This is a genomic window from Aquimarina agarilytica ZC1 (genome assembly GCF_000255455.1).
GTDB classification, from domain to species: Bacteria; Bacteroidota; Bacteroidia; order Flavobacteriales; family Flavobacteriaceae; genus Aquimarina; species Aquimarina agarilytica.
The window spans coordinates 1-57,671 of the sequence record NZ_JH621268.1 but is presented as its reverse complement, the minus strand read 5'-3'; the positions used below and the strand labels follow the sequence as shown (position 1 = coordinate 57,671).

At 34.0% G+C, this 57,671-nt stretch carries 40 protein-coding genes (1 of these 40 running past the window's edge); 16 read left to right on the top strand and 24 right to left on the bottom strand.

The genetic code is table 11. From position 1 onward, the window contains the following. From KQA_RS0212490 to pafA, 5 genes are all read right to left on the bottom strand, one after another. Window positions 1-803, bottom strand: partial view of a VCBS repeat-containing protein gene (locus tag KQA_RS0212490; protein WP_010181635.1) — the beginning only. Its footprint begins 2,539 nt before the window's first position; the window shows 803 of its 3,342 coding nt (coding positions 1-803); it begins with the start codon at window positions 801-803; its stop codon lies beyond the left edge, outside the window. Between the two features lie 111 nt (window positions 804-914). Next, the gene (locus tag KQA_RS0212485) at window positions 915-2,504 is read right to left on the bottom strand and encodes a RagB/SusD family nutrient uptake outer membrane protein (protein WP_010181634.1); all 1,590 of its coding nucleotides are present in this window, start codon (window positions 2,502-2,504) and stop codon (window positions 915-917) included. Between the two features lie 29 nt (window positions 2,505-2,533). After that, on the bottom strand, window positions 2,534-5,530 hold the full coding sequence (locus KQA_RS0212480; protein ID WP_010181633.1) for a SusC/RagA family TonB-linked outer membrane protein: 2,997 nt from the start codon (window positions 5,528-5,530) through the stop codon (window positions 2,534-2,536). Between the two features lie 458 nt (window positions 5,531-5,988). Beyond that, window positions 5,989-6,552 (bottom strand): hypothetical protein, encoded by a 564-nt coding sequence (locus tag KQA_RS0212475; protein ID WP_010181632.1) that lies wholly within the window; start codon window positions 6,550-6,552, stop codon window positions 5,989-5,991. 106 nt (window positions 6,553-6,658) lie between these two features. After that, entirely contained in the window at window positions 6,659-8,266 is a 1,608-nt protein-coding gene (gene pafA / locus KQA_RS0212470; RefSeq protein ID WP_010181631.1) for an alkaline phosphatase PafA, read from the bottom strand. Between the two features lie 92 nt (window positions 8,267-8,358). On the opposite strand from pafA, the gene KQA_RS0212465 reads away from it, so the two are divergent. Together KQA_RS0212465 and KQA_RS0212460 are read left to right on the top strand one after the other, a co-directional pair. Beyond that, on the top strand, window positions 8,359-9,096 hold the full coding sequence (locus KQA_RS0212465) for an MlaE family ABC transporter permease (RefSeq protein WP_010181630.1): 738 nt from the start codon (window positions 8,359-8,361) through the stop codon (window positions 9,094-9,096). Then, the gene (locus tag KQA_RS0212460) at window positions 9,096-9,860 is read left to right on the top strand and encodes an ABC transporter ATP-binding protein (RefSeq protein ID WP_010181629.1); all 765 of its coding nucleotides are present in this window, start codon (window positions 9,096-9,098) and stop codon (window positions 9,858-9,860) included. The genes KQA_RS0212465 and KQA_RS0212460 overlap by 1 nt, the downstream gene beginning before the upstream one ends. A 4-nt stretch (window positions 9,861-9,864) precedes the next feature. Here KQA_RS0212460 and KQA_RS0212455 read toward each other — a convergent pair whose 3' ends face one another. The 3 genes from KQA_RS0212455 to KQA_RS0212445 all read right to left on the bottom strand — a co-directional run bounded on the left by KQA_RS0212455 (window position 9,865) and on the right by KQA_RS0212445 (window position 12,800). Beyond that, on the bottom strand, window positions 9,865-11,313 hold the full coding sequence (locus tag KQA_RS0212455) for a TIGR00341 family protein (protein ID WP_010181627.1): 1,449 nt from the start codon (window positions 11,311-11,313) through the stop codon (window positions 9,865-9,867). Window positions 11,314-11,518: 205 nt separating this feature from the next. Then, window positions 11,519-12,112, bottom strand: coding sequence for a SprT-like domain-containing protein (locus tag KQA_RS0212450; protein WP_010181625.1), 594 nt, complete (start codon window positions 12,110-12,112; stop codon window positions 11,519-11,521). Between the two features lie 4 nt (window positions 12,113-12,116). Beyond that, the gene (locus KQA_RS0212445) at window positions 12,117-12,800 is read right to left on the bottom strand and encodes an SDR family NAD(P)-dependent oxidoreductase (protein WP_010181624.1); all 684 of its coding nucleotides are present in this window, start codon (window positions 12,798-12,800) and stop codon (window positions 12,117-12,119) included. Between the two features lie 449 nt (window positions 12,801-13,249). Between KQA_RS0212445 and KQA_RS0212440 the strand changes: the two genes are divergently transcribed. After that, the gene (locus KQA_RS0212440) at window positions 13,250-14,530 is read left to right on the top strand and encodes a lytic transglycosylase domain-containing protein (protein ID WP_010181622.1); all 1,281 of its coding nucleotides are present in this window, start codon (window positions 13,250-13,252) and stop codon (window positions 14,528-14,530) included. Window positions 14,531-14,607: 77 nt separating this feature from the next. On the opposite strand, the gene KQA_RS0212435 is transcribed toward KQA_RS0212440, so the two are convergent. The 4 genes from KQA_RS0212435 to porU form a co-directional block, all read right to left on the bottom strand. After that, window positions 14,608-16,209 carry a 2-oxo acid dehydrogenase subunit E2 gene (locus KQA_RS0212435; RefSeq protein WP_010181620.1) on the bottom strand — a complete coding sequence of 534 codons (1,602 nt, stop codon included), beginning with the start codon at window positions 16,207-16,209 and terminating at the stop codon, window positions 14,608-14,610. Between the two features lie 8 nt (window positions 16,210-16,217). Further along, the gene (pdhA, locus tag KQA_RS0212430) at window positions 16,218-17,216 is read right to left on the bottom strand and encodes a pyruvate dehydrogenase (acetyl-transferring) E1 component subunit alpha (protein WP_010181618.1); all 999 of its coding nucleotides are present in this window, start codon (window positions 17,214-17,216) and stop codon (window positions 16,218-16,220) included. Between the two features lie 300 nt (window positions 17,217-17,516). Then, on the bottom strand, window positions 17,517-18,695 hold the full coding sequence (gene porV / locus KQA_RS0212425; RefSeq protein WP_010181616.1) for a type IX secretion system outer membrane channel protein PorV: 1,179 nt from the start codon (window positions 18,693-18,695) through the stop codon (window positions 17,517-17,519). 44 nt (window positions 18,696-18,739) lie between these two features. Further along, the gene (porU, locus tag KQA_RS0212420) at window positions 18,740-22,582 is read right to left on the bottom strand and encodes a type IX secretion system sortase PorU (protein ID WP_029209588.1); all 3,843 of its coding nucleotides are present in this window, start codon (window positions 22,580-22,582) and stop codon (window positions 18,740-18,742) included. Window positions 22,583-22,762: 180 nt separating this feature from the next. On the opposite strand from porU, the gene gldJ reads away from it, so the two are divergent. Both gldJ and KQA_RS0212410 read left to right on the top strand, forming a co-directional pair. After that, window positions 22,763-24,544: a gliding motility lipoprotein GldJ gene (gene gldJ, locus KQA_RS0212415; RefSeq protein WP_010181612.1), complete on the top strand. Its 1,782-nt coding sequence runs from the start codon at window positions 22,763-22,765 to the stop codon at window positions 24,542-24,544. A gap of 185 nt (window positions 24,545-24,729) precedes the next feature. Then, window positions 24,730-26,013, top strand: a complete 1,284-nt coding sequence (locus tag KQA_RS0212410; RefSeq protein ID WP_010181611.1) for a UDP-N-acetylmuramoyl-tripeptide--D-alanyl-D-alanine ligase — start codon at window positions 24,730-24,732, stop codon at window positions 26,011-26,013. A 91-nt stretch (window positions 26,014-26,104) separates the two neighbouring features. Here KQA_RS0212410 and KQA_RS0212405 read toward each other — a convergent pair whose 3' ends face one another. The 4 genes from KQA_RS0212405 to KQA_RS0212390 all read right to left on the bottom strand — a co-directional run bounded on the left by KQA_RS0212405 (window position 26,105) and on the right by KQA_RS0212390 (window position 33,485). Continuing rightward, window positions 26,105-27,550: an alpha-amylase gene (locus KQA_RS0212405; RefSeq protein ID WP_010181608.1), complete on the bottom strand. Its 1,446-nt coding sequence runs from the start codon at window positions 27,548-27,550 to the stop codon at window positions 26,105-26,107. 5 nt (window positions 27,551-27,555) lie between these two features. Then, a complete protein-coding gene (locus KQA_RS0212400) occupies window positions 27,556-28,662 on the bottom strand; it encodes a SusE domain-containing protein (RefSeq protein ID WP_010181605.1) in 1,107 nt (368 codons plus the stop codon). Between the two features lie 187 nt (window positions 28,663-28,849). Continuing rightward, complete coding sequence (locus tag KQA_RS0212395; RefSeq protein WP_010181603.1) at window positions 28,850-30,541, bottom strand: RagB/SusD family nutrient uptake outer membrane protein; 1,692 nt, start codon at window positions 30,539-30,541, stop codon at window positions 28,850-28,852. A gap of 13 nt (window positions 30,542-30,554) precedes the next feature. Beyond that, window positions 30,555-33,485 carry a SusC/RagA family TonB-linked outer membrane protein gene (locus tag KQA_RS0212390; protein ID WP_010181601.1) on the bottom strand — a complete coding sequence of 977 codons (2,931 nt, stop codon included), beginning with the start codon at window positions 33,483-33,485 and terminating at the stop codon, window positions 30,555-30,557. 466 nt (window positions 33,486-33,951) lie between these two features. Here KQA_RS0212390 and KQA_RS0212385 point away from each other — a divergent pair, with 466 nt between their 5' ends. The 8 genes from KQA_RS0212385 to KQA_RS0212350 all read left to right on the top strand — a co-directional run bounded on the left by KQA_RS0212385 (window position 33,952) and on the right by KQA_RS0212350 (window position 47,894). After that, a complete protein-coding gene (locus KQA_RS0212385; protein ID WP_010181600.1) occupies window positions 33,952-34,974 on the top strand; it encodes a LacI family DNA-binding transcriptional regulator in 1,023 nt (340 codons plus the stop codon). Window positions 34,975-35,201: 227 nt separating this feature from the next. Beyond that, the gene (locus tag KQA_RS19640; protein WP_010181598.1) at window positions 35,202-37,394 is read left to right on the top strand and encodes an alpha-amylase family glycosyl hydrolase; all 2,193 of its coding nucleotides are present in this window, start codon (window positions 35,202-35,204) and stop codon (window positions 37,392-37,394) included. Window positions 37,395-37,786: 392 nt separating this feature from the next. Next, window positions 37,787-39,130 (top strand): MFS transporter, encoded by a 1,344-nt coding sequence (locus KQA_RS0212375; RefSeq protein WP_029209585.1) that lies wholly within the window; start codon window positions 37,787-37,789, stop codon window positions 39,128-39,130. 12 nt (window positions 39,131-39,142) lie between these two features. Next, a complete protein-coding gene (gene pgmB / locus KQA_RS0212370) occupies window positions 39,143-39,790 on the top strand; it encodes a beta-phosphoglucomutase (RefSeq protein WP_010181594.1) in 648 nt (215 codons plus the stop codon). 135 nt (window positions 39,791-39,925) lie between these two features. Next, window positions 39,926-42,244, top strand: a complete 2,319-nt coding sequence (locus tag KQA_RS0212365) for a glycoside hydrolase family 65 protein (RefSeq protein WP_010181592.1) — start codon at window positions 39,926-39,928, stop codon at window positions 42,242-42,244. A gap of 205 nt (window positions 42,245-42,449) precedes the next feature. Then, on the top strand, window positions 42,450-44,843 hold the full coding sequence (locus KQA_RS0212360) for a glycoside hydrolase family 31 protein (RefSeq protein ID WP_010181591.1): 2,394 nt from the start codon (window positions 42,450-42,452) through the stop codon (window positions 44,841-44,843). Between the two features lie 5 nt (window positions 44,844-44,848). Then, entirely contained in the window at window positions 44,849-46,504 is a 1,656-nt protein-coding gene (locus KQA_RS0212355) for an alpha-amylase family glycosyl hydrolase (RefSeq protein WP_029209584.1), read from the top strand. Window positions 46,505-46,511: 7 nt separating this feature from the next. Beyond that, window positions 46,512-47,894 (top strand): alpha-amylase family glycosyl hydrolase, encoded by a 1,383-nt coding sequence (locus KQA_RS0212350; protein WP_010181587.1) that lies wholly within the window; start codon window positions 46,512-46,514, stop codon window positions 47,892-47,894. Window positions 47,895-48,002: 108 nt separating this feature from the next. On the opposite strand, the gene KQA_RS0212345 is transcribed toward KQA_RS0212350, so the two are convergent. From KQA_RS0212345 to KQA_RS0212320, 6 genes are all read right to left on the bottom strand, one after another. Further along, the gene (locus KQA_RS0212345; protein ID WP_029209583.1) at window positions 48,003-48,284 is read right to left on the bottom strand and encodes an ATP-dependent Clp protease adaptor ClpS; all 282 of its coding nucleotides are present in this window, start codon (window positions 48,282-48,284) and stop codon (window positions 48,003-48,005) included. A 22-nt stretch (window positions 48,285-48,306) separates the two neighbouring features. Further along, on the bottom strand, window positions 48,307-49,146 hold the full coding sequence (prmA, locus tag KQA_RS0212340; RefSeq protein WP_010181583.1) for a 50S ribosomal protein L11 methyltransferase: 840 nt from the start codon (window positions 49,144-49,146) through the stop codon (window positions 48,307-48,309). A 252-nt stretch (window positions 49,147-49,398) separates the two neighbouring features. Next, entirely contained in the window at window positions 49,399-50,148 is a 750-nt protein-coding gene (gene tpiA, locus KQA_RS0212335; RefSeq protein ID WP_010181581.1) for a triose-phosphate isomerase, read from the bottom strand. A 16-nt stretch (window positions 50,149-50,164) separates the two neighbouring features. Then, the gene (locus KQA_RS0212330; RefSeq protein ID WP_010181579.1) at window positions 50,165-51,244 is read right to left on the bottom strand and encodes an ABC transporter permease; all 1,080 of its coding nucleotides are present in this window, start codon (window positions 51,242-51,244) and stop codon (window positions 50,165-50,167) included. Beyond that, window positions 51,245-52,342: a BT_3928 family protein gene (locus KQA_RS0212325; RefSeq protein ID WP_010181577.1), complete on the bottom strand. Its 1,098-nt coding sequence runs from the start codon at window positions 52,340-52,342 to the stop codon at window positions 51,245-51,247. Window positions 52,343-52,462: 120 nt separating this feature from the next. Next, complete coding sequence (locus KQA_RS0212320) at window positions 52,463-52,996, bottom strand: DUF1599 domain-containing protein (RefSeq protein WP_010181575.1); 534 nt, start codon at window positions 52,994-52,996, stop codon at window positions 52,463-52,465. A gap of 105 nt (window positions 52,997-53,101) precedes the next feature. Between KQA_RS0212320 and folP the strand changes: the two genes are divergently transcribed. Then, window positions 53,102-53,935, top strand: a complete 834-nt coding sequence (gene folP / locus KQA_RS0212315) for a dihydropteroate synthase (protein ID WP_010181573.1) — start codon at window positions 53,102-53,104, stop codon at window positions 53,933-53,935. A 200-nt stretch (window positions 53,936-54,135) separates the two neighbouring features. Here folP and KQA_RS0212310 read toward each other — a convergent pair whose 3' ends face one another. After that, window positions 54,136-54,972, bottom strand: coding sequence for an MORN repeat-containing protein (locus tag KQA_RS0212310; RefSeq protein WP_010181572.1), 837 nt, complete (start codon window positions 54,970-54,972; stop codon window positions 54,136-54,138). Window positions 54,973-54,979: 7 nt separating this feature from the next. After that, window positions 54,980-55,831, bottom strand: coding sequence for a DUF2490 domain-containing protein (locus tag KQA_RS0212305; RefSeq protein WP_157366690.1), 852 nt, complete (start codon window positions 55,829-55,831; stop codon window positions 54,980-54,982). A gap of 404 nt (window positions 55,832-56,235) precedes the next feature. Here KQA_RS0212305 and KQA_RS0212300 point away from each other — a divergent pair, with 404 nt between their 5' ends. Continuing rightward, window positions 56,236-56,832: a hypothetical protein gene (locus KQA_RS0212300; protein ID WP_157366689.1), complete on the top strand. Its 597-nt coding sequence runs from the start codon at window positions 56,236-56,238 to the stop codon at window positions 56,830-56,832. A 183-nt stretch (window positions 56,833-57,015) separates the two neighbouring features. Continuing rightward, entirely contained in the window at window positions 57,016-57,630 is a 615-nt protein-coding gene (locus tag KQA_RS0212295; protein WP_010181566.1) for a PKD domain-containing protein, read from the top strand. The last annotated feature ends 41 nt before the right edge of the window (window positions 57,631-57,671 follow it).

The following is a 57,671-nucleotide window of genomic DNA, read 5'->3' as shown; positions in this document are numbered from 1 at the left end:
CCAAAACCGATATCATAATGTAAGCCCGCTTTTATCGAAACATCTTTAAACTTGCCATTTCCTATATTTTCATAGAGTTTATCATTTCCTAATAATTTTTGCGAAGCTGGATCTTTTTGTTTTTTATTAATATCTATAACTTCTTTAGTCTTAGCATCAAGATCAGGCGTATTAGCTATAAACACATCCAAGTCATTATCATTATCAAAATCAAAAAAAGTAGCTTGAATTCCTCTATTGGAATCATTCAAACCATATTTTTTAGCTTCTTCCTTAAATTTAAAATCACCTTGATTAATGTAAAGCAAGTTTTCAAATTTGCCCTCTGAACTATCCAACCCACCTCTAACTATATAAATATCTAATAAACCATCATTATTGATATCCACGGTAGTTACCCCAGTGTTAAATCCTTTTTTAGAGGTAATGCTTGCTTTTAAAGACACCTCTTCAAAAACTAAATCACCTTTGTTTTTATACAATTTAGATTCATTTGTATTTGATACAAAAAACAAATCTTCAAAACCATCATTATTAAAATCACCCGCAGCAACTCCTGCACCTATGTAGGAATACATATATTGATAATAATTGAAATTGATATTTTCAACTAATTGATTTTTAAAATCAACATTAGTTTGTTTTGAAGTTAAAGTCGAAAATAGTTTGTCAAATTTTAAATCTTGTATGTCAGTATCTTCTAGAGCTTCAGTTTTAACAGCTTCCTTACATGATTCTAATCCTGTAAAAACAATTGCAAAGCATATCATTACAGAATATTTTAAATATTTGATTTTCTGCATAAAATTAAATTTTATCAACTATTACATTTAAACAATAATAGAATTAAAAAAGATAACGGTAAGCTAAAAAAAGCTTACCGTTATTAAAAATAATATATAACTATTTATTATTTAATTTGACCAACCTGGATTAACATCTAAAATAGACTGAGGTATCTTAGAGAAATAATTATTTGTAGATGTATCTCCTGTTACTGGATTGCTCGGACCAGAAAAAGCTGGATTTTTCGGCTTTCTAGCTTCTGGACTTAAGGCATCAGCAACTCTTTCTAATCGAACTAAGTCATACCATCTCAACCATTCACCAGCAAATTCCCATTTACGTTCAGTTACGGCTAATTCAGCTAAATCACCTGTTGTTAAATCAACAGAGGCATCTGGGGCTTCAAAAGGTAAACCTTCTGCTCTTCTTCTTACCTGATTCAATGCTTCCCAAGACAAAGCAGTGATCTGACCTGATCTTGCTGAAGCTTCTGCATACATTAAAAGCACATCAGCATAACGAATCCAAAAATCACTTCTATCAGTTGAAAAAGCTGCGTTTTGTAAATCATTTAATGGTCCTGCAACTTTACTAAATACTGGATTCGGTTGTGTTGGAAAAGCTTCCCAATCTAAATCCATTCTATAAGTAGCATCCTTACGAGGCTGCTCGGGAAAATCTTCAAAAAAACGAATCTCCGCACTAGTTTCATCCCAACCATTCAAAGGAGCAATACCCGGCAAACCAACTTGACCGTATTTTCTATTATCCAAACTTGCAGATTTATCAAAAACAAAAGAGAAGCAACTTTCTTTGTTATTAGCGTTAGCCTCTAACCATAGATCCCCAAAATTAGCTTCTAAATCAAAACCATGAGCTGACTTATTATCTATAACTAATTTAGCTTGATCTGAAGCAGACACATACTTTGTCACATCCTTTACAGGAAAACCTGCCCAATCCATATACACTCTTACTAACAAAGCTCTTGCAGAACCTTTATTAGGCCTAGCAGCTCCAGGCTCAGTAGCATCTGGATGAATATTTGGTAGTAAATCAATAGCTAATAATAAATCTTCTTCTATCTTTTCATATGCTTCCAAATGATCACTTAAAGAAGCCGCTGGTGTATCTTCAATAGTTAATCCTACTTTACCAAACATTCTAAGCGTTTGATGAAAACTCAAAGATCTTACGAATAACAATTCTCCATAAAGCAACTGAGCTCTTTCAAATTCTACCCTCTCAGTTTCGGACAGTGCATCAGGATCTGTTACTAGACCTATAAAACTTTCTGCTATAGCCACTGGTAAAGCCAAATCACTTAATACAGTAGCCATGTCATTATGATATTTGATCATTCTTGGATTTTCTGAATCAAATTCCATCGTATCAAAAGATCTAAACTCGTCTTTAGATGCTGCATTTAATGTAGTTACATCATCCCCTGCCCAAGCTGGAACATTATATCCATTTAAAAATAACAAATCATAATAACTCCTATAAACATTTAATACTAAGTCATCTAAATCAGAAATTTCTAATTCGGAAGCTTGATCTTGTATATCTTCAGCTCTAGCTATACCTTCTGCTATTATATCTTCAACATCAGATACTTCATCTATATCTACACAACTGTTTAATGTTAAAGAAATTAATAGCATTAAACTACCTCCTGCAAGATATTTTTTACTATTCTTAATTTTATTAAAAAACATAATATATATTTTTAATTTTTTATAACTAATTAAAATCCTAATTTAACACCAAATGTATATGTTCTTGGATTTGGTATTGCCCCGGCATCGATACCTGCTGCCACATCTGGATTACCAGGAGTAAATCCTCGTTGACCTGAATTTGTTTCTGGGTCATATCCTTTATAATCTGTTATCAAAAATAAGTTTTGACCACTAGCATATAACTTCACAAAATCAATTTGTTTAAAAGGCTTTGTTATAGTGTAACCTAACGATAAATTACTTAGTCTAACATAATCACCTTTTTCAACATATCTATATGAACCTTCTTTTGTAGTAGGCTCATCTAAATCAGTAAGAAAATTACCTGCCACATCAGCTGAAGCTCCATTTAGAGCTCCTCTGGTTATGTTGTACACATCAAAACCAGCAGCTCCTTGTACAAAGGCGTTAAAATCCCATTTTTTATAATTCACTGTATTGTTAAAACCCCATGTTACTGTTGGCAATCCACTCCCCAATACATCTCTTCGTCCTTCTTCATTAAATCCAAAAAACGATCCTATTGGCTCTCCTACTTTTATAACATTAAGAGACTCTTGATTTTGCAAATCTCTAAACTGGCCTTCTATAAGTTGAGCTGGTAATTTTTCTAAATCAATTAATTTTGTCACCTCATTTTTAACATGAGAAAAAACAATTCCAGAATTCCAAGTAAGATTATCATTGTTAATTACATCACCATTCATTGAGAATTCAAATCCTTTATTTTCTACTTCTCCAATATTTTCCGTAGTAAATAAAGCTCTATTAGATGGTATTGGATTAAATCTTAAAATTAAATCTTCTGATGTTTTATTGAAGTAGTCAACAGAAAAATTTAGTCTATTATTAAACAGATTTACATCAGCACCAACATTCCATTGCTCAGTAATTTCCCAAGACAAATTTGGGTTACCTATATTATTTTGTCTAACAAGAGTTCTCCCTCCTACTATTTGTCTCGCTTCAAATGTATCTGTAAATGCAGCAAAGTTAGGTGTATTAGAGTTACCCGTCTGCCCCCATGATCCTCTAATTTTTACATTATTAAAAACATTACTATTTTCAATAAAAGACAATTTCTTCATACTATAACCCCCACCAAATGAATAAAATACACCCACTCTATTATCCTTTGTAAATGTTGTCGCCTCATCACGTCTTATCGAAGCATTAAGCAACAAACTTTCATCATAAGCATAATTTAAGCGACCTAAAACTGAAACTATACCAAAAGTACCCTTGCTTCTTCTATAAGTTCGGCTTTCTGGTTCAATTTCGCTAGAATCATCTATAACTTCAACGCTATCTACATCAAAAGGAACACTAATAATATTCACACCTTCATCATCTGTTGCATTTTTTGCAAATTCATATACTCCTGTTAAATTAATCCCATGTTTACCAAATGTTTTATTCCAATTTAAAATATTAGTAATTTGATAACCTACAAATTGACGATTAGAAGAGTCAAAAACATTAAATCTCGGGTCTGATTGTTCCCCTGTATCTGGATCTATTAAATCCGGGCTCTCTTTAGTAAACCTTTCATCCCTTTGATCCAAGGTATTACCTGCCACTAAAATACTATACTTTAAAGAAGGAAGAATTTTATATTCTAAATTTAAATTCAAATTAAATCTATTTGCTCTACGCTCAATATCACTCCTAAAAAGATCCGTAACAAAATAGGTAGCAGAAGTATTTCCTAATGGTGCTTTATTAAAATTAAAACTTCCATCTTGATTAAATTGTCTAAATGTTGGATCAGTTGTTAAAGTCCTAAGTACTGGACCTCCTTTTGTTAAATTAAAATTATTAGGATTATTGTTATCAGTTTCTCTATTCGCAAATAATTGCATTCCTATTTTTAATTTTTCATTCACTTTTGACTCAACATTAGCTCTCAAGGAATATCTTTCGTACTCATTAGTTACCATTATCCCCTGTTGATCTAAATAATTTCCAGAAATAAAATAATTAACTTTATCTGTACCTCCACTTAATGATACTTGATAGTTCTGAGCAAAAGCAGTTCTGAATAAATCATCTTCTTTATCTGGAACTGGATTAGTTCTTAAATTATCAATAACTTCATCAGAATAAAAATTTGGAGGACTATCCAATGCAAATTGAAGAGCACTTTTCCTATTATCATAAGAATTTGCCAATTCAGAAACAGATGTAAAAACATTCACATCCACTCGTGTTTTTCCTTTACCCTTTTTTGTGGTGACTAATATAACACCATTAGCTCCTCGAGCTCCATATATAGCTAATGCCGATGCATCTTTCAATACTTCGAATGTTTCTATATCTGCTGGGTTTAAAGTCCTCAGATCTCCACCTATAAATCCATCAACTACTACCAAAGGGGCATTAGCTCCCGTAATAGAATTCACCCCACGAACACGAATTTTTGCATCTGCTCCTGGTGTACCATTAGATCTGGCTACAAAAACACCTGCTGTACGACCTTGCAAAGCCTCTTCCACACGCACGACAGGCTGCTCTTCAAAAGATTCCGCTTTCACTTGTGATGAGGCACCTGTTATTTCACTCTTCTTTTGGGTACCATATCCTACTACTACTACCTCATTAAGTGCATCAATATCTTGTTCTAGCGTGACATTTAATGAAGTTTGATCCCCAACTACTATTTCTTGTGTTTTAAAACCTACATAAGAAATTTCTAAAACATCTCCTGCATTGGCATCAATAACAAAGTTACCGTCAAAATCTGTTTGTGTTCCTTTACTTGTTCCTTTTATTACCACTGTTGCTCCTGGTAATGGAATTCCATCCGCATCAACGATTGTTCCTGTTATACTTTGCACTACAACACTCACTCTATCGTTTTCGTAATTTTCATTAAAAAAAGTTTCAACACCATTTGCAGAAACTACATTAAATCCTGTTGCTAAAAACAGTAATGGCACTACTGAACCCAAGCTCCTCTTTCGCTTAAAGTCCACCAGACCTTTTTTAGTTTTTGTTCTCATAAAAATAGTTTAGTTAATTTGTTTGTAAACGCAAGTATACCCGCATCTAACAATCAAAAATACAATTATTTATTTAAAATCATAATTTTATTATAATTTCAAACAACTACTACTATCAAGTCAATAATTATTTGCACAAAATTCATAAAAAACGTTATCAAAAAACACTCTTTTAATTGTTTCCAAACTTTGATTTCTTGACTTCTGAAATTAAAAAAATAAACTGCTGAAAAACAGTTAATTACAACAAAGCTAAGCTAAAACAATTCACTTACGCATGTAAAAAAACTTAATTAATTAATAAGCAGACACTTACAAAACAAATCAAAAAAGAAAGAATTATCTTACTTTTTTGATTTGAGAAAAAAAATAAAAAAAGAACCACTTAACAGGCCTATTTTATATACCTACAACTTAATTTAGTCAAAATGAAACGCTGCTTTCAGCTATACGATGTATTAACGTGAATAATTAGCCCTAGAAACTCCACTACCCGAATTAAGTATTCCTAAATTGTTCACTGGTAAATTATAAGCCGGTAAAACATTCGAATTATATTCAACTTGTTGCTCATCAAATCCAAGCCCTGTTGGTGGAGCATCCCAACCATCGGGAGGACCTTCTAATTTGTTCTTCTTTTCTACTTCAACACTTTTAGAAACTGTTTTTTTCTTTTTTACAGGTATTATTTTCTCCACCAATACAACTTCTTCTTGTTTTGAAGGCTTTGGTGTTTTATTTACTTTGATTGGAGCTTTATCCTCTGGCTTTTGAACTGGTACTTTTTTTGAAGTTACTATCTGCTCAGGCTTATCTACTTGATCTACGGAAGGAGTCACTTTCTTTTTTACCACTAACCTAGGATTAAAAAAGTTCCCTTCACAATCTACCCCTACTGGACACGGATTACCTAAACCTCCTATTTGCAAGTTATTTTTCTTATCATTTTGAGAAGTCATCTCAATAGAAACTCCTATCAAAAGCAATAAAAAAAACCACTTTTTTATTACATCTTTTTTCATTTAAAATCCACACTTTATAACTAACACTTACAGCCAAATAACCATGTTGCAAAACTAAGAAAAAGCGATATTAAAAACATACATTTTGAAATAACAACAACTTTTATTACTCCAAAACAAAATCCAATACGTTACCTGTTACCCCATTTGGCATTCCTATACCTAATAACGCCGAAATAGTAGGCGTAATATCTGTAACCGAGGTTTTTTTATAAGTCTTTCCTTGTTTTATTCCTTTGCCATAAAAAAGTAAAGGCACATGCGTATCATAACTTTGTGGACTCCCGTGAGTTGAGCCTTTTTTTCCATATGAAATTATTGAAGGCGCCAATACATAAACTACATCACCACTCAATCGTTGATGAAATCCATTTTGAATTAACCTCCCTATGTAGGAAGTCATACCCTCTGATTCCAATTGAGACCTTGTAAATACATATTGCATATGTTTTTGTTGTCTTATAAAGTGAGCTAACTCATTTGTTATTTTCTCTAAAGACAACTTCTTTTCTCTAATAAGTTCATAATTCAAATAGACTTGTTGATTCATTATTTTTTTTACCAATCCATTCTCATTAAATGTTGATTTCAAAAAATTAACCACTTCCGCTTTAAATGATGCTTCATCAAAATAGCCTGCCGCAATTTTATGCCTTTTCAAATATGAAGGAACATGCACTGCTCCATGATCGGCAGTTAAAAAAATTGTATAATTATCTTTTCCTACTTTTTTATCTAACTCCTTAAAAAGTCTTCCCAACTCTAGATCTAAGCGCAAATAGGTATCTTCTATTTCTACCGAATTAACCCCAAAATTATGCCCAATATAATCCGGACTGGAATAACTAATGGTTATTACATCCGTATATGTATCCTGTCCCAACAATTCTTTTTCAATTGCTTTTATGGCAAAATCCGTTACTAAAGTATTTCCAAAAGGAGAGACCTTTAAAATATCAAAACCATTATTTTTTTTAGCTAATTTTTTTAGATCATATGGAAACACTGTTTTCTCTTTCCCCTTATATCCATTTTCAAAATTAGTATCATCTGGACCACTTGCTGTATAGGTATTTATAGGATATAACGTATTCCATGATTGCATTTGTTTTTTTACAGCATCACGCTCATTAAAATCAACCACCCAGTCGGGTAATTTATTACCATAAAATGTTGAAGACACCCACTGCCCTTCCTCTTTTCCTCGGAACCAATAAGCACCATTAGCTGTATGACCTGCTGGTAATATTGCCCCTCTGTCCTTTATACTCACTCCTATGGTTTTCCCTCTAAATTGCGTATGCAATCTATTTTGATCCGCAAAAGTGGTGGTCAACATACGTCTGGGAGACATTTTCTCCTTAATGCTTTCTGTCCCTAAAGCCTTTACCTTTTGATCTCCGGCACAATACACCTCTTTATCCTCAAACTTATCATACCAATTATTTGCTATAATACCATGGTTATTGGGGCTAGTTCCTGTAAAAATAGAAGCATGCCCAGGGCCTGTATACGTAGGCATATAATTATAGTGATGATTTTTACACTCAAAGCCCTCATTAATTAAACGCTTAAATCCATTTTCACTGTAGCGTTTTTCAAATCGAGTCAAGTAATCAAACCGCATTTGATCGACCACTATACCTACTACCAACTTTGGCTTTTGAGCCCACAATGAGCTCACTAAAAAACTAGCTAAAACAAAAAAACACATATCAATTATTTTGACATAAAAATAAAACTTTCAATGTATACTAAAGGTTAAAACATCGTAATTTTCATATTTTTACCTCTCAGTTATAACGTATGTTTTATTTACAGCAAATTGGTGCTTATTTTTTAATGATCAAGGAGGTTTTTAATCGCATGACAAAACCTTCGGTACTTAGAAAACTTATTCTAAAAGAAATTGATGATCTTGTAATCAATTCATTAGGAATTGTTGCTTTCATATCCTTTTTTATCGGTGCAGTGGTTGCCATTCAAACCGCTCTAAATTTAACCAATCCATTAATCCCAAGTGAGCTTATTGGATTTGCCTCTAGGCAATCGGTAATTTTAGAATTTTCTCCTACATTTATTTCAGTTATTATGGCTGGTAAAGTAGGATCCTTTATCACGTCTAGTATTGGAACCATGCGCGTTACCGAACAAATTGATGCCCTGGAAGTCATGGGAATTAACTCACTTAACTACCTTGTTTTCCCTAAAATAATCGCCATGCTTTTATATCCATTTTTAATCGCCATTTCTATGTTTTTAGGAATTTTAGGAGGGTATGTTGCTGGTGTATATGGCGGCTTTGTTACTAGTGACGAATTTATCACTGGACTTACAGATGATTTCACCCCTTTTCATTTAGTGTATTCATTTTTAAAAACATTCATTTTTGCTTTTTTACTGGCTACCATACCTTCTTTTCATGGTTTTTATATGAAAGGTGGTGCCTTGGAAGTAGGTAAAGCGAGTACCACTTCATTCGTATGGACTACAGTGGCTGTGATTATGGTGAACTATATTATAACTCAAATTCTTTTAAGCTAATGATACATGTTGAAAATTTACATAAAAGATTTGGAGATACTAAAATTTTAAAAGGAATCACCACTTCCTTTGAAAAAGGAAAAACCAATCTTATTATAGGAACAAGTGGTAGTGGAAAAACCGTTTTTCTAAAGTGCCTGTTAGGTCTTTTTACCCCAGAGCAAGGCACCATAACTTATGGAAATACCGCATACAAAGAACTTAATGAACAACAACAGCGAGATTTAAAGGAACAAATGGGTATGGTTTTCCAAGGAAGCGCCTTATTTGACTCCATGACTGTTGCCGAAAATGTACGTTTTCCTCTTGAAATGTTTACCAAAAAAACAAAAAAAGAAATGAATATACGCGTTAGTGAAGTTTTAGAACGCGTTAACCTTGAAAATGCAGATCACAAACTACCTTCGGAAATTAGTGGAGGTATGCAAAAACGTGTCGCTATTGCGCGCGCTATTGTTACCAACCCTAAGTATTTGTTTTGTGACGAACCAAATTCTGGACTTGATCCAAAAACAGCTATTGTTATTGACAACTTAATTAAAGAAATCACCGAAGAGTTTGACATTACCACAGTAATTAACACTCATGACATGAACTCGGTTATGGAAATTGGCGAAAAAATCGTATTCCTTAAACAAGGTTACCTTGAATGGGAGGGTGATAAATCTCAAATTTTCCAAACTGACAATGAAGCCGTTACTGATTTTGTCTATTCTTCCAATTTATTTAAGAAGGTTAGAGAAGCACAACTTAAAGGGCTTTAACTTACTAATAGTAATCTTGCTTAATTAATAATGTATCCAACTTTAATTTAAACTGAAGCCACTTTCTTAATTTTTCTGATTGCGCACTAATAACTTTCTTTTTTAGTTTTTTACTCCAAGTAACCGATGCCACAGGAATTTCTTCCATTTTCTTCAAATTAGTTTTCACCACTTTGGCAAAGGACAATCCTTCAAGTCCATCATAATTAATTTTTGCTTCATTTGCCAAATCAAGTAAGGGAACTTTTTCCTTTTTATACATTTCCGTAATTCGTTTTAACTCATTTTCCAATAACAAAATTTTAGCATCCTTATTACTTAATTCTTTGCTATTTTGCGCATATAAATCCTGCAACACCCCTTCTTTCACCTTACTCGATAATTCATTAGTCAATTGATCGGTTTTATCATGTCCTTGTCTAATTCTCAATTTAGTTCCAGATAGACTTGCACTTTCTCCAATTTTAGCTTGCCAAGCTTCAATAGTTGATGCAGGCACATTATTACCTATCATGTATACCTCTAACTCTTTTTTTTCAAAATCAATATTGTGCTTAATTTGTTCCGCCCCAGGAAAAATAACCGTTTCTGCTAAATATAATTTTGCATCACGCTCATAAAAAGTACGCTTCATAATGCTCAAAAACGAAAATATACTAGGAATGATTACCAAAAGTGCCACAGTAATTACAATACGATTTACTTTTTTTCTGCGGGCCGCATTTGCATAACGAGCCATAGGAAAACGCAAGTATTTTACAATAATAAAAGTAGATAAAGCTATAAAGATCGTATTAATGGTAAACAAATACATAGCCCCAAAAAAGTAACTCAAATTACCCGTTGCCAAACCAAAACCAGCAGTACACAAAGGCGGCATTAAGGCTGTAGCAATCGCCACTCCAGGAATCGCATTCGATTTTTCTTTTCGGCTACCAGCTACTATACCGGCTAATCCACCAAAAAAGGCAATTAATACATCTAAGAAAGTAGGCTCCACCCTTCCCAAAATTTCATTTGATGCTGTTTGAAATGGTGAAAATTTAAAGTATATAAATGCTGTAAGGATACTTAAAAACACCATAACCAAAAAGTTCACAAACGATCGTTTTAAGGTATCTATATCATTAATACCAACCGAAAGACCAATTCCCAAAATAGGCCCCATAAGTGGTGAAATTAACATGGCTCCTATGACTACTGCTGTCGAATTTGTATTTAAACCAATTGAAGCTATAAAAATTGAAAACACTAAAATCCAAGCAGTATGCCCTTTAAACGGAATATCCTTTTTTATGCCTTCAATAGTCGTTTTAGGCTCTGCTCCTTGCCTAATGTCTAAAAGCCCTAAAACAAATTCCTTGAATTGCCCCCAAATATTTTTAATATTTTCTTGAGAAGCCACTTCAGGTTGGTTACCATCTCCTCGTGGTGTTTCGTTTTTTTCCATCATAGTATGAACAAAATAAAAATCTTTTACATTTTTAACAAAAATACCTTCTAAAATACACTATTTATCTTCGATCAAAATCAATTATCTGTGACCAAAGTCATTCAGCTCCCCATTAATTACATATTAAAACAAAGTATAAATAAATCCAATTTACTGATAATTAAATAAATACACTAAAAACCATAGTCTAATAAAAACGTATTTACTAAAACACTTCTACCTCGGCATTAGGTTGAAATAAATACTCTCTTCCCGTGTCCACTTCGATACACACATAGCGTTTGATCTTTTTAGAAACCATTCTAAACATTCGTTTTTTAAACAAAAAAGTTGATCCAGGTAATAATTGATATATGTATTTTTTTGAATCAACTGTACTATCAAACTGTTTTAATGCGAGCGAAAATTGGGTATCTGTATCAGAACTTGCTGTTGGATTTCGGAAATGATTTGCGATAACAGGCAAAATAGTTGAAGGAAAAATTTCGGGTCGTATAAAAGGCAACATTAGTTGTTGAAATGTATATTTCCACTCCTTCCCATGGGGTTTTATGAGTCGTCCATATTTAGCAAAAGCTATCAAATGAGCAACCTCATGAACTAACGTAATTAAAAAACGATATTTATTTAAGGAATTGTTAATTGTAATGACATGCTCCCCTGTTGGTAATTTCCTATAATCACCATGTTTGGTTTGCCTTTGATTCACAATTTTTAAATAGACATTATTTTCTTTAATCAATTCAAAAATCGGATCAACACTTCGCTCTGGCAAGTATTTATTTAAAACCGTTTTCAATAATTTATGGCGTAGAATTTGAAACTTCTATAACTTTTCCATTATAAAATTGCTGACCCGTTAATGCAAAATACATAATATGACCCGCCATTTCATTTGGCTGTACATTTGCTTTAAAATCTGGAAATGCCTCGGCTAACATCTCCGTCTGTACAGCGCCAAGTGCTAAAACATTAAAAGCGACTTCTTGCTCTTTATATTCTTCCGCCAATAATTCACTTAATGTTATTACTGCACCTTTGCTAGAACTATAAGCTGCAAGACCAGGAAATTTAATACTTCCTTGCACCCCTCCAATACTGCTTATAGTTACTACATGAGATTTTTTGGGCATAAAACCAACTAAGGCTTTTGTTAGCATGGCTACACCAAAAACATTAACCTTATATACAGCTTCGAAATCGGCTGATGTTAACATCGCTAAGGGTTTTGCCGTTAACATCCCTGCATTATGTATTAAAATATCAACTTGTTTAAATTCTGATTTCACATAAGCGGCTACTTTATCAATATCGCGCTGTTTAGTGATATCAAATGAAAAACCATGAATTTTTTTTGTCGCTAATGCCTCTATCGGCCCCATATCCCTAGAAAGCGCTAATACATTATGACCTGCTGCCACAAATTGTTTAACTAACTCATAACCAATACCACGACTTGTTCCCGTTATTACTACATTTTTTGCCATATGTTAAAGATAAACATATTTAAGATGAAGTAAAAAAAAAGACTCCCTAAAGCTTTACCCCTATTTGTTCATTATAAAACCTATTCTAGGTTGAAAACTCAACAAGATCAAACAGCCCATTAGCCTTTGAAATCCAACTCTAGTAATGCTATACTAAAATTAAGAAAACACTTAATTTTACTAAACTTTCAATACTCCCAACGAAGTTTTATTTCATAATCCAAGCTTAACTACCATCTATCTGCATTTGTAATTTTATTTTAATTCTTAAAAAAACCATCCATATTATATTTACAGCATAAATTAGTTTAACAACCCATAATCCAAGTGATTTATAGCTTTTTATGTAAGAATTTACTTCTGTAATCTTTTTTCAAAAATTGCGTTGATTATAGAGCCACTTAACCTTTATGCAACACTTAATGAAAATCAAAATTTGCTCCCTAATCATGGTCCTAGGCTTTACATTTTTAGCACATAGCCAAAAGAGAGTTAAAAAGAAGACCCGTAAACAAAAGCTAGAACAGATTCAATTACAAGAGAACGCTGTTGATGTTGACAAAATGGATTCCATTTGGAGACAAGAACTCTATCAATCTGACCTGTATAATGATATCCGTGATATTATTCAAAACGCAGATACAGAAACCCCTGTTACCTACAAAGAACTCCCTACCGAAACTTTAAAGGCTAGATTAGAAAGTCTTGATCACAAAACTCCTTTTAACATAGAGTATAATCCAATATTAGAAAATTTAATTAAAAAAAATTTGAAAGGCAGAAGGAGTTTACTTGAAAAAATGATTTCCTTAAGCTATTATTATTTTCCCATTTTTGAAAAGGAATTAGATCAATACGACTTACCTCTGGAGTTAAAATATTTAGCGGTTGTTGAATCTGGCTTAAGACCCAAAATAAAGTCCTCCATGGGAGCTACTGGATTATGGCAATTCATGTACCAAACAGGTAAAATGCAAGGACTGGTAATTAACTCCTATGTGGATGAACGCATGGATCCCTTAAAATCCACAAAAGCAGCCTGTGAATACCTTTCTAGTTTATACAAAACTTTTGGAGACTGGGATTTAGCCCTTGCCGCATATAACTCTGGCCCTGGAAATGTTTTAAAAGCTTTAAAAAGAGCCAGAGGCAAGAAAAACTATTGGAATATCCGAAGGTATTTACCACGAGAAACCGCTGGCTATGTACCCGCCTTTTTGGCTTACATGTATATTTTTGAACATGCCAAATACCACAATTTAACGCCTCACAAACCCGAATATCTAAGTATTGAAACGGATACTGTAAAAATAAAAACCAAGGTTACTTTTAAAGAAATATCAAAAGCCATACAAATAGATTACAAGGAACTTCAATTTTTGAATCCTGCTTATAAACTAAATATTATTCCTAAATCAAGAACCAACAAATACAGCTTAAGACTTCCTGTTGAAAAAATGAAGAATTTTATAAAATACGAACAAAAGCTTTATAAAATTGCAGCCATAAGAGAAGATGGTCGCGAAAAATCCATGTATCACAATTACGATACCAGTAAAAAATTCGTTTATCATGTACGCCGCGGAGATTACCTTAGTAAAATTGCTCAAAAATTTAAGGTTAGCGTCTCCAATATTAAAAGTTGGAATCGAATACACAGCTCAAAAATTAAAGTAGGTCAGGCATTAACTATTTACCCGAACACCAAACTGGTTAGTAGCGCTAATTAACATCCCACTTATTAAATTTATACAAACAAAAAACCACCAAAATTGGTGGTTTTTTGTTTGTATAATACCAGAAAATTCTATGCCAACATTGTCACAGGGTTCTCTAAATATGTTTTTAATGTTTGTAAAAACGATGCTCCAGCTGCACCATCAACTGTACGATGATCACATGCTAAGTTTAATGTCATAGTATTACCTACAACTATTTCACCATTTTTAACTACCGGCTTTTGCACTATAGCACCAACAGATAATATTGCCGAATTCGGCTGATTAATAATACTTGTAAATGATGTAATACCAAACATACCTAAGTTAGATACTGTAAAAGTACTTCCACTCATTTCACCAGGTGTTAACTTTTTGTTTTTAGCCTTCCCTGCCAAACTACGTACATTCCCTCCAATTTGAGTTAAGGTCATTTGATCCGTAAATGGCAATACAGGTACTACCAAACCATCTTCAACCGCCACAGCAACTCCTATTGAAATATGCTTCGCATACCTAGTAACGTCATCTTGCCATTGGGTATTTATTTGTGGATGCTTACGTAATGCCATAGCCGACGCCTTAACTACCATATCATTAAATGATACTTTTGTATCGGGCAATGCATTAATTTGCTTACGCGAAGCAATAGCATTATCCATATCTACCTCAATAGATAAGTAATAATGTGGCGCTGTAAATTTTGACTTCCCTAAACTTTTCGCAATAGCTTTACGCATTTGCGAATTTTTAGTTTCTTCAAAAATTTGCTCTCCTACAGGCGTATATAATTGTGGCGCTGGAGCACTTGATTTTGCTTCAGCTGGTGCAGAAACTGCTTCTTTAGGCGCAGCCTTAAAGTTTTCTACATCTTTTTTAGTAATTCTCCCATTTTCACCTGTACCAGTAACCGAACTTAAATCAATCCCTTTGTCAGATGCGATCTTTTTTGCTAATGGCGATGCAAAAATACGACCACTTGCAGCTGTGTTTGCAACTACAGCAGGAGCTGCAACCTCACTTGCTTCTTCTTTTTTAGCCACAGGAGCATCTGCTACTGCTGCTTTAGCAGGAACACCACCTTTTAAATCAGACACATCAGTACCTGCCGGGCCAATAATTGCTAATAAACTTTCAACTGGTGCAGTCTCTCCTTCTTGAACACCCACATGCAATAAAGTTCCTTCATAAAAAGATTCAAACTCCATAGTTGCCTTGTCGGTTTCAATTTCTGCTAAAATATCACCTTCTGCTACTTTATCTCCTATTTGTTTTAACCATGATGCTACGGTACCTTCTTCCATAGTATCACTCAAACGAGGCATGGTAATAATTTCAACACCCGCTGGAACTTCAGCTGTTTGCGCAACAGCTTCTTCTGCTTTCGGAGCCTCTTCAACTACTTCTGCAGCAGCGCTAGCACCACCAGCTAGAAGCGCACTAATATCTTCCCCCTCATTACCAATAACACAAAGTAACTGATCTACTGGTGCTGTCTCTCCTTCTGCGATCCCCACATGTAAAAGTGTTCCTTCATAAAAAGACTCAAACTCCATAGTTGCCTTGTCAGTTTCAATTTCTGCAAGGATATCACCTTCTGCTACTTTATCTCCTACTTGTTTTAACCATGATGCTACGGTACCTTCTTCCATAGTATCACTCAAACGAGGCATATTGATTACTGTTGCCATATCTTTTATTATAATTTATGTGGTAAAAAAGGATAGTCTTCTTGTTCGTACACCATATCGTACATTTGTTGTGGCTTTGGAAATGGTGACTCTTCTGCAAATTTTTGACACTCGGCTACTTTATCTTTCACACGCTGATCAATTTCTGCTATTTGTTTTGTCGAAGCATATTTTTTAGCCTTTATAATATCCAACACTTGCGTAATTGGATCTATTTTTTGATATTCTGCCACTTCGTCTTTTGTACGGTATTTTTGTGCATCACTCATTGAATGCCCACGGTAACGGTACGTTTTTAACTCTAAAAAAGTTGGACCACCACCTGTACGCGCTCTAGTAATTGCCTCATCCATGGCTTCAGCAACTGAAACTGGATTCATAGCATCAACTGGCTTACATGGCATTTCATAACCCAAACCTAATTTCCAAATATCCGTATGGTTTGCTGTACGCTCAACCGATGTTCCCATGGCATATCCATTGTTTTCAACACAGAAAACTACCGGTAAATTCCAAAGCATAGCTAAATTAAACGCCTCGTGTAATGAACCTTGACGCGCTGCACCATCACCAAAAAATGTTAATGTGACTGCATCGCTGTCAAAATACTTATCAGCAAAGGCTAAACCTGCTCCCAATGGTATTTGACCTCCTACAATTCCATGCCCTCCATAAAAACGATGTTCTTTAGAAAAAATATGCATTGAACCTCCCATACCTTTTGAAGTCCCTGTTTCTTTCCCGTATAATTCTGCCATTACCTTTTTAGGATCCACTCCCATACCAATGGGTTGCACATGATTACGGTATGCAGTAATCATTTTATCTTTTGTAAGATCCATAGCATGTAATGAACCTGCAAGAATAGCTTCCTGTCCGTTATATAGGTGTAAAAAACCTCTCACCTTTTGTTGAATGTATACTTGAGCAAGTTTATCTTCAAACTTCCTCCAGAAAAGCATGTCTTCGTACCATCTAAGGTACACTTCTTTGGTAATTTTCTTCATTGGAATTGAATCAGTTTCAATTATAAATTTTGGCGTCCTATACTAAAAAATCATTCTTTCGCTCAATTTTAGTAACAGGCAAAAATAACACATTCGTAATTAAACACGAAGTACTAGTTTATAAAAATAAGCATTCTTAATCTTATAGAAAACAAAGCACATTTAACAAAATGCACCAGAATCCCGTAAAACTTAAAGAATCAATTGAATTCACACAAAAATCTCATGTAAATAGAAAAAATAAATAAAAAAAAATGCCATTCTTAAAAAAGAATGGCATTTTTTTTTATTTATTTTTTCTTAAAACTCTCTGTAATCTTGTCCAAATAAAAATGTAAGACCGAATCGCAATGTTCCATCTAACGGACTTGGCGTATTTGATGTAGAAAACAAGTAAGACATATCAATACCGATTGATGTATACTTAAATCCTGCCCCTAAAGTAAAAAACTTACGCGCTCCTTTGCTTTCATGCTCATTAAAATATCCTGCTCTTAAAGCAAATACATCGTTATAATTATACTCTGCACTTAACGAAACTGTAAATTCTTGTAATTCTTCAGAAAAACCATCAGGTGCATCATTAAAAGATGAAAATATAGACCCTATAGCACTTTTACTTTTCACAAACTCATCAAAAGTTCTAATTTCATCTCCATCATCTATTTGTCCAGAACCATCTGTGTCAAAAACTGGTGGTGTAGGCACCAACAATTTTGAAACTTCTGCTGTTACACTCACCTTATTGTATTGATCAATTCCAAAATCAAAACCTCCACCTAAACGTAAATTTGTTGGTATAAAACTTTCTTGATCTGCACTATACTTTAATTTTGGCCCAATATTAGTTATTGCAAAACCACCTCTCCAGCGACCATCAAAGTTTCTATAAGGAATCTCTTCAGACTGATAATACCCAGTAATATCAACACCAAAACCATTACCAGCATTTGAATCTCCTGATAAATTTGAAGTTTGTAAACGTAAATCAGAACGCAAGTATCTACCTGCTACCGCCATTGAAAAGCGATCACTTAATCTTAACGAATAAGCTACATCCAAACTCAATTCATTGGGCTTTTGAATATTAGCTTCGGAGGTTGCACTTTCTCTAAATTCAATTTCACCTAAACTAAAATACCTAAAACTTGCCGACACCGCACTTCGCTCATTCAATCGCTTATAGCCTACTAAATTTGCCAAAATAATATCATTCACCAATCGAGTCAAATAAGGTGTTACGTTTAATGCCACTCCTATTTCTTTTTGAGCAAATGCATATTTAGAAGCATTCCATTGTTGCGAAAATGCATCTGGTGATGTAGCGACACCTTGATCACCTAAACCTCCGGCTCTAGCATCAGCAGCCACCTGTAAAAAAGGCAAAGCTGTGGTAATTTTTCTATTTGCTTCCTGAGCATTCAATAGAGCGGAAGAAACCAACAATACGAGTGTTAGCCATACAAACTTATTTTTCATAAAATTTCAAATTTTGACAAATATAATTTTTATTCTGACTTTTCCTACAAAATGACTAATTTCTCAAATTTAGAGGAAGTCTTGTTAGTTAACGTAGATTTAACTGAAATCTTGTACACATATACACCTTTTCCTATTTTATCTCCAAAATCATCTTTTCCATCCCAAGCAATTTGATCTGTATAATTCGTTTTTCCTGTCAAATTACTATTAATTGTCCGAACGACCTTACCTGTCACCGTTAAAATCTGCACTGTCACCTGTAAGTCATCATTAAGAGTACTATTATGAGAAAACCAAAATTCCGTATAACTTACAAATGGATTAGGATAATTAAGCACCCTATCAATCTTAAAATCTTCAGATTGACCTACTTTAAAACTTATTTCTTCAAAAACAACATTATTATACACATCCGATGCTCTTACCTTTAAAGTATGATCTCCCGGAGCTAAATCCCTTAATCTAAAACTCAAATTACCTTTGGTAAAATCATCCAAATCTGTTGAGTAATAATCATTCAATATAATAGGATTCTTATCATCATTATCCAATATCGCTATAATATCATGCCCCACTCCACCTGCAGTATTAATTCCACTTGCGTCCGAAAAATTAACTAACAAAACTGGTGACTGATTCACATTTTGACCCGCAATAAAGTTTTCATCATTTAAAAAAAGATCAATCTCTGGTGCTTGATTATCTTCAACCGCTTCGGTGTTCAAACCTCCTATTTTTACTCCAAGTGACCCAGTATGATCTTCGAGTTTATTATTGTTTTTAGCATACAAACTAACCCTCCCTTCTCCGATAGGTAATTGTATGTTTTTAGGAAGAATAAACTCGATATCAAATTCCCCATCTTTTACAGATGCCAAGCCCCTAAACACTTTTTCACCTGATTCTATAAAATCTATTTTTATAATTTCATTTGTTTTGCTGTTACGAACCTTATCATTGGCTAAAGTTTGTCTTTTTAATTCTTTATCAAAAAGCACTACACTTACTTCTCCTTGATAATTTTCATCTACATTTCCATCGGAAAGTACGACTTGACCAGAAAACTTAACCTTATCCAAAGCCTTCAATTCCGTTTTAAAATCACTCAAATTTTTATCGTTTATTCTAGTTAACTCTAGCTTCCCTTTCGGAAAAGGAATACTAATCGCCGGGTCACCAATACAAAATACCGTTCTTTTATTAGTACTTCTACCTACATTTACTTTTGCCACCCTAATTGCCTCCCCAATTGAAGTTGAAACACCTTGAGCTGTTGAATAAACTTCTTCCAACCTCTTATTAAGCGAGATCGCTGTAGTGAATGTTAACTGCCTTGTTGTTGTTAAAAGCGCCACCGCTCCCCCTTCTTTATTCCAATACATAAATTCACCAGCTGTCAACCTTTTAGGGTTATCGAAACGAGTTAATTCACATGTAAAAGTTGTAAAAATGGGCATTTGCATTTCGTTAACCAAGCCTCTGGCATCACTGGCCGTAAAAATCGTTTCACCAGACAAGCCATCTTCACCACCATGTCCAAAATAATTCACATAAGACACCCCCGCTTCAAAAGCATCCAATATAGCTCTTCTAACTTTCGGATAACGCTGACCTCCTGGACTTACTTCTTGCACAAAAGCATCTGAAAATAATTTATCCACATTAATATCCGAAACGTTTTTTCGCAACCTGTCTGCAATATTATTTAAAGTATCCTGAAGTTTTGAATCTATCTCTTTATCCACATCATCCGATATATACAATTGTTTGTTTCTCCAATCTCCAAATGCCTCTTTATCATAAAATCGAATTACCTTATCTACCATTTCATTAGCTATCTGTAAATTTGGAGCAACCATTCTACCTACAGCAATATCTAATAAATCCACACTCGGATTCCCCCCTTCATTATCATCCATAAATCCATAAAAATCATCTGTCGCAAAACTATTCACAAAAGAGTTACTCCTAACAGAATGATACAATGGCACATCATTAGTATTATTCTTAATCACATCTTTATAATCATATGACCCATCACCTATTATACACAAAAATTTTAAACGTGCAGATTCAGAGGTGGCATTATCATATAAATACTTAACAAAATTCCGTATAGCAGATATATCTTGCTTCCCCGTACTAAATTCACTGTAAATACTTTCAACAGAAACTGCCTTAGCTTTTAAACCATCATTTTTCAACCTAAATTCGGCCAATCTTTTTGCTGCAGGCAAAAAAGACTCTTTTGTAATCACTAAATAATCAACATCAGCGAACCCTCCACTTAAGGAGCTCCCTTGCCAAAAACTACCTTTTAAATCTTGATTAGAAACTTTTGAATTCGATAATTTTGTAGGTGAATAAAAATCATTTGAGTTTACCAACACATATTTCCTTTGACTCCCCAAATTAAACTTAAACCTTAATTCGGTGGAGTTTTTATTAATTTTTGAAGAAATTTCATAAACATCTGTAACATCCCATATAGCATTATCATTTGTAGTATTACTAACTACATATTCCCCTAGCCCTCCAGAGTTAGAAGCTTCCGAATTAAAAAAACCAAATTGCCTCCCATTACTTACTAAATTACTTTTCGCTTTTACTCTAATAAAATCTAAAAACCCTTCTGAAGCAGGATCCCCCTCTTTATTGTAGTTGATTTGAACTTTCAAAACATCATCATTAAAACCTTCAACATCTATAACTTGTTCCGTATCCCTGTAGGCAATACTTTCTCTAAAGGGACTTGAAAAATTAAACTTCCTTGAAGCTAGTTCTCTTGAATTTCCAAAAAACTTAAGCTCTAACGAAGGAAGTGATTTATACACTGCCGCAAACTTAATTCGCACATTAACTGGCTCCCCTTTAACTACGTCAGGCACACTAAAATCATAACTTCGTTGATTTTGAATATCAAAACTTTCTCCGTGCCAAATTCTACCTAATCCTCCAATATTAACCAAATCCACTTCATGAAAAGCTTCATAATCATACGATGTAAATACTTTATCAATAGTTCCAGATGGCTCTAACATAGTTCCAATTTTCTTACTTTGAACTCCACCTGTTGTGACATAATAATAAGCTTCATCTGCATAAGTATTAACATGGGATAAATTTTCTTCAACAAAGCCTTTAGTCCCTCTCCCATAAAACAATATATAATCATCTCCAGAAAAAACACCATCTTCGGCACCAACTATTTTTATTGGATTTTCGGGAACATCAAAAATTTCATTCTCACTATTCAATAAAGGTAGTGGCTGCCCTCCATTACCGTATATTTTTATTGTATTAGGATCAACTCCATTTAAATCAACACCAATACTATTTAAAAACTGAGGAGTTATTTTGTATACTCCTGTAGTATCCACAGCAAAACGAAACCAATCACCTTGTGCTAAAACTGAATTCCGAGGCATTGAAACTTTAGCCAACTTTTTAGCTCCTAATGATGTATTTTTATATAACGTATTTAATGAAAATGATGTTAGCTTTTTGTACTGACCGCGTAATTTAATTATAGGATTAAATGCTATAGATTGATAGGCAACTCCTCTTGCAAAACGTGTTGACGCTCTTAAATTTAATGTTGCGCCTATTTTATTTTTGGCAACAGCCTTAAGTTCAGATTCGCTAATTGACTCATAGACTGGATTTATAATTTGGGAAACATCAACCCCTTTTGAAGATTTCCAAGTATAATTAAATTCTAAAATGCCATTGTAGAGATCTCCATTCATATTACTTGCTGTAGGATAATCTACCTCATTATCAGACAAATTTGTTGTATCCCATTTAATATCAATTGTCTTTATTTGCGAAAAACAACAGATTGAAACGAAAAATAATAGAATGTGGGGCAATGAATATTTCATAGAATTAAAAACGGATTAAAAAAGCAAAAAGTATACTAAGCCATTGATTATGTCGTTAGAATAATCTTAATTTACAATAGTAAACAAATTTAAGCAACTACAATTAAATCTAAAATAAAATTGAATTTAGAACGTTAATTGTTATATTGCAAACCCTATTTCTATCAAAGGATTGTTATTATGAACAAAAAAAATCTTTTAAATGTAACTCTTTGGGCTACACTGGCGTTATTTGCCATTAGCTGTAATACCAAAAATAATTACGCGAATAAATCTCGCGGGACTGGCATTGAATTTAATGACAGAGACGGAAGAGGTCAAAGAGTAAACACGAACTACAAAGAACAAGAACCTCCTGTAGGTACCGTTTTTATTGAAGGTGGTACTTTTACAATGGGTCGTGTTCAAGATGATGTTATGCACGATTGGAACAACTCACCTACGCAACAACACGTGCAGTCATTTTACATGGATGAGACAGAGGTTACCAATCTTATGTATTTAGAATACCTTGAATGGACTAAACGTATGTATGATCCAAAAGACAAAAATTATGAAGATATCTACAAAGGTATACTTCCTGATACATTAGTTTGGAGAAACCGTTTAGGTTTTAACGAAGTAATGACCAATAATTATTTGCGTCACCCTGCTTACAGAAATTACCCTGTAGTCGGTGTAAGTTGGATTCAAGCAGTTGAATTTAGCGAATGGAGAACCAATATGGTTGCCGAACGTATATTGAGAGATCAAGGAAGAATTTCCGAAGATGCAGATTTACAATCTGGTCCAGGAAACAATTTTGATCGCGACACATATTTAACTGCACCAAGCCAAGTTTATGGTGGTAATGAAGAAGTTAGTCTTGGAGGAAGAGAATCTCAAAGGCGTATTGAGCAAATGAATAATGAAGCAGGAAAAAGATCTAGAAGTAAAGCTAGTAGTAGTGAAGGTGAAGAAGGCGGAGAAGTAAGTGAAGGTGATGTTGCTGCAGATGGCGAAGGTGGTGGAACTGGAGAATCTGCAAACTCTGGCAGAAGATTTACTCAATTAGATTCTGGTATTATCCCTCCTAAATTTAGACTTCCAACAGAAGTGGAATGGGAATATGCTGCTTTAGGTTTAAGAGAATTGAGAAGTTATAATATTTACCGTGGTAGAAAAAAATACCCATGGAAAGGACAATATACACGTTCCGGAACAAAAAATAAACTTGGTGATCAACTAGCCAACTTCAAGCAAGGTTCTGGTGACTATGGTGGAATTGCTGGATGGAGTGATGATAAAGCTGATATTACTGCTGAAGTAATGAGCTTTACTCCTAATGACTATGGTTTATATGATATGGCAGGTAACGTTGCAGAATGGGTAGCTGATGTTTATAGACCAATAGTAGATGATGAATTTAATGACTTTAACTACTACAGAGGTAATGTGTATACAAAAAATGCTATTTCAAGTGATGGTACAGTAGTTGTATTAGGTGCTAGCGAAATGGTATATGATACGTTGAGCAACGGAAAAGTAATTGCTCGTACGTTACCAGGTCAAATAAAACAAGTTCCTATCGATGAAGAAGAAACTTATTTGAGAACTAATTTTGACGAAAGCGACAACCGTAACTATAGAGATGGTGACAAACAATCTTCTCGTTACTACGAAGCTTTTGAAGAAATTGAAGGTGACCCTACCAAAGACATGTATAATTCACCGACTCACAGTGTGACTACTGAAGATGGGGAGCTTAAAAGACAATATGATACTTCTACTAAAAGAAGAACTCAGGTTGATGATAAAGCTAGAGTATACAAAGGTGGATCATGGAAAGATAGAGCATATTGGTTAGACCCTGCACAACGTAGGTATTTCCCTCAAGATATGGCTACTGATTACATTGGTTTCCGTAATGCTGTTTCTCGTGTAGGAAGTAAATCTAGTGGACCTAGAAGGCCTACAAACTAGTAGATATTTAAACATAATATATAAAACAGCCCTAGCTTTATAGTTAGGGCTATTTTTATATCCTAAAAGCAAGAGTAAAAAAATACATATTTTTAAAATGCTAATACATAATATTTCCTATTAAGGAGAAATAAATAAAAAAAATACTATTTTTCACCCCATTAATTAAGGCTAATTGACTTCAAATGGAAATTAAAAAACTTCATCAACTTTTTTTAAATAGTAGTGGTGTATGTACAGACACCAGAAGCTTAAACAACAATCAATTGTTTTTCGCCTTAAAAGGAGATTCATTTGATGGAAATCAATATGCTGTAAAAGCAATTGAAGATGGTGCGTGTTTTGCTATTATTGACGACCCAAAAATTATTCATTCAAAAGCAATTTTGGTTGAAAATGTTTTACAAACATTACAAGAACTAGCTAATTTTCATAGAAATTATTTATCTATCCCTATTATTGCATTAACAGGAAGTAACGGAAAAACAACTACTAAAGAATTAATCCATGCTGTAATCAAAACTAAATTCAATTGTACCGCTACATATGGAAACCTTAACAATCATATTGGTGTACCGCTTACTTTACTAAAGATGGATACTTCAACAGAAATTGGTGTCGTAGAAATGGGGGCCAATCACCTATATGAAATTGATCAACTTTGTAAAGTTGCCCAACCAAATTTTGGATATATTACCAATATAGGAAAAGCACATTTAGAAGGATTTGGAAGTGAAGAAAACATATTACTAGGAAAAACTGAATTATACCGCCACCTAGACACTAATAAAGGTATCATTTTTGGTAATATTGAAGATGCCATTTTAACAGAAAAATCTAAAAAAAGTAATGCTATTTACTTTTCTAACACTTCCAAAAGCGACTACCAAATTAAATTTATTGAAGCGCAACCTTTTGTTAAAGTACTTGTAAAAGAAACTGAAATCAACTCGAATCTCATTGGCGCATACAACTATACTAATATTGCTGCAAGTATAGCCATTGGCTTATACTTTGGAATAGACATTACAGCAATTAAACAAGCTATTGAAAAATATATTCCCGCCAATAATCGATCTCAGTTAATAAAAACCAAAACAAATCAATTAATACTAGATGCCTATAATGCTAACCCTTCCAGCATGACTGCCGCTATTAAAAATTTTGAAAATGACCACACAAAAAAAGATAACAAAGTGGTTATTTTAGGTGATATGTTTGAGCTTGGTCAATACTCAGAAAAAGAACACCAATCGATTGTTTCTCATCTCGAAAATTCAAAAATCAATCAAATATTCCTTGCCGGAGATCATTTTTTTGACTGTTCTACTAATTCTAAAAAGATAGCATTTTTCAAAAGCACTACAAGTTTAATTTCTCATTTAAAAACTTATCCGATTTCAAATTCAGCTATATTAATCAAAGGATCAAGAGGTATGAAACTAGAGCAAACGACCGAATTCCTATAAAAACCCATCATAAAAAACTCCCACTTAGACAACTAACTTAAACCAAGTGGGAGTAAAAACTAACTAAACTAGTTAGGTCATATCAAATAAATCATTTAGCTATGGACCATATAGCAAAACTTTTTGCTGGCACCTCAAGCAACACTTTTCCCATAGCCTCTGTTTGTAAAACTTTATCCATATTTCCGGTATAATCAATAATATTTTTATTCAACCAATTGGACTGAACCTCAACGCTTTTAGCACGTCTACCGATATTCATATACAAGATCAAACCCGGATTATTAGCACTCCCCTCTCGTTGCATAATATATTCTTCCTGATCCAATTTTAATACTTCAATTGGGCCCGTAGCTAAAGTGCTATGTATTTCCATTAGATTTTTTAATGTTTTTTGAAAAGTTAAATTCTCATAATCACTATAAAAAATAGTTGGGTACCCATCATGTGTTAACATGTAAGCATAGGCTAACATTTTGTTAGAAAAGCTAATTTTATTATTAACATTTTTATCTTTTTCGGTATCATGATTTGCAACAAAAGTAACCGCCTTATCTGGGTATATTTTTCGAAGCATATCTCCCTCTAAATAGGTAAGGTCGTTAAATCGATCAAGAGCTTCTTCTAATTTATAAAAACAGGCAAAATCAAAAGCTGGAGAACCCGACTCATCTACCCATTTTTTTAATACCTCAGCATTTCCATCAAAATTTTCTCCTACCGAAAATCCTCCAACTTTGGCGTTCCATTGCTTTACCACATTTGGTGAAAAACTTTTTACATAATCAAAACGCCAACCATCGAAACCAATTTTTTTATAGTATTCTGCTACGGAATCATCACGTTTCCATAACCAATCTTGCACATAAACTTGATCATGGCATAAGTCGGTTTTTTCAAAGAACAATGCCTGTTCATCGTTCTCATGAATATCATTTGGATGAAAATGTTCATTTGTTCTATTAAACTTTCCTGAAGCATTTCCGTTAGCTTCATTAAACAATGAAAATACTTCGGTATCGCCAGGACGAAAAGGATTATCTTGTTTTCCTCCGCCGGAATTATGTCCTAAGACTACGTCTGCAATGACTTCAATATCATTATCATGTGCTTGATTAATCAAATTTTCCAATTCGACCCTGGAGCCAAAACGGGTCTCAACAGTACCATGTTGATCAAATTCACCTAAATCAAAATAATCTGATGGATCATACCCCATTGAAAACATCCCGGACTGCCCTTTAGATACTGGAGGTAACCATATACGATCTACCCCCGAACTTGACCAATCTGCTAACTTACTATTAATTACAGTATACCATTCGCCAATAGGCTCCACATCCCAATAAAAGGCCTGCATCATTACCCGACTCCCATTATCATACTGCTTCAAATCGAGTCGTAAATCTTCTTGCTCACTTAACAAACCGGGATCGGCTACTTGTTCTACTTCTTCACAGGAATAACAGAGAAATGCCATTGCAAAAACGCCCAATACTGCTTTTCCTAAAACTATATATTTATTTACATTTTCCATAAATATTATTTTTTAGTAATTTCAGTTACCGCCTTACCATCAAAATCAATAGATAAACTTATATCATAATCCCCTGGTAAAATACCCATAAAATTATCATCCCCAGTATCAATTGCAACGGCTTCATCGCCAGAATTACCTACATTAAACTTCCAATCTTCGCCAGATCCAAAAATCTCATTGCCGGTATTTTTACTTCTAAATTTCATTTCGCCAACTACCAATGTTTCTGTAATCGCAAAAGAATTGCTTTCAAAATCATAAGTCATCGATGTTTCACGGTCCCATCCATTTGCTGTAGCACTACCAATAATACCCCAGTCCATTTTTATTAATTGATAAGTTAAGTTGTCGATGTCCACCTTAACATAATAAAAACCTTCGGCACTTGGTTTTACATCGCTACTACCTCCTGAATTTACAATAACTCCATTTTGAGCTCCTCCATCGGTGCCATAATTACCATCTAACACACTCCAATCTGCTGCTGCCGAAATAAATTTAAATCCATCATCATTCCCTAGTTTCACATAGGCTTCATAAACTTGAGTAGATCCATCACCTAAATAATTCATTTCAATAGCCTCAGTGGGTGTCCATGCTGACTTTCCATAATAAGCTTGGAACGCTCCCACTAAAAATAACTTAGGCGCTTCATTAGGGTAAGGCACCACAGTATATACATTTACTCCAGATGTTAATGCTATTCCATTATCAACTCCTACCGAAGAAACTACACGTAAATCAACAGCAGCTTCTTCATCTGGCTTTAATCCGGCATTGATCACCGCATCATTAAATTCTTTAACAGACCAACTGTAAAAGCGCTCGCTTGTCTCCCCTACAATACTAGGCTCGGCAAAACTTGTTCCCGAAGCTGCTAATTCTATCACATACGAAACTGGGGTTGAAATATCATAGACTGCATCTTCCCAAACTAAAGTTACTGCAGTATTTTCAGCGAAAGCTTTATTTAAAACAATACGTTCATTAGCCGTTACTATAGTAGGTTCTTTAACACCGTCTTCAACAAAAACTACTTCATCATTCCTTTCACAACTAACAAATAACGCTAGGAATACTACTATTAAAATTCTAACTATATTTTTCATTTTATTTTTTCTTTTAAAAAGAAGTTTTAAACACTTTAATGGCTTATTTCAATTTAAATCTGAATTAATTTTAGGATATAGTTCTCCTAGACTCCTTCTAACAAATAAATTAAATAGTTAACTACCAATTAATTAAAAGAAGCCTAAAGAAATAACAAACACCTTTAAAATGTTTACTTTACTTCAATTAGTTATACTCTGGATTTTGTTTTAGATTGTCTGGATTAAGCGCAATTTCCTTTGCAGGAATTGGCATGATATTCCTAAAGCTTGCTGTCGTTCTCCCTTGAGGTACATTCCCTTTAAATGGCCAAACTCCATTTTCGGTAAATCTTTTTACTCTAATTAAATCTGTACGACGATGCCCTTCCCAATACAGTTCTCTAGCTCGTTCATCAATAATAAAATCTTCGGTCAAATCGGCTTCGGTAATATTAAACGATGTGGAACCCTCATGTGCTCTTTGCCTTAACTGATTAATATACCCAACAGCAACAGCCTTATCACCAGATGTTCCTTTTAAAACAGATTCCGCATACATTAAATATACATCGGCCAAACGAAACATTGGAAAATCGGTGTCTGGATGATCTTCAGAATCAGAACCTACCTCACCTGTACTAGTTATATTCCTGTATTTTTGAATGGCATAACCATCACCAAAATTTGATATATCATTAATTTCTTTAGTTTGCCCCGGAGTATAAGCCAATAAACGCTTATCATTCCAAATTTGTTGAAACCCTAAAGATTCTCTATTCCCATCATCATCTAAAACTACCTCTCCTTTATCGTCTCTTTTGAACACTTCCGTTTGATTAATTGGCGCTCCAAACTTATCAATTAATCCGCTTGTGGTACGTAAACCAAACCAACCTCCATTGATTCCAAAATCAGCTCTAGGATTCATACTTCCTCCTACTGCTGCATGAACAATAAAAGTAGTACCTCCAAAGGATTGTGTACGTAAACCATCAAAAGGAATGGTAAAAATAAATTCGCTTTGCGCTCCATTGCTATCATTATCTGCTAAAAACAAATAATTATATGGAACAGATGGATCAATACTATAACCACCATTTATTATTTTTTCACAATAGGTTACACAATCATTATATCTTTCGGGTACTCCGTAGGCTTCTGCATTTAAATATAATTTTGCCAACAACGTCCATACAGCTCCTTGATCGGCACGACCATATTGGGCTGTCCTTACTGCTGAGATTTCATTTTCAATAGCTAATAATTCTTCTTCTAAATAAGTAAATAATTCTGCTCTTTTAATTTGAGGTGGCAAAAAACCTCCTACTTTATCCTTTTCGGTTACAAACGTAGGATTAGCATATAAATCCATAGCATGCCAATAGGTTAACGCTCTCAAAAAACGAGCTTCGCTACGGTAACTTTTTATCACATCATTATCGGTTAATCCACGCTCAGATACTTTTTCGGGTGTAATCTCTCTTATAAACGAGTTACAAGAAGCTATTTGAAAAAAAAGACGATCATACATAGTTCTAATAAACTCATTCCCGGATGTCCATGTTTGCGAATGTAAATCCTTAATCGTTCCATCATCCCAACCAATGACTGCCTCATCGGTAGTTAACTCCTGTAATTTCCAATACAATCTTAGGTAGTTTGAAAAACCTTCATTTAATCCTTTTAAATCTGGTAAACCGAAAGGCCCTCTTTGTCCACTTAATGAATAGCCCCCGTACAACTTAGCCAAACCGGCTCTATAACCATCTTCGGAAGTAAACACTTGGTCTGCCGTGATTCGATTATCCTCGGGTACTACATCCAAATCCTTTTCGCAAGAAATAGTAAAAAATCCTAAACTACTTATGCACACTAGTATTTTTATATATCGTAACATCATTTTTCTGTTTTTAAAACTTAACATTTAATCCTAATACAAATGTCCTAGGTCTTGGGTAAAATTTATCATCAATACCTTCCCTTTTAGAGCTTACATCGGTTACAAATATTTCTGGATCTAAACCTTCATAATTTGTAATGGTAAATACATTAGTGACCGTAAATGATAAGCGTGCTTTTATGTTTTCAAAAGGTAAATTATAGCCTGCAGAAATGTTATCTAAGCGAATAAAGTCAGCTTTTTGCACATAATAATCTGAAAAAAATTGTGCATTCTTAAAATTAGTATTTGAAATATCCGTATTTACATTTCTTAAAAAAACTCCAGGTGGATTTAGCCCAAAAGCCTCATTCCCTGTATTTGATTGTACATTATTGTAATTATAACCTCCATAGGCTCCTCGAAAAGTAAAATTCAAATCCCAATTTTTATAACGCATATTTGAAGTAAGCCCTCCAAATACATCGGGTGTTGCCTTTTTATAGGGTAACTTATCACTATCTGTAATTTCGCCATCGTTATTCACATCCACATACGCCCCTTCAATAGGTGCTCCGTTAGCATCATAAATCTGACGATTCACAAAAAATGTAGTAGGATCAAAACCTTTTTTCCAAATTTGAATGGTATTCCCAGTTCCTCCCGAAATTCCTCCTTGTAAGCGAAACACATTAGGATCATCTACTAATGATAAGCGATCTATTTCGCGTTCATTATACGTAAAGTTGAAACCCAGATTCCAATTAAAATCCTTTTTTTGAATAATAGCTCCATTAATTTGAAATTCCAACCCACTACTCTTAATTTCTCCTGCATTATTAAAAAATACATCTGTAGTATTTGTACCTGCAGATTGTTGTACTTCGACTAATAAATCTTCGGTATTTTTTTGGTAGTAGTCAATACTTCCAGAAATTCGATTATTAAATAATCCAAAATCTAATCCTAAGTTATAATTTAAGGTTTCTTCCCATTTTAAATTATCGTCTTTAGGCTCAAAACGAAGCGTATCTACAAAGTCATCACCAAACTGTACTTGTGCGCCACCTTCACCTGGTTTCAGCAAACCAATAAACCCTAAATTTAAACCAATTTCCTGCTGTCCAGTTATACCTGCTCCTCCCCTAACTTTAAGTTCCGAAATTACATTTGAATCGGCTAAAAATTTCTCATTATGAATTTTCCATGCTACCGAAGCCGCTGGGAAAATCCCCACTCTATTGTCTTTTGAAAATTTAGAACTTAAATCTCTACGAATACTTCCCGAGATTAAGTATTTATTATTAAAATCTATACTTGCTCTACCAAAATAACCTATTAACACATCTCTAGATCTTTCTGGAGCTACTGGTCCAAATACTCCTGTTTGAGTTTCGGAACGGTCTTTGGCTTCAAAAAATTCTTGATAAGAGTAGCCCGCTGTTACATCAATTGCCGATTTTAAAAAACTAAAATCCTTCTTGTAATTAAAATAAAAATCTAATAATTGATTTCGGTTAAAACCGGTATATATTTTTTTAAACGGAACATCATCTTTATTTTGACCAATACTTGCAGGCTTATTTTGTTCCCCGTCCACATCTGTATAATCTAATGCTGTATTTAAATTAAACCTTAGACCTTCAACAAAAGGAATTTTATAATCTGCATTCAAACTGGTCACTGTTCGTAAATTGGTTGCTTCGTTTACATCTTCGAGTAATAGACCTAATGGATTACTTGGTGCATTCACTTCAAAACCTCCACCTACTCTAAATTCAAAAAATCTTCCTTGCTCATCATATATCGGTTGCGTAGGATCAAACTGCGTCGCCGCAGTTATGGCATCATTATTCGCAAATCGATTTTTTGAAATGCTATTTTTACTCGAAAGTGTTAATTTTAAATCATCATTCAATAAAAATTGAGTGTATGACAAATTCACCGCATGTCGTTTATACGTATCCGTTCTTATAACTCCAGATTGCCCAGTCGCATTCAAATTAACACGCAAAGCAGCATTATCAAAACCTTTTGACAAGGTTAAGTTTGTTATGGCTCCGGGCGCCGTATGATAAATCAAATCTTGCCAATTGGTATTAGCATTACCTAAACGATCTACTTTATCACTTGCTCTTTCATTTACTAAATTCCGAAATCCATTAGCATCAAACACGTCGGTGGTATTCACTACTTCCGATAATGAATATTTAGTGTCTAGCTCCACACTAAGTGGTGCGTTTCTGCTTCCTTTTTTAGTTGTAATTAAAATTACTCCATTTGAAGCTCTAGATCCATAAATGGCTGTAGCTGCAGCATCTTTTAATACAACAAAATCTTTAATCTCATCGGGATTAATAATATTTAATGGATTTCGAGCCCCTTGTAAGTCACCTTGATCTAAGGGTACACCATCAATAACAATCAACGGGTCACTATTACTTAACGATGATCCTGCTCTAATTCTAATTTGCGAGCCCGCACCAGGTGCTCCACCTGCAGACAATACACGTACCCCGGCAGTTTTACCCGAAAGTAATTGTTCTGGCGACACTATAGCCCCTTTATTAAAATCTTTAGCTCCAACCGCTTGTACCGAACCTGTTACATCTTCTTTAGAAGCTGACCCATATCCAATAAGTATTACCTCACTTAATTCGGAAACATCTTCTTTTAGTACTACATCAATAGTTTTCTTTCCTGTAAAAGGAATCTCTTGTGTAAGAAAACCGATATAGGTAAACTCCAAAATAGCGCCTTCTTTCACATTTTCAATAGTATATTTTCCGTCATAATTGGTAACTACCCCTTTGGTTGTACCTTTAATTATAACATTTACTCCAGGGAGGGGTATTGCCGAAGCTTCTTCGACAACCACACCCTCAACAGTAGTTTGAGCATATATACCTAATGGCGCTAATAATAGCAGCACATAAAAAAATCTTTTTAGTATAATATTCATTTTATTGTTCTTAATTAATAATAACTGTCATCCATTCCAGAATTTTAACTTCTTGAAGGATATGAATTGAAACACTTTTACTTAAACCTGAATTATGCATTTATTTGTAATACAATACACCAATAAGCTTTTTAAGTATTTCGATTTCACTAATGCTAGTTGTTAAAAATCAAACGACTTATACTTTTCACTTTCTAATTCAAAATTAGGACAAAAACGTTTTCGAAACCAAGCATCTGATTGACAAATAAGTAACGAAATCGATTGAATGTTAAGAAGTTTTTCATTTTAATCAATAAAACACTTAAAAAAATATAAAAAAATCATTTTTTAGCACATTTAACAAAACTTAAGTCTTTAAAAAATTAGTTTTTATTAAAAAGTATATAAAATTGATTAATATTTATTAAGTTAGAAATCTTTAAAAACCTACAAGGTTTTCGTAATTAAAATAGTCCTATTTCTCGTGAAACAAAAAATAACCTTAAAACATATTGCAAAAGAACTTGAAATTTCTGTATCAACAGTTTCAAAAGCACTAAAGGGCAGCAAGGAAATTAGTGAAGATACCCGACAAAAAGTAAAAGCTTTTGCTAAGTTATATAACTACAAACCCAACAACATTGCTTTAAGTTTAAAAAATAGAAAAACTAAAACCATTGCGGTGATCATTCCTGAAATTGTTCATCACTTTTTTACTACTGTTATAGGAGGAATTGAAAAAGTAGCCAATGAAAAAGGTTATCAAGTTATTATATGTTCCTCTAACAACTCATTTGACAAAGAAGTCATTAATATGGAAATGCTTGCCAGCGGAAGTGCCGATGGCTTTATACTTTCGGTAGCAAAGGAAACTCAACAAAAAGGGGATTATCACCATATAACAGAAACCATTAATCAAGGTATGCCAGTAATTATGTTTGATCGCGTTGTAGACGAGATGGTTTGTGACAAAATTATTGTAGATGATGTCCGAGGAGCTCAACATGCCACTAACCATTTACTTAGCATTGGCTGCCGTAAAGTTGCCTTAATTACAACGGTGGACTATGTAAGTGTTGGTAAGCTTAGAACATTAGGCTATAAACGTGGTTTATCTGCTTATGATATTGAGATTGACGAATCTTTAATTTTAAAAATTGAAGATGTTGCTCATTGTCACGAAAAAATACATGCATTTTTAAAAGATAAAGATATTGATGGAATTTTTGCTGTTAATGAACTTTTTGCAGCTACGGCTGCTAGGGTATTAAAAGGCTTTCATAAATCTGTCCCAGATGATGTGGCTATCGTTGGTTTTACCGATGGTATTTTATCAAAACATTGTATTCCTAGCCTAACTACGGTGAGTCAACATGGCAAACAAATGGGAGAGTATAGCTCCAAACTACTTATAAATAAACTTGAAAATCACGAAGAAGGTATTGAAGAATACAAAACAGTGATTATAGATACTGAGCTTATTGAACGAGAATCTACAGCTAGGTAGGTTACTGCTTAAAATAGTTAAATTACCTCTACAGCTGTCACCTCAACGTAATTCGTATAATTTACAGACAAGAATTTCTTATTATATCCTAAAAAATCACAATTAAATTAGTAAGTTACAAACACGCAATCGTTATCGTATTATCACATATTATTATTTAAAGAATATTCATTATAAATTCGTAGTTATCACAACTAACGCATTATTAACTCTTTAAATTAATTATTATGCAATTCAACAACATTGCTTTTCCTTGCACTTGGGAAAAAAGCACCCTAAAAAAATTTCAATCCTTTCTCTTAGTCTTTTTAAGTTATTGGGGAATTACAGCTCAAAGTGAGGCCATATTATTACAAGCTTTTGATTGGAATGTACATCGACAACCCGAAGGTCAAACTTGGTTTAATGTAATACAACAAAATAGTCAACGCATTAGCGATGCAGGTTTTGATGCCGTTTGGCTTCCGCCATGCAGTGATTCTGCGGCTCCTCAAGGCTATTTACCTCGAGAATTATATAACTTAAATAGTGCTTATGGAACCGAAGAACAACTCCGCGGCTTAATAAACAACCTCCACCAAAAGAATATCAAAGTTATTGGTGATATTGTAATTAATCATCGTGTAGGATCCACCAATGCTGTCGATTTTAAAAACCCTACTTGGCCTACCTATTTTATTACTGCAGATGACGAAGGGCGTGACTTTGTAAATTTCCCAGTTGAATTTAGTATCAATGGAGATTATTTTCCAGGAAATGCTTTAAAAGCTGATGGTTCTAATGGTACTTATGGCCCTGCTCGTGATTTAGATCATTTTAATCCCGAAGTACGCCAAGAAATTATTAAGTGGATGCGTTTTTTAAAAAATGATGTAGGCTATGATGGTTGGCGTTACGATTTTGTACATGGCTATGATCCTGTTTTTAATAAAGAATACAACGATGCTACTCAACCTTATATCGCTGTGGGCGAACTATTAGAAAGTAGCCGTGTACAGACTAATAATTGGGTAAACTTTACGCAACAGTCCTCATCCGCTTTTGATTTTAACACCAAAGTAAGCTTACAAAATGCCCTTAGAGATAACAACCTTTCTTATTTAAGAGACTTTTCGGGCAACGCCTCTGGTATGATTGGTATTAATCCATCAAAATCAGTTACTTTTCTAGATAATCACGATACTGGTGCTGCACAACAATGCTGTGGATCTGGATATGTTTTTCCTGGGGGAGAAGTTAATTTGCGTAAAGGTTATGCCTACATACTTACACACCCTGGAAATCCAATGGTGTTTTGGACACACTATTTTGACGGAAATCGAAACCTTAGAAAAGCAATCAGGGATTTAATTGCCGTTCGAAAAGATGTAAAAATATTTGCAGGAAGTACCATGAATATTGACGAAGCCCGTAATGATTTATACGCAGCATACATTGATGGTCGCAATGGTACGCTTGCCATGAAATTAGGTTCGGGAAGCTGGACTCCTAATGGAAGTGGATGGAACTTACGTACTTCAGGTAAAAGTTATGCTGTTTGGTCTAAAGGAGGTAGTTCTGAAACCCCAGATGACACTCCTGACGATAATGATAATACCCCTGGTAATTTTACGGTTTTTGTAAAAAACTTTAAAACTGCCTACACATGGGCTAATCAACAACCTACTTTGGGCAGATGGCCTGGTACATCAATGACGGCTATTGGGAATGACTGGTATCAAATTGAAATTAACAGCAACTGTACTAACATTATTTTTAATAATAACGGCCGTAATAAAACCCCAGATTTAAATGTATGTAGTGACAAACCTTACTATTATAACAATACCTTTAATGCTAATCCACCAAGTGATTTTCCTGGACAAAATACAGCATCATTTACTGTATTTGTTAAAAACTTTAAAACAGTGTACACTTGGGAAAATCAACAAGCCACTGCTGGCGATTGGCCTGGCACTCCATTAACTCCCATAGGTAATGATTGGTATAAAGCAGAAATTAATGCAAACTGCTCTAATATTATTTTTAATAATAATGGACGTAATAAAACTCCAGATTTAAACGTCTGTAGTGATAAACCTTATTATTACAACAATGACTTTAGGGCTGATCCTCCGAGTGATTTCCCAACCAATGGACAAAAAATAATCGATATTACTACTATTGGAGCTACCGCCTATCCGAATCCATTTACATCAGAATTAACTATTAATTTTAATAGTTCAACAGCAGGAACAGCTACTATTCAATTGGTAAATTCTATAGGACAATTAGTAACGAGTAAAACTGTTCAAATCTTAGAAGGAAATAGTTCTATTCAACTTAAAACCCCTGAAAATTTAAGTCCAAAAGGGCTATATTTTTATAGAATTCTACTAAATAATAAAATTTTTTTAACAGGAAAAGCCTTAAAAAACTAAGTGTTTAAAAAATGAGAATACTTACTTCTCAATCGCTTGAAATATGAATTTCGCGTGTAATAAAGGCTTTGACAAAACCAGTCAAAGCCTTTATTTATAAGGGATAAGAGCAAAATTTAATTTGCACAACTCAAAATATTAATTACCTTTACAAATAGAAATCAAGACTTATATTTTTCACTTTCTACTTTTAAAAATAAGTTTTGATACGTTTACTCAACTACATTATATCAATACCATTTAAAGTTGATATTATTTAGTAATAGTATTCGCTTATCATACAGTAATATCAACCCTCAAGGAAAGTCCATGAGGAATTCGTTGAATAAGGTTTTAAATTTTGAGGAACACCTCAAAAAATGAAACGCCACTTTGTGGATAAATTTTACTTAATGAACAAGCGTAAATTAGGTTTCTGGGAAATATGGAACATGAGTTTCGGTTTTCTGGGCATTCAAATGGGATTTGCTTTACAAAATGCAAATGCAAGTCGTATACTTCAGATTTTTGGTGCAGACATACATCATTTATCTTGGTTTTGGTTAATAGCTCCTATTACTGGCTTTATAGTACAGCCACTTATTGGTCACTATAGTGATCGTACTTGGACTAAATTAGGTCGCCGTAGACCTTTCTTTTTAACGGGTGCTATTTTAGCTTCAATAGGCTTACTATTTTTACCACAGGCCCATTTATTTATAGCCATATTACCTGCATTATGGGTAGGGGCTGGAATGCTTATGATTATGGATGCGTCATTTAATATAGCCATGGAACCTTTCCGCGCCTTAGTTGCGGATAATTTACCCTCGGAACAACGTACACAAGGTTTTAGTATTCAAACTGTTCTAATTGGTATAGGTGCCGTAATAGGGTCATGGTTACCCTATGCACTTACTAATTGGTTTGGTATTTCAAATACGACAACCCAAGGACAAGTCCCAACACATTTATTAATCTCCTTTATTGTTGGAGCCATTGTGTTGATCACAAGTATACTAATTACTGTTTTTACAACTAAAGAGTACAGTCCAGAAGAGCTGAAACAATTTGAAGCAGCAAATGGAGAATTAGCTAGTGAAACCGAAGAGGCTTCATTATTATCCATATTTTCTGACTTCAAAAAAATGCCACAAACAATGCGGCAGTTAAGTTGGGTCCAATTTTTTTCATGGTTCGGGTTATTCGGCATGTGGGTATTTACTACTCCCGCTATTGCTCACCATATTTATAAATTACCCTTAACAGACACACAAAGTAGCACCTATCAAAATGCCGCCGATTGGATCGGAATTATTTTTGGTGTTTACAATGCGGTTTCTGCTGTTTTCGCTTTCTTTTTACCTGCAATTGCTAAAAAAATAGGACGTAAAGCCACGCATACTACTTCATTAATTATTGGTGGATTAGGCTTACTTTCTATTTACATTGCTCCTAATCAGTATTGGTTATTAGGTTCAATGACAGCAGTAGGTATTGCTTGGGCTAGTATTTTGTCAATGCCTTATGCCATTTTAGCCGGAGCTATTCCTGCCCGTAAAATGGGAGTTTACATGGGTATTTTCAATCTATTTATTGTACTTCCTCAAATTGTAAATGGAATTATTGGTGGTCCTTTAGTTAAATACGTGTATGGGGGTAATCCTATTTACGCCTTGGTCATAAGTGGGGTGTCATTTTTAGCAGCAGCTGCATTAGTTGCCCGCGTGAATGATACCGATGATGTACGAATCTAAAAAATAGTAAACATGACCAAAAAAGGATTCATCTTCGACTTGGACGGAGTCATTGTGGATACAGCAAAATACCATTACAAAGCTTGGAAAGTACTCGCCGATCAATTAGGTTTTAAATTCACTTTAAAACATAATGAACTTTTAAAAGGCGTGTCCCGAAAGCGATCTTTGGATATTTTACTCAGTATCGGAAACATCGTAGCTTCTCAAGATCAAAAAGAGTATTGGATGGCTGCAAAAAATGAAGATTACTTAACCTACATCCGTAAAATGACCAATGCCGAAATTTTACCCGATGTCCCTAAAGTATTGGATTTTTTAAAAACCAATGAGCATCCCATTGCATTGGGCTCGGCTAGTAAAAATGCCAATGAAATATTAACCCGTGTTGGCTTACGCCAAGATTTTGATGCCTTAGTCGATGGCACACATGTAAGCAAAGCAAAACCAGACCCCGAAGTATTTTTATTGGGCGCTCAACTCCTTAACAAAAAACCAGAACAATGTGTTGTTTTTGAAGATGCTGTTGCAGGAATTGAGGCTGCTAAAAATGCTGGAATGACAGCTATAGGCATAGGCGATGAATTCACATTGAGAAAAGCAGACTACGTGTTTAAAAACTTTACAGAAATAAGCACTGAATTTATAGCACAGCTATAATACCTGTGTAATTAAAGAAAATGTATTGGTTAACATAACATTCCTTAAAGGAATTTAATACGAGAACCACATTTTAAGTAACCCTCTATATGTATATACAATAACATAAGAGATAAATCAAAAAAATGACTGATTATGAATCAGGACTATATACAACCAAATAAATGGTCTATTATTGAAGAAGGCTTTAATAAAGACCGTGTCAAATCATCGGAAAGTCTGTTTAGCATTGGAAATGGTGCTATGGGACAACGTGCCAATTTTGAAGAGGATTATTCGGGCGACACCTTCCAAGGAAGTTATGTAGCTGGCGTTTATTATCCCGATAAAACTCGTGTAGGTTGGTGGAAAAATGGCTATCCAGAATATTTTGCAAAAGTATTAAACGCTCCCAACTGGATTGGAATTCATGTTGAAGTTAATGGCGTGCTATTGGATTTGAATAAATGTATTGCCATATCCGATTTTAAAAGAGAATTAAACATGCGCGAAGGATGGTACCAACGCTCATTTACAGCAACATTACAAAACCATACCATTGTAAAAGTAATAGCTACACGCTTTTTAAGCTTAACAATGGACGAAGTTGGTGTTATTCGTTACCAAATTACGCCCTTAAGTGAAGATGCCCTAATTTCATTAACTCCATACATCGACAGTGGAATTACCAATGAGGATACCAATTGGGACGATCAATTTTGGGAAACATTAAATGTAAAGCACATGGGAGATGCCGCTGCTATAACCGCGCGTACATTAAAAACAGATTTTCATGTTTGTACAGGTATGCGTAATCAATGTAGCTTAAATACCAAAACGGTTTCCATACTCCCCAAAGTGATTCAAAAAGACACCTACATTGGGTTAAAATACACGGCAGAAGTTGAAAAAGGAACTCCTTTTAGTATTGATAAATTTGCTGGTTACGCGGTTTCGTCGAATCATGAAAAAAAGGAACTAGAAGCCTATAGTTGTCAACTATTGGAAAAAGCCGGCAGCATTGGTTTTCATAAATTACTTGAAACTCAAAAACAGGCTTGGGCTAAAATTTGGGACATGGCCGATATTACCATTGATGGGGATATTAAAGCCCAACAAGGAATTCGTTTTAATATTTTTCAGTTAAATCAAACCTATTTAGGCACGGATTCGCGCTTAAATATTGGTCCAAAAGGCTTTACTGGCGAAAAATATGGCGGGAGTACTTATTGGGACACCGAGGCCTATTGTCTGCCTTTTTACATGGCAACCAAAGACCAAGAAGTAGCTCGAAATTTGCTTACCTACCGCTATAATCATCTAGAAAAAGCTATTGAAAATGCCACAAAATTAGGTTTTAAAAATGGTGCTGCATTGTATCCAATGGTAACCATGAATGGAGAAGAATGCCACAACGAATGGGAAATTACTTTTGAAGAAATTCACCGAAATGGCGCTATGGTTTTTGCTATTTATAATTATGTACGTTACACGGGAGACTTTAGTTATATTCCAGAAAAAGGCTTAGAAGTTATGATCGGAATTGCCCGTTTTTGGCAACAACGCGCCAACTTTTCTACAGCAAAAAACAAGTATGTAATCCTTGGAGTTACAGGACCAAATGAATATGAAAATAATATTAATAATAACTATTACACTAATTATTTAGCCAAATGGTGTATTGAATATTGTTTGGAAAATATTCATAAAATTAAAACTTCGTACCCCGATCAATTTTCACGTATTTGGGCAGCAACCCATTTAAGTTACGAAGAATTAAATCAATGGAATGAAGTAGCTCAAAAAATGTACTTCCCCTATTCTGAATTACATGAGGTTTATTTACAACAGGATGGTTTTTTAGATAAAGAATTAATTACTGTAGACAAGCTTACTACTACCGAGAGACCCATAAACCAAAAATGGAGTTGGGATCGTATTTTACGATCTCCGTATATCAAACAAGCCGATGTATTGCAAGGCATGTACTTGTTCGAAGATCATTATAGTCAACAAGAATTAGAAAAGCATTTTGATTTTTACGAACCTTTAACCGTTCATGAATCCTCCTTATCGCCTTGTGTGCATAGTATTATTGCTTCTAAATTAAACCGTATGGATCAAGCCTATGAATTTTACTTACAAACCTCACGCTTGGATTTAGATGATTACAACAAAGAGGTGGAAGAGGGCTGCCATATTACCAGCATGGCAGGTACATGGATGAGTATTGTAGAAGGTTTTGGAGGCATGCGTGTTAAAAATGGCGCCTTGTATTTTGAACCCAAAATCCCCAAACAATGGAAACGCTATTCCTTTAAAATTAATTTTAGAAATCAGCTACTAAAAGTAACGGTTTCGCATGAAAATGTTACTTTTTCAATAGAAGGAAACAAAGAATTAAAACTTTTTGTAAACAATCGCGAAGTTTTAGTTTCCTCCACTACTCCCATAAGTCATCATAGTTTGACTTAGTTTAGTTAGTTTAGTTATTCCCATGGGGTTTCTTCCCTTACAAAGGAGTCTCATGGGTTTTTTGAAGTGAATTTTAGTGCATTTTTTTTATAGATAGGTTACTTTATTAGTACTGCAAAAAAAACTCGTAAACAAACAGTTCTAGATACCTTTTACTTGGCTATCGCTACGTAAAACACTCGAACAAATACAACTTTAATAACCAATGAAAACCATTCATCTCATCCTTCTTCTTTTTAGCTACCTACTTTCGGCGCAAAGCCAAAAGAGCTACACAAAAAGTGAGTTGAATAACGAAATACTCAAAGTGTATACAACGGATGGTGTTTACCAAATAAAAGCCTTGTCCGAACAAATTATTGAAACTAATTTTATCCCTGCTGGAGAAGTTTGGAATCCGACTTCGCACACGGTGATACCTCCTAAAGTGCTTGTGAAAACAACTTTTAAGGAAACCGAAAATACCATCTCATTTTCCACTAAGGGAATCCGTCTTTTAATTACTAAAAAACCTTTTCAACTCCAGTATTACTACAAAAACAAACGCTTAATTTCAGAAAAGGAAGGCTATTCAAAAACAGATAGTTTGGAACATATCAACTTCAACTTAAAACCAAATGAAGTATTGTATGGAGGTGGCTCACGTGCCTTACCTATGAATCGCAGAGGCTATCGATTAGAGCTATACAACAAAGCACATTACGGTTACGAAACTCATTCCGAACTAATGAATTACTCCATACCATTAGTGATATCATCGGAAAAATATATGCTTCATTTTGATAATCCTTCTATTGGTTTTTTAGATTTGGATAGCAAACAAAACAACACACTCACCTATGAAACTATAGGGGGACGAAAGACCTACCAAGTAATTGCTGGAACTAGTTGGAAACAGCTTTTATATGAGTACACCTCAATTACTGGAAGGCAACCGCTACCGCCAAGATGGGCATTTGGTAATTTTGCCAGTCGTTTTGGCTATCATTCGCAGCAAGAAGTTGAATCGGTAGTGCAAAAATTTAAAAAGGATAGCATTCCTTTGGATGCAGTGATATTAGATATTTATTGGTTTGGAAAAGAAATGAAAGGCACCATGGGAAATTTAGCATTTTTAAAAGACTCTTTCCCAACACCAAAAAAAATGATTGCCGATTTAAAATCTCAGTATATAAAAACCGTATTAATTACAGAGCCCTTTATTTTAAGTACTTCAAAAAAATGGAAGGAAGCTGTTACCAAAAAAATACTAGCTACCGATAGCTTAAACAAAGCCTATAGCTTCGATTTTTATTTTGGAAACACCGGATTAATTGACATTTTTAAGCCCAAAGCACAATCTTGGTTTTGGGATACGTATAAAAAATACATCCAAATGGGTGTAGCTGGTTGGTGGGGTGATTTGGGAGAGCCCGAAGTACATCCTTCCGACTTATATCATGTAACTGGTAAGGCCGATGAGGTACATAATATTTATGGTCACCAATGGGCAAAATTACTCTACAATAGCTATCAGAAAGAATTTTCAAATCAGCGTTCTTTTATTTTAATGCGAGCTGGCTATTCCGGCACACAACGTTATGGCATGATACCTTGGTCGGGAGATGTCAACCGAAGCTGGGGAGGCTTACAAGCACAACCCAAAATTGCATTACAAATGGGCATGCAAGGTTTGGGCTATATGCATTCGGATTTAGGCGGCTTTGCAGGGGGCGAAACTTTTGATCCAGAATTGTATATACGTTGGTTACAATATGGCGTATTTCAGCCTATTTTTAGACCTCATGCACAAGAACATATTGCACCCGAACCTGTTTTTCATGACCAAAAAACAAAAACTTTAGCAAAAAAAGCCATTGAATTACGCTATCAATTATTGCCTTATAATTACACCTTGGCTTTTGAAAATAATCAAACAGGAATGCCTTTAATGCGTCCACTTATTTTGGAAGATACTATCAAGGAACAAAACAAGGCTACGTTACTTGAATATTCTGATGCTTATTTATGGGGAAATGATCTTTTAGTAGCCCCCATTTTAACTTCTGGCCTGACCGAAAAAGAAATTTATTTCCCAAAAGGAACCCATTGGTACAACTTTTATGGCACTGATAATTATAAAGGAGGGAGTAGTCAACAGGTAAAAACAACTTTGGAAGCTATTCCTATTTTTGTTCGTGGAGGTGCTTTTATACCCATGAGTCCAATAATACAAACTACGGAGGCTTATACTAATACGCATTTAAAATTACACTATTATTATGATAGCAATACCCAAGAAAGCTCGGGTCATTTATATTATGATGACGGAAAAACACCTGAAGCTTATGAAAAGGGAGCCTATGAGTTACTTGAATTTAGATCTCGTAATTCGGTTAAAAACTTAAAAATTAACATTTCGAATACCACTGGAGTACATTTTAAATCAACTACAAAGCAAGTGGAACTTATAGTTCATAACTTAGTAAATAACCCAAAAAAAGTGCGCTTAGGCAACAAAAAACTTCCTATGAACTACACCAAGGAAACACAAGTACTCACTATCAATTTTTCCATACAAAAAAACGAAACTCAAAAAAGGCTTACTATTAAATTTTAATCCCTATGAAATCATTCACCACATACATACTCTGCACTTTACTATGCTTTAGCTGTGCTAAAAATACCAAAGTGGCTACTCCAAAAACCGAGACTCCTTTTATTTGGGGAGCTGCAAACTTGTACTTTTTGTTGACTGATCGTTTTAATAATGGGGATAAAACAAATGATATCAACTTTGATCGCACAAAAGAAACGGCCGTTTTACGTGGTTTTAAAGGAGGTGATTTAAAAGGAATTACTCAAAAAATAAATGAAGGCTATTTTACAAAATTAGGAATCAATGCCATTTGGATGACTCCTATTGTAGAGCAAATTCATGGTGGTGTGGATGAAGGTACCGGGTTAACTTATGGATTTCATGGGTATTGGACTAAGGATTGGACTGCTTTGGATCCTAATTTTGGAACAAAAGAGGATTTGAAAATTTTAGTTGAAACTGCCCATAAAAATGGGATTCGAATAGTATTGGATGCCGTAATAAATCATACCGGTCCCGTAACAAAAAAAGATGCAGTTTGGCCTACCGAATGGGTACGGGAAACCCCTACATGTCAGTTTAAAGATTATGATACCAATGTGAATTGTGCTTTAGTAACCAACCTGCCTGATATAAAAACTGAAATAAATCACAATGTCGAAATCCCCTTATTTTTAGCTCAAAAATGGAAAAAAGAAGGCCGTTTTGAACAAGAAACAGCAGAATTAGATACTTTTTTTAAAAAAACAGGTTATCCTAGAGCTCCTCGCTTTTACATTATGAAATGGTTATCTGACTATATTACAGATTTTGGAATTGATGGCTATCGGTGTGACACCGTAAAGCATACCGAACCTTATGTTTGGAAAGAATTTAAAGCCGTTTGCCAAACCGCTTTTGATACCTGGAAAACAAATCATCCAGACAAGGTGTTGGATAACACCCCCTTTTATTTAGTTGGTGAAGTCTACCATTACAATGCTTCAAAGGAAGTATCTTATAATTACGGCGACAAAAAGGTGAATTATTACAACTACGGCTTTAATAGCCTAATTAATTTTGATGTAAAAAATAGTCGCACGAGCACTTACGAAAACTTATTTTTTAAATATGCCAACCTACTAAATAATGAATACAAAGGAGTTGGACTATTAAATTATATGACCTCGCATGATGATGCACATCCTTTTGATAAGTCCAGAAAAAAGCCCTTTGAAACGGCAAATCGATTATTGCTTTGTCCCGGAACGGCGCAAGTATATTATGGAGATGAATCGGCCCGAAATCTGGATATTTCCGGTACTGTTGGTGACGCTACACTACGCTCATTTATGAATTGGGAACAAATTGAAACCGATTCAAAAACTCAGGAAATTTTAAATCACTGGCAAAAATTAGGGCAATTTCGTAAAAACCATCCAGCTATAGGAGCAGGAATGCATCAAATGATTGCCGAACGGCCCTATGTTTTTCAGCGTACTTTTTCCATAACTAATTTTAAGGATCGCGTAATAGTAGCTCTGGATGTTCCCAAAGGAGAAAAAAATATTCCACTAGGGGCACTCTTTCCAAAAGGGACCAAACTGATCGATACGTATTCGGGTGTTGAAACTACTGTGTTAAATAAAATGATTTCCATTACTACTCCTTTTGACATCCTGCTGTTAGAAGAAAAAAAATAATTGAACCATGAAAAAAATAAGTCTATTCATAATCACTGTACTTATATTTTGCGTTGCTTGCAAACAAAAAAGTACTTCCACTTCCAATATAAATACGCTAAACAATACCACTCTAATAAAACAACAGCCTCCTATTACTAATTCCGATATTGCATCAGCAGTGATTTACGAGGCTAATATTCGACAATATTCTCCCGAAGGTACCTTTGAAGCATTCACAAAGGATATCCCGCAATTAAAACAATTAGGCGTTAAAATCATTTGGCTCATGCCTGTTTTTCCTATTTCAACCACTAAAAGTAAAGGAAGTTTAGGAAGCTATTATGCGGTTTCCGACTATACCAAAATCAATCCTGAATTTGGTACCCTAAAGGATTTTAAACAACTTATTCAAACGGCACATGACAATGATATGTATGTTATTTTGGATTGGGTAGCAAATCATACGGGTTGGGATCATCATTGGGTAAGCACACATCCCGAATATTACACCAAAGATGCTCAAGGGGCTATTACCCATACCTTAGATACCGATTGGACCGATGTTGCCGACCTTAACTACACTAATAAACAACTGCGTTTGGAAATGAAGAATGCCATGCTCCACTGGCTAAAAAACGAAAATATTGATGGATTTCGTTGTGATGTTGCAGGTATGGTCCCTGCCGATTTTTGGAAATCAACCATTGCCGAACTTAGGCAAGTGAAGCCTATTTTTATGCTAGCCGAAGATGGCGCCGCCGAACTTTTGAACCATGGTTTTGATATGATTTATGGTTGGGATACGCATCACAAAATGAATGCTATAGCCCAACAAAAAAGTGATGCAAAAGAACTCACTTTACATTTAAAAACCATAGATAGTTTGTTTCAAAAAGAAGCTATTATTATGAACTTTGTAACCAATCATGATGAAAACTCCTGGAATGGCACAGTAAAAGAACGTATGGGAGCTGCTTGGGAAGCCATGACAGCTTTAACCTATTGTTTACCCGGTATGCCATTAATTTATAGTGGGCAGGAATATGGAATGAACAAGCGCTTGCGTTTTTTTGAAAAAGATACGATACCAAAAACCAAAGGAAACACTTGGCATTTATTGAAAAAATTAGGGAAACTTAAGAATGAACAGAAAGCCTTAACTACAGGAAAAAATAAAGCCACATTTACAAAAATCATCACCTCAAAAGACGCTACTGTTTTTGCTTTCGCAAGAAAGAAAGAAGCTACTGAATTAATTTATATGGCAAATTTTTCGAAGGAACCTATTTCATTTAAAGTTGGCTTTTCTGGAAAATACATAAACTATCTAACAAATACTACCGAAGATTTCAACACAACAGAAACAATAAAATTTCTCCCTTGGGAATATAAAATCCTGATTCGGTAAGGAGATAAAAAAATTAATGTTAAAAATAGAAGATACTTACTTATAAATACATTTTAAATTAAAAAGCGGGGGGCTTTTTAATTTTCAACAAAAACAAAAAAAGTACGCTTACTGTATTTCGGCACTTAAACCAGCATCCAACAATGCAGTACAACGAGGTTCCAAATCCTTATAGTCCCCTGTTTTAACACCACATTTCCCTTTATAATGAACTAACATAGCACATTGTTCCGCTTGTAAAGGTTCATGTTCACACACCCGAATAAGGGTATCTATCACATGGTCAAATGTATTTACATCATCATTAAACAAAACAATCTGATGGTAATGTTTTTCTTTTGTTTCTTCAACGACCTGTTCTAAAATTTCAATATCGTAATCCGAAGTCATAATCCACAATTTTTTAGTTATATTATTTTTTTTTGAAATGCGCTGCAACCCAGTTATTTCGTATAATCTTTTTATCAAAAACTAAACCGAAACTAGCACTGGCAGTGTTAATTTTTTCAAAATCTTCTTCATAAAAACCACTCAATAATAAATCTCCCCCTTTGGTTAAACTTTTGGCATAGCTAGACATATCATTTAATAAAATATTCCTGTTTATGTTAGCTATAATCAATTCATAGTTTTTCCCTTCCAACAAACTTACATCTCCTTCATATGTCGTAATATACGTGCAATTATTTCGCTCAACATTTTCTAAAGTATTCAAATAACACCAATTATCAATATCTATAGCATCAATAGGTTGTGCGCCTCGCATTTCTGCTAAAATGGCTAAAACTCCAGTTCCGCACCCCATATCTAAGGCTTTCTTCCCTTTAATATCTAATGTCAACAAATGTTGAATCATCATATGTGTCGTTTCATGATGCCCCGTACCAAATGACATTTTAGGCTCAATTACAATGTCAAACTCCACTTCCTTTTTTTCATGAAAAGGCGCACGAACACTACACTTTTCATCTACCAAAATAGGTTCAAAATTCTTTTCCCATTCCTCATTCCAATTCACCTGCTCAATTTCCTCTTGCACATAACTTATGCTAAATTCATCGGAACCTAATACATAAATGTCCTCTAAAATAGTAGGATTCCAGTCCTTTTCTTGTATGTAAGCATTTACACCTGTTTCGGTTTCTACAAAACTTTCAAAACCAACTGCTCCTAACTCCGCTATTAATATTTCTGTAGCTGGTTGCAGGGGTGAAATGGTAAAATTGTATCCTTTATAAATTGGGGTCGACATTTATTTATTTGTTTTATTAAAGCGGATTATATAGTTAAAACTCTATTTAGTCAGAGAGTTACTACTAATAGTAATATATATCAAAGACATCTAACACAGTTTTAATGTATAATCCAAGTTAAATGTATCCACTTTCCTTAAAATACTTAAGTACTAATGTAACATTTATAAGTAGTATAACGAACAAAGCATGAGCTAAATTACTCATGCTTTGCATTTTATTTTAAATTAGTTACATTTTGAAAAATGTAACTATCTAGCATTTATAATTCCAAAAAAGTCTTCTGCCTTTAATGATGCTCCTCCAATAAGTCCACCATCAACATCTACTTTTGAGAAAATTTCTTCTGCATTGGTTGGTTTACAACTTCCTCCGTAAAGGATTGATACACTTTCGGCCAAATCAGCGCTATATTTGTCTGCTAAAGTTTTACGAATAAATGCATGCATTTCCTGTGCTTGATCTGCTGTAGCAGTTTCACCTGTACCAATAGCCCAAACTGGTTCGTAAGCTAAAATGATATTTTTAAAAGCATCTGCTTTTAAATGAAATAATGCATTGGAAACTTGAGAAGCAACCACATCAAAATGTTTTCCGCCCTTACGATCTTCTAACTCTTCACCAAAACAAAAAATAACCTCAATACCTTCAGCTAAAGCTTTGTTTACTTTTTCCACCAATAATGCATCCGTTTCTCCGTAATAAGCTCTACGCTCACTATGCCCAAGCAATACAATTTTTACTCCAGCATCCTTAAGCATTGCCGCCGAAATCTCACCTGTATAGGCTCCACTATCATGCTGACTCATATTTTGAGCAGCTACCTCAACACCACTACCTGCAACTGCTTCAACAGCTGTTGTTAAACTCACAAATGAAGGTGTAATAATTACACGTGCACTAGATGTTTTAGTTTGCGCCTTCAAATCAGCAATTAAACTTTTAGTCTCTGCTACGTTTTTATTCATTTTCCAGTTTCCTGCAACAATTTTTTGTCTCATGTTATTTTCTGTAAGGTTATTTTATCAATTTGATTCTTGGATCTAACCATCCATAAATTATGTCTACAAATATATTGATTCCTATAAACAATAAGGCAATAACTAACACTGCACCCATAACAATGGGTAAATCGGAGGTATTTAGCGCATCAACAATCTCTTTTCCTATGCCATTCCAACCAAAAACATACTCCACAAAAACAGCTCCTGCCAACATGGATGCAAACCAACCCGAAATTGCCGTAACCACTGGATTTAATGCATTTTTAACGGCATGCTTATAGATCACCTTTGTTGTCGAAAGCCCTTTGGCTTTTGCGGTACGAATGTAATCCTGTGACAACACTTCCAACAACGAATTTCTCATTAATTGAGACACAACTGCCAGTGGTCGAATTCCTAAAACTAATGCTGGTAACACTAAGTTTTTTAAATTTAAATGTATTCCTTCGCCAAAATCATCCAATTGATACAAACTCCCTGTCATAGGTAAGTGTGTGTATTTATGCAATACAAAACCAAATAACCAGGCAAATAATATGGCACTAAAAAATGAAGGAACACTCATCCCTAATGTGCTCACCAATTGAATCCCTTGGTCAATCCACGTCCCTTTTTTTACCGCCGAAATTATCCCTAAAAAAACACCAATAATTAAAGCAATTAAAATCGAAAAAACAGCTAAAACGGCTGTATTAGGTAAGGTTTCGGCAATAACACTGCTTACTTTTTTTCCTGTTTTTTGAAATGATTCGCGCAAGTAAGGATATTTTAACACTACTTGATTGTCAAAAAAAGTGAATAATCGAATCCCTGTATATTTATCTTCCGAATAAAAACAAAAATTATCTGGACGCAAACTATGGAATGATATAGGTGATAAATCATTTACATAATAGCCATATTGCGCAGTAAGTGGCAAGTCAAATCCGTATTTTTTACGTACTACAGCTAATTGTTCCTCACTCTCATTTTGGCCTAGCATCATTTGAGCAGGATCTCCTGGCAATACATTAAATAATAAAAAAATAACCGACACCACTCCAAAGAGTGTCAATATCGTATAGCCTGTTTTATGTAAAATATAGCGAATCACTTAAGGAAGTTCCATTTGGTCCGCATCATTCCAATGCAATTTTTGTTTGATTGTTCCTTTGTTTAAAACAACAATTCCAGGATTGGATCTCACTATTGTTTTTAAGGCAGTTTCATCACAAAAATAAAAATCAAAAGGCAAGCCATAGGTAGACTTCATTTTACCAATTTTATCATCACCCGATGCCGAAATTCCAATGACTTTATACCCTGCCTTGGTAGCTTGAGCATATACCTCAGCTAATTTTTCCATCCCGTCTGCTTCCGATTTGGATAAGTTATATGAAATAATTGTTACTAATTTATCTTCTTGTAAAAACTGTTCTGTAAAATCCTGATCACCTTTTTCAATAGAAAAATCATGAATTGGTGGAATATACCCTTCCTGTACGACCTCCGTGGTCACTCCTATAAATTTACCGCTCGTTTGTGGGTAAGCCCCTTGAGTGGTTATGATCTTTTTTGCTCCGTTTTCTTCAAACTCCCAATTGTAAGCAAATACTGCTTTTGGAGCGCCTACGGGTACAGACATGCCTTCTTTAATGTTAACTCCTTCTTTATAGGCTCTAAAATCAACTTCTGGTAAATGCATAAGTACATGATACGCATACCACATGCACAAAATAAAGGCGACAAACGTAATTAGGGTATTTGCAAATTTGGAAAAGAAAGGCGTTAAATGTTTCCTGCCTACAAAAATTAAAAGAATTAAGGCTGTGAGTACCACATCCTTTCCAAAGGACTGCCATGGGGTGATTTTTAAAGCATCACCAAAACATCCACAGTCTTTTACTTTATCAAAATAGGCAGAATAAAAGGTTAGAAAAGTAAAAAATACAATCATCCCTAACAAGGACCAGAGTGTAAATTTCACTTTATAGCCGATAATTAAAAGTACTCCGACCATTACCTCAAAAATCACTATAAAAATAGATAACACCAATGCATAAGGATTTAAGAATTCTAAATTCAATACATCAGGAGCAAAATAATCGGTGAGTTTATATGAAAAACCTAAGGGGTCATTCAATTTGATAAATCCTGAAATAATAAAAAATATTCCAACAAAAATTCGAAAAAATCCAACAAGTACTTTCATCTTTTTCTTTAGCTATTATTAGCTACTAGCTTTGGGCTAGTAACTATTTTTTAAACTTTGAACCAAGTTATAAACTAATTTTTAAAAAAACCAACCTATTCAATTCAAAGCATGGTACTTTTATGACAAATGAATCATTGCAAAAACGGCATAATTTATCATATCTTGATAATTTGCTGCAATCCCTTCACTAACAAGTGTTTTTCCTTTATTATCTTCAATTTGCTTAACGCGAAGTAATTTTTGAATAATTAAATCGGTTAAGGAACTCACGCGCATATCACGCCAAGCCTCGCCATAATCATGATTTTTTGCTTCCATTAAGGCTTTGGTTTCTGCAATATACTTGTCATATAAACCTACAGCTTCATCGGTATTCAAATCGGGTTGCGTTGCAATTCCTTTGTCAATTTGAATCAACGCCATAATACAGTAATTTATTATCCCAATAAATTCTGACTCTTGTCCTTCATCTACTTTGCGCTCTTCATTTTCTTGTAAACTACGAATACGCTGCGCTTTAATAAAAATTTGATCTGTCAATGAGGGTAGTCGTAAAATGCGCCATGCACTTCCGTAATCCGTCATTTTATTTGAAAATAACGTGCGACAGGTAGTTATAACGGCGTCGTATTGTTGCGAGGTATTATGCATAAAAAAGTATAAATAATATTCAATTCCATAAAGAAATGGCAATTTATAAAATTGCCCGTAACTTTGTACCTTTTCCGAACTAAATGTATTCAAAATAACTGCCACATGACTATTAATTGCCTTGGAGATTTAATCGATTTAACTAGCCCTAAAATATTAGGAATAGTAAACCTTACTCCCGATTCTTTTTATGATGGTGGTTCCCTTAAAAATGAAGCTTCACTACTCACTAAAGTTGAAAAAATGTTGCAGGACGGAGCCGACTTTATTGATCTTGGGGGGTATTCCTCACGCCCTGGCGCCACGGATATTTCTGTTAATGAAGAAATGAATCGTGTGCTTCCCGTAGTAAAACTACTTACTAAAGAGTTTTCTGGAATCCGCTTATCTATTGATACGTTTAGAAGCCCTGTAGCCAAAGCTTGTTTGGATCATGGTGCTGCCTTAATTAACGACATCTCGGCTGGTAATTTAGATACTGAAATGCTTAAAACGATAGCTACATACCATGTCCCCTATATCATGATGCACATGAAAGGCAATCCACAAAATATGCAGTCATTAGCCAGCTATAAAAACATTACGCAAGAAGTATGTTTTTATTTTTCAGAAAAAATAGCTGAAGCACATGCATTAGGGATTCATGATGTTATTGTTGATCCTGGTTTTGGTTTTGCAAAAACGCTTGATCACAACTTTGAATTATTGAATAATTTTGAGATACTTGAGCAATTAGACACTCCTATTTTAGCAGGAATTTCCCGAAAATCCATGATTTACAAAACCCTAAACACTACAGCCGATCAAGCCTTAAACGGAACTACCGCTTTACACATGATCGCCTTACAAAAAGGCGCTAACATATTAAGGGCGCACGATGTTAAAGAAGCAAAAGAGTGTATTACTTTGTTTGAGCAATTAAAAAAGGCTAAGATGTAATTTATACGATTTACTAACCTTTTTTTCGGCTGAAGTTGTGTTTTTAATTTTCAATTAGTTTGCACTTTAGTGCTTTTAGCTTCTAAAAATTGTATAAGGAGCTATTGGTAGTTAGTTTTTATATAAAAAAATGCTAATGGCCAATAGCTAAGAGCAGAAGTGGATGTTTAAAAAGATGGTGACTTTCAGTTCGTAGTAGTTTATTTCGTGCTAAGCTTATCATTTTTCCAAACACCTTCGGCTTTTAATTTTCCTTTCTTGTTATAAAATTTGCCCTTGCCATTTCTTTTGTCATCTTTCCATTCACCTTCATATCGATCACCGTTTTCCCAATAATAAATGCCAAAACCATTTCTTTTATCTTTTTTGTAATCCCCGTTGTAATGTTGCCCATCGTTCCAAAAAAAATGACCTTTTCCGTGACGCATATTATTTTTCCAAAAACCTTCGTAGCGGCTACCAGACTCTAAAACAGCAACGCCATATCCATTAGCTTTATGGTTTTTTACATCGCCTACATAGTATAAGCTGGTCCCTTTGGAAGTTTTAAATTCTAGTTTAGTTTCATCTGGTTTATTTTTACCAAGTTGAAATTTTAAATTTTCTAACTCAGTATTTGTAGCTTTAAGCGCAATTGCTAAACTGTCATTTATTACATCCTTTGATGATGTGTTTAAATTAACTTTAGGAGATGTATTGTGTGATTTAAGTTGTTGATAATATTTAATTTTTTTATTTAAAGTGGCAATTTTCTGAATCATTTTACTTTTAATAAAAAAATTACGATCTGTAATATGAAGACTATCCTTTTCAAATTGTTTCGAAAATTGCAATGCTTTTTCATAGGCACCAGATAATACTAAAGAATCTACTAAAAAAACTTTATTTTCATTAAGCTCTGTTTTTTTTATAGGTGTATTTGCAATAGATAAGGTGTCGTTTTTTAGTGAGTTGAATTGATAAGAGCTATATATTGCCACTAATATTGAAATGACTGTAACTAAAGCAAGAGCGGTGTTAATATTAAATTTTTTCATGATTTTTTTAATCTCTAAAATGAATCTCAGGTAATTTGTTTTTAGCTTTTCTAAAATCGGGTGAAAAATACACATGTGTTCGGATGGTCCACCCTTGTTTCCAAATAGCCCCATTGTCTAAATTCTGTCCCATATTGTACATTGCACCAGCAGCAACAGTTAGTTTAGGTGAAAATATATAACCAAAACTTGTATGTAAACGAAGGTCTTCCATAGGACTATTAACTACTTTTTTTCCGCTTTGCATTATTAATTCAGCCTCTGGAGCTATATAAAATGATTTTGATTGAATTTTGGGGGTATTGATAGGTATTTTAAGACGGAACATGTAGCGCCAGCGATTTCTAAAAATAAACGCACTATTTTCTTTAAAACTTTTATTCCATCGATGTTCTATTCTAAATCTATGATAAGCAATAGCATGTCCAACTGGCATTGCAAATTGGTATTGATGCCAAATTCGGTATTCAGGAATTGTATTACGTGTGTCACTTTGATTTTTAGTGTCAAAATTAAGTCGCAAAACACCGCCCAAAGCAAAATTTATTTTTTTTGAATAAATATATCCTAAGGCATGACGATTGTAAATTTGACCAACTTGACCAGCAAATGGAGTTTCTTTAGTTTCTTCAAAACGAAAATGGGTTTGTGCAACCCAAAAGAATTTTTTAGATATTCGAATATTCCCATACGTATTAATCCAATATTTGGTTACAGGCTCTTGAAATTGAGAAGTGCTGAATTCAGTTGAATTTTTATCCTGAGCTTTAATAGTTATTAAAGGAATCATTGCAAGAACTAAAAATAGAATGTTCTTAAAAAAATAGTTTCTTATAGAGTGACAGTAGTGAACTGGCATAAATAATTTTTTATAAAATTTATTTTTTGTCAAAACTAACAAAATTACACTTTCAACGAAGATTTTATGATCATGTTGTGAAGTTTATGAATGAATTTTTATAAAATTTCATTTTTTGAGTTTTTAGAAGCAAAGGCTAGTAATTTTGATGTGTTTCGGCTGTCCAATTCTTTAAATGGAACTAGCGTTTTGTATACGATTGTTATATAAAAAAGGACCAATACATTAAGACTACCTGATGCTAAAGAATGTGTTGTTTTGTTTGAAGCTATGGCTAAATTTAGAAACTCTAAATAATCTAACTTTTTTTGATTCTAACAATGTTACATTTACAATACATCAAACAAAATGAAATTAGTTTTGTTTTTTTAATTAGTTTTGAATACACTAAAAAACATACACATATGAAAAGTATTTTATTAAAATTATTTTTTGCAAGTACCCTAATGTTTATTGCATCATCTTGTGATTCTGATGATAATAACGATAGATTTCCAATTACATTGAATTTTAAACAAGTTGATGAAAGTTTTTTATTTTTCCAAAATGGAACTGAGTCTTCAGACGTACCTGAAGAAGTTTTAAATTCTTACATAAACAGTCAAGTATCATTAAAAAAGGAGGAATTTGAAATTGACAGTAAAAATGATTTTTTTAAATTTTTAAATGAAACTGAAATTGAAATTTCAGAAGAGGGTAATATTTTTAAAGCTAAATATGAATTTGTAAACAATATTCTTATTCTTATTGGTGAAGATGGGGAGAGATTTGTATATGGTGAAGGAGATATGACTAAAATAGTTACTCGATTTACAGCAGGTCAAGTAGAAAGTGAAAATTCGTCGGGAGGTTTTTCTAGTTCAATTGAAGATGAAGACGATTTACCTTTTTTTCCTGTAACTTTTGAAAACTCTAAAGAATTTCATGATTATAATGCTGTAGAAGATATTATGGGAGATGAAAGTTTGTTACTGCAAAACCTTACTTTGACTTTTGAATAAATAGAAAATTTGATTGTGGAGCAACTATCTTTGGTGGTACAGATCTATTGGGCACATAATTAATAGATTTGAAATATGACCAAAACCAAATAGAAAATAGATTTTTATATGAACTTAGTTCTTAAAATTCACTCCACTTTTTTGAAAAAAACTAATTAAAAACCTTAGAATTTGATTATAGCTATGAAAAATTTATTGCCACTCCTATTACTTATCGTATCATTTTTCAATTTAATTTCATGTAGTGATGAATCCGAAGATAATTCGCCTTCAGCCTGTATTAATGCTAGTAAAAATAATGTAGAAGTAGGTGAAAAAGTGAAAATAACAAATTGTTCTAAGAATTTTAAGTCTATAGAATATTCCTATTTTGACTCTCAACAACAAAAACTAGTAACAGTAACTACACCTGATATAGAAGTTAGTTTTCCAAAGCCTGGCGACCATTTAGTAGGTGTAAAAGTGTTTGGCGAAAATGGAGAAACTAACTCTAGTAGCATTACTATAACTGTTAATGACTTTGAAGAAAACCTATTTTTTATCAATATTCCAAATGATTTTGAATCTATTCCTTTGGGTGCAGGAATAGATGCTATTACAGGCAGGCTTTATTATATAGATCTTTTGGGTTCAAACTCAAGTGGGAGAGCCTACTATTATAAAGAGTTAGACAATGATTTTAAACAAATTTCTCAAGTTTTTTTAAGAGATGAAACAGAAAATACAGGATCGGCTACAAGGTTTTTACTTACTAATGGCGATAAAATTATAAATACAGTTAATACGCTTTTAATATAAATATTTCGTATATTTAAGGATGCCAAAATCATCTACTCTAA

Coding starts and splice junctions, on each gene's coding strand:
- KQA_RS0212300 (WP_157366689.1), top strand. CDS start 56,236: ATGAAAAGTATTTTATTAAAATTATTTTTTGCAAGTACCCTAATGTTT.
- KQA_RS0212375 (WP_029209585.1), top strand. CDS start 37,787: ATGAACAAGCGTAAATTAGGTTTCTGGGAAATATGGAACATGAGTTTC.
- KQA_RS0212410 (WP_010181611.1), top strand. CDS start 24,730: ATGGAAATTAAAAAACTTCATCAACTTTTTTTAAATAGTAGTGGTGTA.
- pafA (WP_010181631.1), bottom strand. CDS start 8,266: ATGTGTTTTTTTGTTTTAGCTAGTTTTTTAGTGAGCTCATTGTGGGCT.
- KQA_RS0212480 (WP_010181633.1), bottom strand. CDS start 5,530: ATGAGAACAAAAACTAAAAAAGGTCTGGTGGACTTTAAGCGAAAGAGG.
- KQA_RS0212325 (WP_010181577.1), bottom strand. CDS start 52,342: ATGAAAGTACTTGTTGGATTTTTTCGAATTTTTGTTGGAATATTTTTT.
- KQA_RS0212485 (WP_010181634.1), bottom strand. CDS start 2,504: ATGTTTTTTAATAAAATTAAGAATAGTAAAAAATATCTTGCAGGAGGT.
- KQA_RS0212460 (WP_010181629.1), top strand. CDS start 9,096: ATGATACATGTTGAAAATTTACATAAAAGATTTGGAGATACTAAAATT.
- porV (WP_010181616.1), bottom strand. CDS start 18,695: ATGAAAAATAAGTTTGTATGGCTAACACTCGTATTGTTGGTTTCTTCC.
- KQA_RS19640 (WP_010181598.1), top strand. CDS start 35,202: ATGCAATTCAACAACATTGCTTTTCCTTGCACTTGGGAAAAAAGCACC.
- KQA_RS0212365 (WP_010181592.1), top strand. CDS start 39,926: ATGAATCAGGACTATATACAACCAAATAAATGGTCTATTATTGAAGAA.
- KQA_RS0212475 (WP_010181632.1), bottom strand. CDS start 6,552: ATGAAAAAAGATGTAATAAAAAAGTGGTTTTTTTTATTGCTTTTGATA.
- KQA_RS0212295 (WP_010181566.1), top strand. CDS start 57,016: ATGAAAAATTTATTGCCACTCCTATTACTTATCGTATCATTTTTCAAT.
- KQA_RS0212400 (WP_010181605.1), bottom strand. CDS start 28,662: ATGAAAAATATAGTTAGAATTTTAATAGTAGTATTCCTAGCGTTATTT.
- KQA_RS0212360 (WP_010181591.1), top strand. CDS start 42,450: ATGAAAACCATTCATCTCATCCTTCTTCTTTTTAGCTACCTACTTTCG.
- KQA_RS0212435 (WP_010181620.1), bottom strand. CDS start 16,209: ATGGCAACAGTAATCAATATGCCTCGTTTGAGTGATACTATGGAAGAA.
- prmA (WP_010181583.1), bottom strand. CDS start 49,146: ATGTCGACCCCAATTTATAAAGGATACAATTTTACCATTTCACCCCTG.
- KQA_RS0212320 (WP_010181575.1), bottom strand. CDS start 52,996: ATGCATAATACCTCGCAACAATACGACGCCGTTATAACTACCTGTCGC.
- tpiA (WP_010181581.1), bottom strand. CDS start 50,148: ATGAGACAAAAAATTGTTGCAGGAAACTGGAAAATGAATAAAAACGTA.
- KQA_RS0212390 (WP_010181601.1), bottom strand. CDS start 33,485: ATGAATATTATACTAAAAAGATTTTTTTATGTGCTGCTATTATTAGCG.
- KQA_RS0212355 (WP_029209584.1), top strand. CDS start 44,849: ATGAAATCATTCACCACATACATACTCTGCACTTTACTATGCTTTAGC.
- KQA_RS0212350 (WP_010181587.1), top strand. CDS start 46,512: ATGAAAAAAATAAGTCTATTCATAATCACTGTACTTATATTTTGCGTT.
- KQA_RS0212445 (WP_010181624.1), bottom strand. CDS start 12,800: ATGGCAAAAAATGTAGTAATAACGGGAACAAGTCGTGGTATTGGTTAT.
- KQA_RS0212455 (WP_010181627.1), bottom strand. CDS start 11,313: ATGATGGAAAAAAACGAAACACCACGAGGAGATGGTAACCAACCTGAA.
- KQA_RS0212465 (WP_010181630.1), top strand. CDS start 8,359: ATGTTTTATTTACAGCAAATTGGTGCTTATTTTTTAATGATCAAGGAG.
- porU (WP_029209588.1), bottom strand. CDS start 22,582: ATGAAATATTCATTGCCCCACATTCTATTATTTTTCGTTTCAATCTGT.
- KQA_RS0212345 (WP_029209583.1), bottom strand. CDS start 48,284: ATGACTTCGGATTACGATATTGAAATTTTAGAACAGGTCGTTGAAGAA.
- KQA_RS0212305 (WP_157366690.1), bottom strand. CDS start 55,831: ATGCCAGTTCACTACTGTCACTCTATAAGAAACTATTTTTTTAAGAAC.
- gldJ (WP_010181612.1), top strand. CDS start 22,763: ATGAACAAAAAAAATCTTTTAAATGTAACTCTTTGGGCTACACTGGCG.
- KQA_RS0212395 (WP_010181603.1), bottom strand. CDS start 30,541: ATGTTACGATATATAAAAATACTAGTGTGCATAAGTAGTTTAGGATTT.
- KQA_RS0212440 (WP_010181622.1), top strand. CDS start 13,250: ATGGTCCTAGGCTTTACATTTTTAGCACATAGCCAAAAGAGAGTTAAA.
- KQA_RS0212405 (WP_010181608.1), bottom strand. CDS start 27,550: ATGGAAAATGTAAATAAATATATAGTTTTAGGAAAAGCAGTATTGGGC.
- pdhA (WP_010181618.1), bottom strand. CDS start 17,216: ATGAAGAAAATTACCAAAGAAGTGTACCTTAGATGGTACGAAGACATG.
- folP (WP_010181573.1), top strand. CDS start 53,102: ATGACTATTAATTGCCTTGGAGATTTAATCGATTTAACTAGCCCTAAA.
- pgmB (WP_010181594.1), top strand. CDS start 39,143: ATGACCAAAAAAGGATTCATCTTCGACTTGGACGGAGTCATTGTGGAT.
- KQA_RS0212310 (WP_010181572.1), bottom strand. CDS start 54,972: ATGAAAAAATTTAATATTAACACCGCTCTTGCTTTAGTTACAGTCATT.